Here is a 57,671-nt window from a genome sequence, read left to right on the forward strand (position 1 = left end):
CACTGGACGCCCGCACCCGCGGTCACCCTTAACCCCGAGCGCAAACCAGAGACCCTCCCGAAAGGCACCCGAAGTATGCCATTGGCAGCATAAGTTCACGCGACAACTAGCTTGACATTCACCGGGGACGCAAACGCACCGTCCTCCTTGCCTGCAGCGGAGCGTGGCCGGTAACCTCGACGCGGTGCTTGCTCTTCCCCCCGAAGCCCCGGCACCACCGGCGACGCGACGATCCGCCTGCCGGCCGACACCGGCTTGGCCGCTGGCGCGCCGATCCGAGCTCACGGTGAAGGTGAGTGGGACGAAGCTCTTGCGCCTTCACCTCGCGCCACAGCCGGCGCTGACCTTCGGGCAATCCGCTCGTCTCCTTGCCACCGCCGACGTCGCGGACGAAACGGGCGTTGCCCTCCCCAACGCCACCTACCTTGCCGTCAGCGCCGTCGACTTAGCTGGCCGCCAGGAAGAGATCCACCTCGCCAAGGGCGGCGGTTTTTTCCGCCTCGACATCGACCCGTGGAGCAGAAATTTCCTGGGATTCGAACAATCGCTGCGCCATCCGGGCGACGAAAGCCTGGTCGATTGCGTAGGCCTTGCGATCAACGACGACAGCTGCCTGGGCGTGAACGCCACGCGGCCGACGTTGACCGGCTGCGGCATCTGTGCGAAACGCCTCGGACGAATCGCCACGAGGTACTGGGCGATGTCGTGGCAGTACCTCGGTACCGTCATCGCCGCCACACGCAAGGGTTTGCCGCTTCCCGCCATCCCTGCCATTCCGGCTACAGCGTAGGGAAGTAAACGATTTCGCCTCGCCTGCCCGGCGCAAGCGCGCTGGAGTGGCAACTTGCGCGAATTGTCCACCTCGGTGACGCCTCTCGCGACGCTGGCCGACGCCGGGCGGATCAATGAAACCGATTTCGACGAAGAGATTTCCCGTCTGCGCCTCGCTTGGTGCGACGCACCGGACGGCGACGCGGCACAGCAGATTCCGGGCGACGACGCCGATCGGCTGTGCAAGCAGTCGGCGTGATTCGGTCTCGACTGGGGCCCGGTCGCGGCAGCCGACGCGCCCTTCCGCCGGGACGGCTGGCGATGCATCGGCAAACCGGCGCTACCGCCGCAACACGGTGCCCGCCCCGAACGCCGCACCATCGCCGTTCGAGACTCCAGCAGACAGATCCGATTCACTCCCGCTCTTCCCGTCGAACCGCCAAACGGTCAAAATACCACCTCTGGCGGCGTCTATTTCCCGCGTGCCGGATCGCGAACCGGCAGCGCCCGGCCGACGGTCACGACCGAGCTCGGGCGAGATGCGTCGGCAAGGTGCGATGAGGGGTTCGGGACAGCAACGGCGGGCGTCGCCGCCAGGTCATGCGCCAAGGCGTGGCGGGAAGGTCGCCTTCCCATAAGCGATTTGTTAGGCGTGTTCATGTCATTGTGTGACATGAGGAAACCCGACTGCCAGGGAGGATCAGCGTTCATGTTCAGCCAAGCGACCATCCACTTTCTCGACGAACTCGCCGCCAACAACGAGCGCCCGTGGTTCGAAGCCAACCAGGGACGCTACGAATCCCTGGTCCGCGAACCAGCGTTGCGCTTCATTGCCGCCATGGCGCCCGAACTGGAAAGGTTTGCCCCGCGCTTTCGCGCCGACCCGCGCCGGATGGGCGGCTCGTTGATGCGCGTACACCGTGACACGCGCTTCGCGCGCGACAAGCGCCCTTACAAGACCAACATCGGTATCCAGTTCCGCCACGAACTCGGCAGGGATGTGCATGCTCCGGGTTTCTACCTGCACATCGCGACCGACGAATGCTTCTTCGGCGCCGGCTGCTGGCATCCTGACTCCAGCGCGCTCGGGCGCATCCGCGCCCACATCACGGCCCATCCCGAGCACTGGCTGGCCGCCCGCGACGATCCGCACTTCGCCGCACACTGGACGCTGGCCGGCGAGAGCCTGGCCCGGCCGCCGCGCGGCTACACCGTCGACCATCCGGCGATCGACGACATCAAACGCAAGGACTTCATCGGTCTGGCCGGGTTGTCGGCCGCCGAAGTCACAGCTCCTGGGCTGGTCGATCTGGCGGCACAGCGCTTCGCCGCCGCCGCTCCATTGACCCGCTTCCTCTGCGCGGCACTGGACGTTCCGTACTGAAAGCGGCCACCACAGTCCGTGCGCCGAGGCCCGGAACGCCCCGCCGATCGCGGCCCGCCTCCGACCATTGGCTGTGACCTGCGGCACGTTTCGACAGACAAACGATCCTGACCAAGGCAGAACCCGCTATGAACCGCCTTTTCCTGACTCGCGCAGCAAGTGCGCTCCTGCTCTGCGCCGGCGGCGCGCAAGCCGAGGCGCTGGCACCCATAGAGCGCTTGAAGATCACGGACAACGACCTGAGTTGCCAGCAGCTCTACGATGAGCGCGGCGAGATGGAGAAGATCGCCGCCGACGCCCATACCACTCAGTTTTCCGGCCAAGCTGCCGCCACCGCTGGTCAGGCGGCGGGCGTCGCCGCCGCCGAACTGGCCACCCGCGTCGGCCTGTTTGGCCCGATTGGCGGCCTCGCCGGAACCATCCTGGCCGGCATCACCAGCCGAACGACCGCCAAGCTCGCCGAACAGCAGCTCCAGTTGAGTGCCGCGGAAGCAGCAGAACGCGAAAAACAGGCGCTCGGACGCAAGGAACACCTGACCGAACTGTTTCTCAGCAAGGGCTGTTCGGCCGGCGATCCGTCGGCCCCGGCACGGCCGCCGGCCGCTGGGCTGTCGACCGGCACCGCTGCAGCGGCAAGCGGTGTTGCATCGGTGAAGACAGCACCCTCGGTCAATAAAACACTCTCGACCGTCGCTTCGACCACTTCGCCTGCCCGATCATCCGCCATCAAGGTCGAGGTCGTCAGTCCCGAAGATCTGCGGGATTCCGGCAAGACGCTTGTCGTTCCTACCGCTTTCGTCAGCCTGCTCGCGGCCGGCCAGAGCACGGCGAGCGGCGCCCCCCCCGGCGCCCTTCGGCACGGCCAGCGCAACGGCCAGATGAGGGTCGACTACCGGGTCGGCGGAATCGACAAGGACTATGCGCAGAGCTTGGCCAAGGCCGCTTATGAAGACTTCATCGGACAACTGCGGCAGGCAGGCTATACCGTTCTTACCTACGCCGACGTCAGGGAACGGGACTATGTTCGCAACGCACAGCGCGAGGCCGCCGACTCGATGCCCAGCCGATCGGAATTCGACGGGACGCATGTTACGGCCGCGCCAAGTGACCAACAGCATTTCAAGAGCGGGCTGAGCTTCGGTGTCTTGGCCGAGTTTCAGTCCGGCGGCAGGAGCAGGTTTCCGGACGCGACGCTGGTCATTCCGAGCTATGTCTTCAGTTCGCCCCAGGTATGGGCTCGCGGTAGCCAGGCTGAGCGGCCGGATTCCGTTTCCGGCGTGCTGACGCCGGGAATGAATCTGATCTTCGCCAGCGCGTATTGGCTCGGGCAAAGCACCACGCGGACGACCCCAGGCTTCCCCGGAGCGGTAACCAGGGAAGCCATGCTCGACGTCAGCGAAAAGGCAGGCGAGCTCACCCGGACGGCGGACGCCACGCCCCTTGCCACCGATTTTTCGGGCAGCCCGAACGGCGCCGGCAAGGGGCCGCAGCGTTCAGCGGCGTTTCTCTTCACGATCGACCGCGAAGCCTATGCGCAAGGAGTGATGACGGCGGTGCGCCAGTTCAACGCCGAAGTAGCCAGGCTGGCGGCGGCCGCCGCCCGCTGACCGAAACCGGCTACGGCTGAAGGCCGCGCGCCCTCAGTCCTTCTGCAGCAGGTTCCACAGATCCTCGAACTGGAACTCGTCGCTCATGCGTCCGATACGCCTGACAAGTTGCGGTCGATCGCCTTCGACACGTGCCAGGACGGCCCTGACCTTCTCCGGGTTCAGTTCTGCCACTGCTTCGCGCAGGGCCAGTTTGACCTCGAACGGCAGATCCGCGATTCCGACGGCGGCTTCCGCCGCCTCGCTGGCCGCCGCGGGGCCGGTTTCGTCCGGCTGGCGATATCGGAAATGCAGCCCGAGATGCGCCGCCAGCACATCGAACAGTTCTCTCTCCCGCACCGGTTTACGCAGGAAATCGCTGATTCCGGCCGACATCGCCGTGCGCCGTTGCTCTTCGAGGGCGCTGGCCGAAAACACCACGATCTTTGGCGGCGGCTTGCCAAGCTGCGCCTTGATCCGCTGCGCGGCTTGCAAGCCATCCAGTTTCGGCATTCGCCAGTCCATGATGACCAGATCGGGAGCGAAACTCGCCGACAGTTCGACCGCCTCGATGCCGTCAGCCGCTTCGGCGAGGATAAAGCCGAGCGGGCTCAGGACCTGGACCAGCAACTGGCGCGCATCCGCGTCGTCATCGGCAATCAGGATACGTTTGCCGTGATCGAGCGCGCTCGGTGTCGAGTCGTTCTCGTCCGGCACCGTCTCGACCTCTTCGAGCACCGGCAGCAGCAGGACAAAACGGAAGGTCGAGCCGACGCCGGGAGTCGATTCGACTTCGAGCTCGCCACCCATCATCGTCAGGTACTGCCGCGTGATGGCCAGCCCCAGGCCGGTACCGGAAGAGGTGGAATGAGTCACGATCTGGGTGAAGGGTTCGAAGATTCGTTTCTGGTCCTCGGGCGCGATGCCGATTCCCGTGTCCCGTACTTCGACGGCCAGTCGTAAGGCGCCGTTTTCGGCGGGCTCGCCGTCAACGGCGAGGGTGACGCTGCCTTGCCGGGTGAAGTTGATGGCGTTGCCGAGAAGATTGAGCAGAACTTGCCGCAGCTTGGTCGCGTCGACGCGCAGTGCACCCGGCAGTCGCTTGATGTCCGCCGTCAGGGCGAGTCCGGCGCGCAGAGCGCGCGCTTGCAGCAGCTCGACGACATCGCGCATCAGCCGTCCGACGTCGGTTGCTCCCTCCAGGAGCTCGACACGCCCAGCCTCGATTTTCGAGATTTCGAGCACATCATTGATCAAGGCCAGCAGATGATCGCCCGAGCGATTGATGATCTCGAGGTTCTTCCGGTCGGTCTCGCCGAGCGTCTTGGACTTGGCCATCAGTTCGGAAAACCCGATGATCGCGTTGAGCGGTGTGCGCAGCTCGTGGCTCATGTTCGAAACAAAGGCGCTCTTCGCGCGACTTGCCGCTTCGGCGCGGTTCAAGGCGGCGATCAAGGCAAGTTCCTGTTGGCGCAACTGTTCGACCGTCGCCGCCAGGTGGCTCTCACGAGCATGAAGAATCTGGTACAAGCGCACCCTGGAAAGCAGAAGATTGTCTTCTAACGGTTTGGTCAGATAGTCCACCGCGCCGAGGGCGAAACCTCTTTTGACAAACTCGTCAGCCTTGAACACCGCGGTCACGAAGATGATCGGAATGTTCCGCGTGCGCTCCGTCATCTGAAGGTGACGCGCCGTGTCGAATCCGTCCATACCGGGCATCTGGATATCGAGCAAGATCAGGTGCACGTTGCGCGCAACGGTTTGCATCAGCGCCTCCTCGCCGGAAGCGGCCTCGATGACCTCGCAACCACTCAAGCGGGAAAGCAGCGCACGTAACGTGAATCGGTTGTTGGCGTTGTCGTCTACCACAAGAATCAGGAAGTTCTCAGGCATACGCGCCGCCTCTCTGCAGGCGGTAGATGTGCGCGCTAGTCGAATGAGGTACGAGGCCATGCTCGCTGGCCATATGGATCAGGCCGTCGCGTGGACCGAGCACGAGAAAGCCGTCCGGATGCAGCGAGCGCGCGAACAAGGCAAGGACTCTCCGCTGGGTCTCCTTATCAAAATAGATCATAACGTTGCGGCAGACGATGAGTTGGAATTCATTGAACACTCCTTCGCTGAGCAGTGAGTGGCGGTGAAAAAGGACCGTCTGCCGCAAGCGTTCCCGCACTTTCAGACAGCGACCGTAATGCTCTACGTAATCATCGAAGCGACCCGGCCCGCCACTGGCCAGGTAGTCGCGGCGACTATCGGCCAAACCTGCGGTGGGAAACAGACCGCCCTTGCCGAGATCGAGGTAGTACGCGTTGAGATCCGTGGCGAAGAGGCGCGTTCGCGGCAGGAGCCCCAGTTCGTCGAGCAGGATCGCCAGTGAAAAGGCTTCCTCGCCGGTGGCACAGCCAGCGGACCAGATCTTGAGGACCGGAAAGCTCGCCAGGTAGGGCAGGATATCGTCGCGCAGCAGCCGGAATTGCTCGGGGTGACGGAAAAAGCCGGTTACGCCGACCGAGATTTCGGCCGCCAGGCGCTCGAACAGCGGACGCTGCGACAGGACGGCGCGCTGAAAATCGGCAAAACCCGGCAAGCCGAACTGTCCCATCAGGTTCTTCAGTCGCCTTTCGAGACTGTCCCGCTGGTAACCACGCAAGTCGTAGTCGTACTGACGCCACAGCGCTTCGAGAAACAAATCCAGCAGGCGGCCGCTTGGCGCCGCCTGAAACCCGGCGATCGCCGCCGCGACGAAGCTCGTTATCCCGGCGCACTTCATGACGTGGTCGAAACGCCCGGCCACCCAAGCAGCATCGGGCAGCACGCGCGCTGCGCCACACTCGTCGCCGTCCTCGACGACGACGCAGGCCCCGACCTCCTTGAGAGCAGCGCAACCCGCGACCCCGTCGTTACCGAAACCGCACAGCAGTACCCCCAGGCACTGCTCGCGGTACTCGCCGGCGACCGATTCGAAGAGCACATCGATCGACGGCCGGGCATGGTTGACCTTGCCGTCGCGGGTGAGATAGACCAGCCCATGCGCGACTTTAAGGTGACACCCCGGTGGCGCGACATAGATGGTCGACGTTTCGACCGCCACCAGGTGCTGTGGCATCACCACCCGATAATCGGTGCGCACCTGGAGCAATCGGTCGAGCAGGTTGATCTGGTCTTCCCGCACGTGCTGCGCGACAAAAACCGTCGTCTCGCCGGCCGGTAAACCGCTGACAATTTGCAGCAGTTTATCCAGGCTCTGTGCCGAGCCTCCGACCACCAGTGCCCGGCAACGGGCCAAAGGCGCCGGCGGACTCGGACCGGCAACCTGTCGCACCGGCAAACCGAGGCGCATCAGGCAATGCGCCAACAGCGGACGATAGGCGACGATGATTAGCGGCTGACCATGGTCGAGCAGCCGGATCAGCGCCTCGACAACTGGCGCGGGCAAGGTTTCGGCGTCGTAGACGTCCACTTCGAAAGGCTCGTCCGCTTTTGCCTCGTACGCGGCCAACAACGACAACAACTCGGCTTGTTCGGCAGCCGACGTGAGACGACCGAGAACGCCGACCCGGTTCGCCTGGCCAGTGGACAGCAGAGCGGTGCTCATGCCGGACTCAGCGCTTCGCACACCATAGGGACGCCATGTTGACCAGAACTTCGTAGTCTACCGGCTTCGAAAGGTAGTCGTCGGCGCCCGCCGCCAGCACACTCTTCTTGTCTTCCGGCAGCGCCTTGGCAGTCAAGGCAACAATCGGGATGTTGGCCAGACCGGGTGTGCCGCGAATGGCGGCGATCGTCTGATAGCCATCCATCTCGGGCATCATGATGTCAGTGATGACCAGATCGACCGCGGCCTGGGCCAGCAGCACCAGCGCCTGCTTCCCGTTGATCGCGCTGCGCACGCTGGCGCCGTTCTGCTCGAGGGCGGCCGTGATGACGAACAGGTTGCGTGGATCGTCGTCGACCACCAGGATGCTTCGCCCGGCGAGACGCTGGTGACCATCCTCGACTGTCGTGCTGGGCGCCGCTTGCGGCACTTCGAGCAGGAAACGCTCGATATTGCGCAGCAAGCGCTGATCGGCCTGCGGCGTGTTGACGATGATGCTGTCGCTGTAGCTGCGCAGGCGCGCCTCGTCCGCTTCGCTCACCGGCTGCGGCGAGAAAAACAGAATAGCCGTCTCCGGGCTCGCCTGGCGGATGCTTTCGGCAATCGCCACTCCCTCGTCCGCCCCCTGCCCGCTCAGCGCGACCAGTGCCAAGCGCCAGCGGTGCTCGCGTAGCGCGGCGCGCAACGCCTCACCGGCAGCGCATTGCCGCACCTGGCCGAAACGCGGACCGATGATACGCAACACTTCGGCGGCGTCTATCGCGCCGCTGCCGACCACCAGGACGGCAGATCGCGCCGCCATCACCTCGCTTTCGACACGAGCGATCTGATCGGCGTTGACCGGCTTTTGCAGGTAGCCGACGATTCCCTGGCGCAGCAGTGCCGCGTCGCGGTCGCGCGCCGACACGACATACACCGGAATAGGCGCCAGATCACTCGACTTTATGGCATGCAGGACTTCGCTGCCATCCATATCCGGCAAGCCGAGGTCGAGCAATATACCCGCTGGTCGATGCCGGCGCGCCAGTTCGATGCCATCAGCCCCGTTCGCCGCAAGCAGCGTTTTGTAACCAAGTTTGCGGTTGAGCTGCCGCAAGGCATCGCCGAACGCCAGGTCGTCGTCGATCAGCAGGATCGCCTGATCGCCCGGAGCCAATTGGTCGCGATCGTCGAGCGGAGCGATCACCCGCTCGGCTGCCGTCGGCGGCGGCGCCGGCGGTGCCGCTGCGGCAAGCGGCTGATCTGTGGGGTTTTCCGGTAGCCGCAGGCTGAATACGCTGCCTTCGCCAAGTGCGCTTGCCAGCTCGATGGTCCCGCCCAGCAACTGCGCAAGGCGCAGGCTGATCGTCAAGCCCAGGCCAGTACCACCATATTGGCGCGAGGTCGAGCCATCCGCCTGACGAAAGGCTTCGAAGATCAAGGCCTGTTTCTCGAGGGGAATCCCGATTCCCGTGTCGCGGACCTCTATCCGGATCGGTAGCGCGTCGCCAGAACAACGTTCGAGCCGCAGACTGACGCCTCCTTTCTTGGTGAACTTCAACGCGTTGGACAACAGGTTCCGCAGAATCTGGCCGATCTTGTCCACATCGCTGACGAAACTGCCCCGGATGTGGTCCTCGACGTCGAAGGTCAGGCCGCGCTCGTGCGCCGCAGGTTCGAACAGGTCGCGGCAACTCTCGCTCAGCGCCGCGCTGTCAACCCGCGCCGGATGAACTTCCATGTGTCCGGCCTCGACCTTGGAAAGATCGAGCACGTCGTTGATCAGATGCAGAAGATCCTCTCCCGAGCGATGGATGACTTCGGCCTGCTTGACCTCGTCGCTGCTCAGGCGACCGCCGGCGTTGCCGGCGATCATCTTGGAAAGCAGAATGATGGCATTGAGTGGCGTGCGCAGTTCGTGCGACATGTTGGCCAGAAACTCGGATTTGTACTGGCTGGACAATTCGAGTTGCCGCGCCTTGGCGTCCAGTTCTTCACGCGAGCTGCGCAATTCGAGGTTGCTCTGTTCGAGTCGCTTCTGTTGCTGCTCGAGTTGCGAATTGGTCTGTTCGAGTTCCTCACTCTGCTGCTGTACCTGCTGCTGCTGCTCCTCGAGTTGCACATTGCTCTGTCGCAACTCCTCGGCCTGTTGCTGCAACTGCTGCTGCTGTTCCTCCATGCGGGCATTCGCTTCCTGCAGGCGCTCGCTCTGTTGCCTGGCCTCCTTTTCTGCACGTTCCGCCACCACCAGCAACTGGCGAACGTTTTCCTGCTGTTCCGCCGCCTGCAGAAACGAGGCGATCATGTCGGCCGCACCGAGCAGGAACTCGCGCTGCAGTTCATCGAAACGCTCGAAACTGGCCAGTTCGACCACACCCAGCAATAGCCCTTCGCGCAGCAACGGATAGGTGTAGGTATAGCAGGGAAGCGCGCTCAGCGTTCCGGTGACGACCGGTGCGGCATCCGGGTCGACAGCGGTCAGGATAATCGGTTTTTTCTCGCGCGCCACTTGGCCGACCGCACCTTCGCCAACGGCGAATCGATTCCCCAGGCGGGGACGCTCGGTGTACATGTAGCTCGCCAGCAGATCGAGGCAATTCTCCTGAGGCCGAAAGACGTAAAGCACGCCGCGCCCCGCCGCGAGGTAGCGGCCAACGACACGGATTGCCGTGTCAGCCACCTGCTGCGGCGAGAGGCCGCCCGTCAACTCGGTCGACAAATGATTGTAGCCGTCCTTGATCCAGTTGCGACCGACGTCCGCCAGCTTGCTCGCACGCAGCATGCGGTTCATGCTGTCGATCGACTTGCCGAGCTGGTCGTGTTCGGACAGCAGCGGGACATCCTCGGAGAAGTCGCCTCGACCGATGGCCTCGGCGCGTACCGCAAGGCGCGCCAGCGTACCGATCATCGAATTGATCGAACAGGCCATGCTCTCCGTATCGCCGGGCTCGATCGGCAGCAAGGTAGACAAATCGCCACCCGACAGCCGTTGCATGACGTCGCGCACCCGCGCCGGCTCGCCGCCCAACTGGCGCAGCGTACTGCGCAAGATGGCCGTCCCGAGGATGAGCAGCAGCGCGCCGGTAACGACCAGCACGGCGATTTCGATGTCGCGCACGTCGTTACCTTGCTGGCGAAGGACCTTGATCGCCTGCTCGGAGCGCGCCAGATTGATGTCGACGATTTCGCTCAGGATGTCGTCGGCAACCTGGAATTTCGGCCGGCATTCGCCGGCCATCAGATCGAGCGCCGGCTTGAGGTCCCGCTCGGCACCGCCGCGCCCTAGGTCGCCGACTTGCCGACATACCGCATTCATCGCCCGCCAAGCCACGTCGAAGCGCTTCAAGGCGTCCGTCTCGGCGGGCGTCAGATCGCCCCTCCGGTAGAGGTCGAGCAATCGCATCGCCTCTTTCTCGAAGCGCTCGCGGTTACCCGCGGCTTCGCGCAGGCGCGTCGCCTCGGTTTCGACGGCGACGCGATAATCGGCGCGGTTGACGGCAATGGCGTTCTGATTGGCGACCGCCACCCAAGCGATCGGCTGCAGTTGGTCGGAATACATCTTTTCGGCCAGTTCGCTCATCGTGGCGGTACCGCGCATCCCTTCGAAACCGGTGCTCACCGCCCCGAGCAGCGCGACGAAGATCAGGCCGAGGATTTTCTGCCGGATCGTGAATTGGTTGAGAAAATGCAACATCAACGACCTCCTTCGAAACACGCCACGGTTTTGCCTTTAGCTTACTCCGGAATGCCAGTCGAAGACAAAGCGCCGCCAGCCGCCGGACAAGCGCTGGGGGCCACCGGCCTGCATGGCGAAACCGCCGTGCACCGACAGCGCCTGCGGCGGATGTCCGACCACGCTCCCGGCAACGGCCCGGGACCGACGCGCGATCAGGACATCGCCATGAAACATACGTCTTTTCAGCGCCGCGACGGCGAGTTACTATGAGAGCTCTTTTTTGTGGGGGCCAGAGGCTGTGGCTCCAGACTCGTGACAGGAAAGGAAGCGTTCGTCTTGAAGCCCACCGACATCGCCGCGCCCGACTATTTCCACAAGGTCGTTGACTGCCAGTGGGCCTGCCCGGCCCACACGCCCGTTCCCGAGTACATTCGGCTGATCGCCGCCGGCCGTTACAGCGACGCCTACATGCTTAACTGGGTGTCGAACGTCTTTCCCGGCATCCTCGGACGAACCTGTGACCGTCCTTGCGAACCGGCCTGCCGTCGCGCGCGCGTCGAGGACGAGACGGCGGACGGCCAGAGCCGCCGGGAGCCAGTCGCCATCTGCCGCCTGAAGCGCGTCGCCGCCGACTACAAGCAGGACATCCGCGGCCGGCTGCCGACACCCGCTGCGCAGAAAAACGGCCGGCGCGTCGCCTGCATCGGCGCCGGTCCGGCGTCGCTGACCGTCGCCCGCGACCTCGCACCGCTCGGTTACGAAGTGGTGATCTACGACGGCGACGCTCGCGCCGGCGGCATGATGCGCACGCAGATCCCGAAGTTTCGTTTGCCCGAGGAGGTGATCGACGAGGAAACGGGCTACGTGTTGGGCCTCGGCGTCGACTTCCGGGGGGGCCAGTACGTCCATTCGCTAAGGGATCTGCTCGCCGAAGGCTACGACGCGGTATTCGTCGGCTGTGGCGCACCGCGCGGCCAGGATCTCGACATTCCGGGGCGCCAGCAGGCGGCGAAGCACATCCATCTGGGTATCGACTGGCTGGCCAACGTCGCTTTCGGCCACACGACTTCGATCGGCAAGCGCGTCATCGTCCTCGGAGGCGGCAACACGGCGATGGACTGCTGCCGCTCGGCCCGCCGCCTGGGCGGTGAAGATGTGAAGGTCATCGTGCGCTCGGGCTTCGAGCAGATGAAAGCCAGCCCGTGGGAGAAAGAGGACGCCATGCACGAAGGCATTCCGATCCTCAATAACCTGGTGCCCAAAGCCTTCACGCACAACGGCGGCCGACTGACCGGCGTGACGTTCTCGAAAGTGCGTTCGGTCTACGATGACAAAGGGCGGCGCAGCCTGCTGCCGACCGGCGAGCCGGACGCCCATTTCCCGTGCGACGTAGTGCTCGTCGCCGTCGGCCAGGAGAACGCTTTTCCCTGGATCGAGCGCGACATCGGTATCGAATTCGACAAGTGGGGCCTACCCAAGCTCGATGCGGCGACCATGCAATCGACGCTGCCCAACGTCTTCTTTGGCGGTGACGCGGCGTTCGGGCCGAAAAACATCATCTGGGCGGTGGCGCACGGACACGACGCAGCGGTTTCCATCGACCGCCTGCTCAACGGCGAGGACATCGCCGCACGCCCCGATCCGATGACGACCTTGATCTCGCAGAAGATGGGGATCCACGCCTGGCGTTACGACAACGCGATTTCGGACGACCGTCGCCTGCGCGTGCCGCTGCGCGACACGAGCGCCGCGCTGAAGAACATCCGGATCGAAGTGGAACTGGGTTTCGACCCGCAACTGGCCTTCAAGGAAGCGCAGCGCTGCCTAAACTGCGACGTGCAAACGGTTTTCGCGCCCAAGCTGTGCATCGAATGCGACGCCTGCATGGACATCTGCCCGATGGACTGCATCAGCTTCACGTGCAACGGTGAGGAAGAGGAACTGCGCCCCCGCCTGCGCGCGCCGGCACTCAACGCAAGCCAGGCTCTCTACGTCTCCGAAACCCTGAAGACCGGCCGCGTGATGATCAAGGACGAGGACGTCTGCCTGCACTGCGGACTGTGTGCCGAGCGCTGCCCGACCGGCGCCTGGGACATGCAGAAGTTCCTGCTGCAGATGACGCACGCCGGCCCGGCCTGCCGCAGCGCCAGCGTGCCGGCCGATCAGCAGCCAACCGCCTGAGGAGAGCGACCATGCAGAAGATCGAAGCGGTCAATGATTTCGTCGTCAAGTTTGCCAATATCAACGGCTCGGGCTCGGCATCGGCGAACGAGTTGTTCGCACGCGCCATCCTGCGCATGGGCGTTCCGGTTTCACCGCGCAACATCTTCCCGTCGAACATCCAGGGACTGCCGACCTGGTTCGAAGTGAGGGTGACCGAGCACGGCTACCTTGGCCGGCGCGGCGGTGTCGACATGATGGTCGCCATGAATCCACAGACCTGGGACCAGGACGTGCGCGAGATCGACCCCGGCGGCTATCTGTTCTACGACAGCTCAAAAGCGGTCCCACGCAGCCGTCTGCGCGACGACATACACGTCATCGGCATGCCGGTCACCGAGATCTGCAACGATTCCTACAGCGACGCGCGCGAACGACAGTTGTTGAAGAACATTCTCTACATCGGCGCCTTGGCCCAACTGCTCGAGATCGATTCGACCGAGATCGAGAAACTTTTCAGCGAACAGTATCACGGCAAGGAGAAGCTGCTCGACGCCAACGTCAAGGCGCTGAACCTCGGGCGCGAGTATGCGCGCCAGCATCTGAAGCCAGTCGCACTGAAGGTCGAACGGCGCGATGCGGTGGGCGACAAGGTTTTCGTCGATGGCAACAGTGCCGCCGCACTGGGTTGCGTCTACGGCGGAGCGACGGTTTGCGCCTGGTATCCGATCACCCCGTCATCGTCGGTCGCCGAAGCTTTCATGCGTTACGCACAAAAGCTGCGCGTCGACCCGGACACCGGCCAGCGTCGCTACGCCATCGTCCAGGCCGAGGACGAACTGGCGTCGATCGGCATGGTGATCGGCGCCGGCTGGAACGGTGCCCGTTCATTCACCGCTACCTCGGGACCCGGGATCTCGCTGATGACCGAGTTCATCGGCCTGGCCTACTTTGCCGAAATACCGGCCGTGCTGATCAATGTCCAGCGCGGCGGCCCGTCGACCGGCATGCCGACGCGCACCCAGCAGGCCGACATCCTCGCCTGCGCCTATGCCTCGCACGGCGACACGCGACATGTCCTGCTCTTTCCCGAAGATCCTTACGAGTGCTTCGAAATGTCGGCGCAGGCGCTCGACCTGGCGGAGCGCCTGCAAACCCCGATCTTCGTCATGACCGACCTCGACATCGGCATGAACCAGCGGCTCTGCCGACCATTCGCTTGGGACGACAGCCAGCAGTACGACCGCGGCAAAGTGATGACCCGTGAGGCACTCGACGCCGGCACCGATTTCGGCCGCTACCTCGACGTCGACGGCGATGGCATTCCTTACCGGACCTATCCGGGAACGCATCCGACGAAAGGCGGCTATTTCACTCGCGGCTCGACGAAAAACGCTTATGCCGGTTACTCGGAAGCCGGCGCCGACTACATCTACAACATGCAGCGGTTGCTGAGAAAGTTCGAAACGGCCAAGTCGCTGGTGCCCTTGCCGGTCCTCACTGCGGCGAAATACCCGGCCCGTTTCGCGGCGGTCTACTACGGATCGACCAGCCCGGCGATGCACGAGGCGCTCGACGCCTTGGCCGAACAGGGGATCTACATCAATGCCCTGCGCATCCGTGCCTTTCCCTTCCAGAACGAGATCGCCGATTTCATCGCCGCTCATTCGAAGGTTTTCGTGCTCGAACAGAATCTCGACGGACAACTGACGACACTGCTGATCAATGAAGCCGGCGTCAACCCGGCAAGCCTGATTCGAGTCCTGCACTACGACGGCACCCCAATCACGGCCCGCTTCATCACCCGGGAAATCGCCGAGCGCGTCTCGCGCATCAACGTCCGTCCACTTCGCGAAGGAATGGTGGCCTGAAATGACCTATATCGCCAAACCGAAACTACACCACCCCAGCCTGACCAAGAACCGCGTCGGCTTCACCCGCCGCGACTACGAAGGCAAGATCTCGACGCTGTGCGCCGGCTGCGGCCACGACTCGATCTCGGCGGCGATCATCCAGGCCTGCTGGGAACTCGACATCGAGCCGCATCGGGTCGCCAAGCTGTCGGGAATCGGCTGCTCGTCGAAGACGCCGGACTATTTTCTCGGCAACTCGCATGGCTTCAACACCGTCCATGGCCGCATGCCGTCGGTCCTCACGGGCGCCTACCTAGCGAACCGCGAATTGATCTACCTGGGCGTTTCGGGTGACGGCGACTCGGCTTCGATCGGCCTCGGTCAGTTCGCTCACGTCATGCGGCGGGGTGTCAACATGACCTACATCGTGGAGAACAACGGCGTCTATGGGCTGACCAAAGGACAGTTCTCGGCGACCGCCGACAAAGGCTCGAAGTCCAAACGCGGACAGGTGAACAACGACGCGCCGATCGATCTCGTGACGCTTGCGCTGGTCATGGGAGCGACGTTCGTCGGCCGTGGATTTTCCGGCGACAAGACGCAGCTCGTGCCGCTGATCAAGTCGGCACTTGCGCATCAGGGCGCCGCCGTGATCGACGTCCTGTCGCCTTGCCTGGCCTTCAACAACCACACCGGAAGCACCAAGAGCTACGACTACGTGCGCGAACACAACGAAGCCGTCAACCGGCTCGACTTCTGGCCGCCGCGCGAAGAGATCACCGCCGACTACGGTGAGGGCGAGGTCACCGACGTTCGTCAGCACGACGGCTCGGTCGTTCGCCTGCGCAAGCTGCACGCCGACTACGACCCGACCGACCGCATCCGGGCAATGAGCTACATCCAGGAGCACGCGGCGCGCGGCGAGGTCGTCACCGGGTTGCTCTATGTCGACGTCGACTCGCGCGACCTGCACCGGCAACTTGGAACCGTGGAGCAGCCCCTCAACACGCTGGGTGCCGGCCAATTGTGCCCGGGCACGACAGCGCTCCAGAAGATCAACGCATCGCTGCGTTAGCAAGCGCCTCGCGCGTCCGGCGCCTTGGCGAATCGGCTCACCGTCGAGGCGCTGCGCGCCACCACGTCGGTGGACGAAAGGCATCGCCTGCGGCAGGCAAGGCCGTATAATGTAGCCTTCCCTCCCGCAGAGCACTGCCGTGTTCGACCGTCTTGCCGTCACCGCGCAATACCTCCTTCCCAAACAGGCACTCACCACCCTCGCCGGCAAGTTCGCCGACACCGAAGCCGGGAGTCTCAGCACCAGCGTCATTCGCTGGTTCGTGCGGCGCTACGGTGTCGACCTCAGTGAAGCAGTCGATGCTAACCCGGTCAGTTATCGCAGCTTCAACGAGTTCTTTACCCGGCCTCTGCGCAGCGGCGCGCGGCCACTCGCCGACGCCGATTTCATCTGCCCGGTCGACGGCACCATCAGCCAGTTTGGCGGCATCGAGCGCGATCAGATTTTTCAGGCCAAGGGTCATCACTACTCGACCACGGCACTCGTCGGCGGTGACGGCGAACTGGCGTCGCGCTTCGCGGATGGCGCTTTCGCTACCCTCTATCTCAGCCCGCGCGACTATCACCGGATTCACATGCCGGTCGATGGCCGCCTGCGGCGCATGATTCACGTCCCCGGCGAGTTGTTCTCGGTCAATCCCATCACTGCGCGCGGCGTCCCGGGTCTGTTTGCCCGCAACGAGCGGGTGGTCTGCGTCTTCGATGCCGACTTCGGCAGCTTCGTCTTGACGCTGGTCGGCGCAACGATCGTTGGCAGCATGGCGACCGTCTGGCACGGTACGGTCAACCCGCCACGCAGCGGACAAATCCGTGAATGGCGCTACGACGAGCAACGAGTGTGGCTCCGCAAGGGCGAGGAAATGGGTCGCTTCCTGCTCGGTTCGACGGTAGTCTTACTGTTCCCGAGGGACACGCTGCGCTTCGATCCGGCCTGGGCTGCCGCCCGTGCGGTCCGCATGGGCGAGAGAATGGCCGACCGCGGTAGCGCGTCCTGATCGACGACACGCCAACACGGACGAACAGCCTCAGGCCGTCAGCGCTGCGCACAGGCGGCGGGAACATGTAAGATCGCTCTTCCTCATCCAGCTGAGCAAACCGATGACTCCACTTCGCCTGCCGTCCTAGCTGACGCTTGTGCTTCTGTTCCGGCTCGGTGGTCGTGCCAGCCGCCTGGTTGTACGACGAGATTCTGTACGACGGCGCAAAACGTGCCGAATGCCGGGATCTATGCCATCGATGTGTCGTGCGCGGCGCTCGACGACAAGGACGAACCAGCCTACGTGAATGAGCAGGCGACACCCTTCGTACTGCCCGACGAGGCGCTCGATCGCCTGCGCGCCGCGGCTGGAACCATCATCATGGCATCGCCGGAGTTCCAGCGCCTGCGAAAGGACGTCGACGCGAGAATCCGTCCACGATTGCGACAACTCCAACGGCAGCAGCGGCAGCTCCCGGCCTCATGTCCCGAGGCATCCGCCGATCCCACCAGCCGCTCGCACAAAAAACGTCGGCCCCAATGCCCCTGGCCGAATTTTCGGGGCCACTTCTGACAAGACTCAAACTCGCAGCATTTCCGCGATACTCAATAGCTCGGCACGCAGCGTTTCGACCGTCAGGGCCGACGCGCCACCATTGGTTTCACCTTCGAGCGCCGCCTCGTCGAGCCTGTTGCGCGCACCGCTGATGGTAAAGCCCTGACTATAAAGAAGCTCACGGATACGGCGAACCAGGAGAACTTCGTGATGCTGGTAATAGCGGCGATTACCACGACGTTTTACTGGTCTGAGTTGTGAGAACTCCTGCTCCCAGTAGCGCAGTACATGCGGCTTGACTCCGCACAGTTCGCTGACCTCGCCAATAGTGAAGTAGCGCTTCGCCGGGATAGCCGGTAAGGGCTCGTTGACCGCGTCCCTAGGACTCGCTTCCATCATAAGCGTGCTCCACCTCGCCCTTCAGTTTCTGGCTGGCATGAAAAGTCACGACTCGCCGCGCCGTGATCGGAATCTCCTCGCCGGTTTTTGGGTTGCGGCCAGGCCGCTGCGGTTTGTCGCGTAGCTGAAAATTGCCGAAACCCGAGAGTTTTACCCCATCACCACGTTCGAGGGCGTTGCGAATCTCCTCGAAGAAGGCCTCCACCATGTCCTTGGCTTCACGCTTGTTGAGACCGACTTTCTCGAACAACAGGTCCGCGAGTTCTGCTTTGGTAAGCGTCATTCATCCCCCTTCTCAGACGCGAAGCTGCGCCCCAAATGCCTCTTGCAGATAGGTAGTAAGCTGCCCCATTGCGGCGTCGACCTCGGCTTCCAGCAACGTTTTTTGAGTATCTTGCATCACTATGCGAAAGGCAAGGCTTTTCTTGCCCGCCTCGACGCCCCGCCCAGCGTAGACGTCGAACAGGCTGATCGTCCGCACAAGAGATGGAGCGTTGGCCTTCATGCCACTGACCAACTGCTGCAACTCAAGCGCTTGGTCGACGACGATCGCCATATCCCGGATCACCGGCGGCTGACGGGAAACCTCCGCGTACTGCGGTAGACGAGCCTGCAGCAGAACATCGAGCTCGATTTCGAAGAGCACGGGCGGCAACGGCAAGTCGTACTTTTGCTGCCAACGCGGATGCAACTCGCCGACAAAGCCGACCACTTGGCCATCGACCACGACCTGCGCACTACGTCCCGGATGCAGGGCCGGATGCGCGGCTTTCTCGAAGCAGCCCGCGTGCGGTGCGAGAAGGCGCTCTAGATCACCCTTGACATCAAAAAAATCAACGTCGCGCGCCACCACACCCCACTGCTCGGGAAGTGCATCGCCATACGCCAGAGCCGTCAGCTTCCACGGCTGGCGAAATCCGGCGACAGGGCGACCCGCTGGATCGCGGAAAAAGCAGCGGCCGGTTTCGAACACCCGAACTCGACTCTGCCGCCGCTTGAGATTGGTCGCCACGTTGGCGACCAAACCGCCAATCAACGTCGATCGCATGACGCTCAACTGACTGGCAATTGGATTAGCCAGGCGAATCAACTGATCGTTACCGGCGAAGTCAGTTTCCCAGGCTTCTTCGACGAAAGCGAAGTTGACCACTTCCTGATAGCCACAGTCCGCCAGAATCTGTCGAACACGCGCCAGCGACCGGGAGCTTTCGGTCTGCGGCAGCATCGACAGCCATCCCCGTGGCGCGGGCGCCGGGATGTTGTCGTAGCCGTGCAGCCGTGCGATCTCTTCGATCAGGTCTTCCTCGATCTCGATGTCGAAGCGGTAGGTCGGCGGCGTAACGACAAAATCGGCGACCTCCCGGATGAATGGCAGACCGAGGCGCAAAAGCAACTCGCCGATCCGCTCGGCCGGCAGGGTCAGGCCAAGGACTCTCGCCACCCGCGCGGGCCGCAAACGAACCGGCCGACGTTCGGGCAGAGCGGCCAACGCTTCGCTGATCGGACCGGCCTGACCACCACAGATATCGATGATCAGGCGCGTCGCACGCTCAAGTGCACGCCGCGTGCCACCGAAATCGACACCACGCTCGAAGCGGTGTGAGGCATCGGAAACGAAGCCGTAGCGACGGGCGCGGCCAGCAATGGCTTGTGGCGCAAAGAAGGCCGACTCGAGGAAAACCTCGGTCGTCGCCAAGGAGATTCCGCTCTCCTCACCGCCCATGATGCCGCCCATGGCCACGGGACGGAGTTCGTCGGCGATCAGAAGAATGTCGTCCTGCAATGCCAGCGTTTGCTCGTTGAGCAGCACGATCTCTTCCCCGGCGCGCGCCATCCGGACGTGCAGCGCGCCACTGAGCCGAGCATTGTCGAAGGCATGCAGCGGTTGGCCGAGTTCGAGCATGACGTAGTTCGTGATATCTACCAGTGCCGAGATCGGCCGGATGCCGCTACGTTCGAGGCGGCGCCTCATCCACGCCGGGGTGAGCGCACCGGCATTTACGCCAGCGATGATTCGACCGCAGTAGCGCGGGCACGCCGCCGGAGCATCGAGCAACACGGGGCGGGAATGCGGTAGCGTGGCTGCGACTTCTTCGACGTCGATGAAGCGCGCCGGCGCGCCGGTCAATGCCGCCACCTCGCGGGCCACGCCCTCCAACGACAAGCAATCGGCTCGGTTCGGCGTCAATTTGAGCGTCAGCAGGCGGTCGTCAAGGTCGAGATGGCGGCGGATATCCTCGCCCACCGAAGCATCGGCCGCCAAGACAAGAAGCCCGGCAGCATCGTCGGAGATACCCAGTTCGCGCGCCGAGCAAAGCATGCCGAACGATTCGATACCGCGCAGCTTGCTGACCTTGATCCTGATCCCACCGGGCAACTCGGCTCCGGGAAGTGCGCAAGGCACTTTGATCCCGGCGGCCGCGTTCGGTGCACCACAGACGATTTGCAGGGGCTCGCCGGACCCCACGTCGACACGACAAACCTGCAGGCGATCCGCATCCGGAAGCTTGCCGACCTCGAGCACCTGGCCGACGACCACTTTCTCGAAGGAAGGAGCGACGAGTGCTTCCTCCTCCACTTCGAGACCAGCCATAGTCAGCAGGTGAGAGAAATCATCACCCGAACAGGCCGGATCGACAAAACTGCGAAGCCAGGATTCAGAGAATTTCATGGACGCCGGAAATCAGGAAAACACCGTCAGACGAACTGTCGCAAGAAGCGCAGGTCGCCATCGTAGAAAAGACGCAGATCATTGACGCCGTAACGCAACATCGTCAGGCGATCCGGCCCCATGCCGAAGGCGAAGCCGATGTACTTCTCGGGGTCGATGTTGACGTGCCGCAGTACGTTTGGATGGACCATGCCACAACCGGCGATTTCCAGCCAGTGACCTTTCAGAGCACCGCTCATGAACGCCATATCGATCTCGGCGGACGGTTCGGTAAAGGGAAAAAACGATGGGCGAAAACGAACCTGCAGATCGTCGCTCTCGAAAAAGCGGCGCAGGAAATCGCCAACCACGCCCTTCAGGTCCGCAAAACTGACGTTCTCACCAATCCACAGGCCCTCGACCTGGTGAAACATCGGCGAATGCGTGGCATCCGAATCGACCCGATAGACGCGTCCGGGGGCGATGACGCGAATCTCGGGCATGGTTTCGGCCGACGAGTGCTTGGCGACGTGCGCCTGCATGTAGCGCACCTGGATCGGGCTGGTGTGGGTGCGCAACAGGATGCCCGGCGCGACGCCACCGGTCTCGTCCTGAAGATAGAAGGTATCGTGCATCGAACGTGCCGGATGATCCTCCGGCGTATTGAGCGCCGTGAAGTTCTGGAAGTCGGCTTCTATTTCGGGTCCGTCGGCGACATCGAAACCGATCGATCGAAACAACCCTTCCATACGTTCCAGCGTCCGCGTCACCGGATGCAGACCGCCGCGCGCCTCCCCGCGGCCCGGCAGGGTGACGTCGAGCGACTCCTCGGCGAGCCGCGCTTCCAGTGCCACGCGACGAATCGACTCACGGCGACAGTTGAGCGCCAACTCGACGGCTTCCTTGGCGCGGTTGATCGCTGCGCCGACGGTCCTACGTTCGTCGGGCGGCAATTTGGCCAGCTCCTTGAGAAAACGCGTGATCTTCCCGCTCTTACCAAGAAAGGAGGCCTTGATCTGCTCAAGCGCGTCAGGGTCGTCAGTCGCCGCAAAGGCGAGCGAAGCGTCCTGAATAATTTGGTCGAAGTTGTGCATGTTTACCGAAAAAAGGAGGCTCACGCCTCCTTTCCCGAGAGTTGTCGAACTAGCCTTCGAGTTGGGCCTTGGCCTGCTGTGCCAGAGCCGCAAAAGCCGGCTTGTCGAAAACCGCCAGATCGGCCAAAACCTTACGGTCCACTTCGACCTGCGCCTTTTTCAGGCCATTCATGAAGGTGCTGTACTTCATGCCGAGTTCCCTGGCCGCCGCATTGATGCGTGCTATCCATAGGCTACGAAACTGACGCTTCCTTTGGCGGCGATCACGGTAAGCGTATTGGCCGGCCTTCATCACCGCCTGCTTGGCAACGCGATAGACGTTGTTGCGCCGGCCGCGGTAGCCCTTGGCAAGGGCGAGAATCTTCTTGTGGCGCGCGTGCGCCGTCACACCACGTTTGACTCGGGGCATCTCGTCTCTCCTTTACGCGTAGGGCAGCATGGAGCGGACGATGGCCTTGTCCGAGTCATGCACCGCCGTCATTCCACGCAGCTGGCGCTTGGTCTTGGTATCCTTCTTGGTAAGGATATGCCGCTTGTAGGCATGCGACCGCTTGATACGGCCGCTGGAGGTAATCGTGAAGCGCTTTTTCGCTCCCGACTTGGTCTTCATCTTGGGCATTGACTGCTCCTGTCTATGGATGTGCTGCCAGGTGTCCCCCGGCGGGGGCGCTTTTGACCCGACACCACTTGTGTTGTCTACTGCTCGACTCGAATGGTGACGACTACTTTTTCTTGCTCGGCGTCAGCACCATGACCATCTGACGACCCTCCATCTTGGGCATCTGTTCTACGACGGCAAGATCCTGAAGGTCAGCCCGAATCCGCTCAATCTGGCGCATCCCGATATCTTGGTGGGCCATTTCCCGACCGCGGAAGCGCAGTGTTACCTTGACCTTGTCCTCTTCGTCGAGGAATCGCGTCATGTTGCGCAGTTTGATCTGGTAGTCATTTTCGTCGGTACCCGGACGGAACTTGACTTCTTTGACCTGCACCTGCTTCTGCTTGAGCTTCGCCTCGTGCTGACGCTTCTGCTCCTGGTACTTGAACTTTCCGAAATCGACGATACGACAGACGGGCGGCTGCGCCATCGGAGCGATCTCGACCAGGTCAAGTCCCGCTTCCTCGGCCAACGACAATGCTGCCCTGACACTCATGACTCCCAGTTGCTCGCCTTCTTCCCCGACGAGACGAACCTCCGGTGCGTTTATCTCATGGTTAACGCGTTGCGCCTTTTGCAGTGCGATGGGTCGACTCCTTGTTCCAGATAAGGTCAGGCCGTGCCACGGCGCGATGCAACCTCTTCGAGAAGTTGCTGGATCAGGACATCGAGCGGCATCTGCCCGAGATCCCGACCACCGCGTGTGCGCACGGCCACCAGATTGGCCACCACTTCCTTGTCGCCAACGACGACCTGATAGGGCAGCCTGTTCAAGCTATGTTCCCGAATTTTACGGGTAATTTTTTCGTTGCGCAAATCTGCTTCGACGCGCAGGCCGGCACGGCGCATCGCTACCGCCACCTGTTCAGCATAATGACTCTGCTTCTCAGAAATATTCAGCACCACGGCCTGCGTTGGCGACAGCCACAAAGGCATGCTCCCCGCATGGTGCTCGATGAGAATGCCGATGAAACGCTCAAGCGACCCCAGGATTGCCCGATGCAGCATGACTGGAACGTGACGGTCGTTGTCCTCGCCCACATAGTGTGCATCGAGACGCTCCGGCAAGGCGAAATCAAGCTGCAAGGTACCGCACTGCCAGACCCTCCCGAGGCAGTCCTTGAGAGAGAATTCGATCTTCGGACCGTAAAACGCGCCCTCCCCCGGCTGCACGTCGTAGGTCAGACCTTTCGCGGCCAACGCCTCGGCAAGCGCCGCTTCCGCCCTGTCCCATAGGTCGTCGGAGCCAATTCGCTTGGCGGGGCGCGTCGACAGCTTCACCAGAATGTCGGCAAACCCGAAATCGGCGTAGACCTTTTCCAGGAGGTCGATGAAGGCGGAAGTTTCCGGCAAGACCTGAGCTTCCGTACAAAAAATGTGCGCGTCATCCTGCACAAAAGCCCGTACGCGCATGATGCCATGCAGCGCACCCGATGGCTCGTTGCGATGACACGAGCCGAACTCGGCGAGCCGCATTGGCAAGTCGCGGTAACTGCGCAAACCCTGATTGAAGATCTGGATGTGGCCAGGACAGTTCATCGGCTTGATCGCGTAGTCGCGGTTTTCGGAAGCCGTAGTGAACATCAGTTCGGCGTAGTTCTGCCAGTGACCCGAGCGCTCCCACAGCGAGCGGTCCATGATCATCGGGGTCTTGACCTCGCAGTAGCCATTCTCGCTAAGCAGGCGGCGCATGTACTGCTCGACCTCCTGCCAGATGGTCCACCCCTTGGCGTGCCAGAAGACCATTCCCGGCGCTTCGTCCTGCAGGTGGAAGAGGTCGAGTTGCCGGCCGATCTTACGATGATCGCGTTTTTCCGCCTCTTCGAGCAGGTGCAGGTAGGCCTCCAGATCCTCCTTCCTGGTCCAGGCCGTCCCATAGATCCGCTGCAGTTGTTCGTTGCGATGATCGCCGCGCCAATAGGCGCCAGCCAGTTTCATCAGCTTGAACACCTTCAGCTTACCGGTCGACGGCACATGCGGGCCACGGCAGAGGTCGACAAATTCTCCCTCCCGGTAAAGCGAAATTTCCTGGCCGGCCGGGATGGCGTCGATCAGTTCCGCCTTGTAGTGCTCCCCGATGGACTTGAAAAAAGTGACCGCCTCGTCGCGCTGCCAAACCTCACGCTGCACGGGCAGATCACGGCGAGCGATGTCGGTCATGCGCTTTTCGATTGCCGCCAGATCCTCGGGAGTAAAAGGGCGCTGGTAAGCGAAGTCGTAGTAGAAACCGTTCTCGATCACCGGCCCGATGGTCACCTGCGCCGCCGGGAAAAGCTCCTTCACCGCATGGGCCATCAGGTGGGCTGTGGAGTGCCGGATTACTTCGAGACCCTCGGAATCCTTGTCCGTAATGATGGCAAGTTGGGCGTCGGCGTCGATCAGGAAGGCAAGGTCGACGAGACGCTCATCAACCTTGCCTGCCAACGCCGCACGCGCCAGACCGGCACCGATACTCTGCGCCACTTCGGCCACGGTGACGGGTTGCACGAACTCCCTCTGGGAACCGTCAGGCAACTTGACAACCGGCATACTGCCACCCCAACGAAAAAAGGAAAAGCCAGAGACCCGCTCTGGCTTGAAGATGTCCGGTCAACTGCTGCGCCGCAGAGGGCCGGTCACCACGACACGAACGCACCGCTAGCATGGCTAAAGACCCATCGCCCGGGCCGGCAACCCTGACCGGGTCAGCCCAAGCAGGTTCAGGCATCAAAAGGCGAGTACTCGTCAAAAGTCTGGATTCTAGCACGTGGACGGTGACCGCAGAAGTGCGCGAGAGGCACCGGCGTTCGCCGGACAACAAACGCTAGGGAAGCAGGAACGTACCCGATCTCAACCGAGCATCCTGGCGATGAAATCCAGATGAAAGGTGCCGCCGACGAAACCGCTGATGCCCGAGGCCAGCCCAAGGCCGGAAAAGAACAGCGCAAGCCACACCAGCCAAGCCCGGCGTGTTAGCGCAGCGATCCCCAACAGCGCCATGGCCAGGGTGATCCCGGCTTCGGCGATATCGAACTGATCGTCGTGAAAATTCAGCTCCTCGTACGTTTTCTCGTAGGCCTCCGCCTGCTGCTTGATCTCCTCCTTCTCGCTTTCGTAGCGATTGACCTTAGCCCGATAAAACTCGATTTTTTTGTCCAGCAAAGCCAAGGTTTCCGGTGTCATCGCGGTAGCACGCTCGCGCTCGAGCACAAGTTGATCGAGCATGCTTTCGGCCAGAGTCTGTTTCGTGCTTTTTGCCTGAAAATACGCCCAGGCGTTAACACTTCTCGCTTGCGCCTGCGCCATCGCCTGACCAATGTTTCCACCCTTGATGCTGAACAACGCCATGACCGTCGCCAGAACGGCTACCAGTATGGCGATCACGCTGATCAGCCGATCGGAAGCCTGTTCGGCCTTGCCCATCACATCCTCAACTGCGTCCTTGATGTCAGACATTTCAACGCTCTCCCCCTAGGCCATACAAGAAAGAAGCAGAAGCGGCGGCCGCACGATGGCGCCGTCGACCAAGGTGCACTGATGCCCGACCGGCCAGCCCCAACGCCATCCGCTCGCCCACGCAGAAGGGGCGAATATTAGGCAGGATCGGTTCTAGTGCGCAAGCTTTACGCGCCATACGCTTGCCAGCCGCCTAGCTGCAATTGAGCGACTCCCGACATCAGCGGGGCTTGAAATTTAGCCGCTGCGGCCCTATTATTGGCACTCGTTAGCTTTGAGTGCTAACAGATTCAGCTGTCGGTCTTTTAGTCACCCTCGCCGAATCTGCCCATCGCCGTGTAAGTTTGCTATTAAACCAAGGAGAAGCTGCATGAATATTCGCCCTTTGCATGATCGTGTGATCGTCAAACGCCTGGAAGAGGAGCGCAGAACCGCATCCGGCATCGTGATTCCGGACACCGCCGCCGAAAAGCCTGACCAGGGCGAGATTCGCGCCGTCGGCAATGGCAAGGTGCTCGACGACGGCAGCGTGCGTGCCCTCGCAGTGAAAGTTGGCGACCGCGTTCTGTTTGGCAAGTACGCTGGCCAGACCGTCAAAGTTGACGGCGAAGAGCTGCTGGTCATGCGTGAAGAAGACATCATGGGTGTCATCGAGGTCTGAGAGTCCCGTTCAGACATCCCCGTGTTTCGCTTTTCGATTGAAATCAACAAAGAACTCTAGGAGTTATCTCTATGGCAGCTAAAGACGTCAAATTCGGCGATACCGCACGCGCCCGCATGATCGAGGGCGTAAACATCCTGGCCGACGCAGTCAAGATCACCCTCGGACCGAAGGGGCGTAACGTGGTTCTCGAGCGTTCCTACGGGGCGCCGACCGTGACCAAGGATGGTGTCTCGGTAGCCAAAGAAATCGAGCTCAAGGACAAGTTCGCCAATATGGGCGCCCAGATGCTCAAAGAAGTTGCTTCCAAGACTTCCGACATCGCCGGCGATGGAACGACCACGGCTACTGTGCTGGCTCAGTCGATTGTCCGCGAAGGGATGAAGTACGTCGCCGCCGGAATGAACCCGATGGACCTCAAGCGCGGCATCGACAAGGCGGTGATCGCCACCGTCGAGGAATTGAAAAAGCTCTCCAAACCGTGCTCGACGAGCAAGGAAATCGCCCAGGTTGGTGCCATCTCGGCCAACGCCGACGCCGACATCGGCGACATCATCGCCAAAGCGATGGACAAGGTCGGCAAGGAAGGCGTCATCACCGTTGAGGACGGCAAATCCCTGAACAACGAACTCGATGTGGTCGAAGGAATGCAATTTGACCGTGGGTACCTGAGCCCATACTTCATCAACAACAACGAGAAGCAAAATGCGATCCTCGAGAGCCCGTATATCCTGATCTTCGACAAGAAGATCTCGAACATTCGCGATCTGCTGCCGATTCTCGAACAGGTCGCCAAATCCAGCCGCCCATTGCTGATCGTGGCCGAGGACGTCGATGGCGAGGCCCTCGCTACCCTGGTCGTCAATAACATTCGCGGCATCCTGAAGACTTGCGCCGTCAAGGCTCCCGGTTTCGGCGACCGCCGCAAGGCAATGCTTGAAGACATCGCGATCCTGACCGGTGGCCAGGTGATTGCCGAGGAAGTCGGTCTGACGCTCGAGAAGGCTACGCTGGCCGACCTTGGACAGGCCAAGCGTATCGAAATTGGCAAGGAAAACACGACGATCATCGATGGCGCCGGCGTTACCGCGAACATCGAAGCTCGTGTCAAGCAGATCCGGGCTCAGATCGAAACGGCAACCAGCGACTACGACAAAGAGAAGCTGCAGGAACGAGTCGCCAAGCTGGCCGGTGGTGTCGCCCTGATCAAGGTGGGCGCAGCGACCGAAGTCGAGATGAAGGAGAAAAAGGCACGCGTCGAAGACGCCTTGCACGCGACCCGCGCCGCGGTCGAAGAAGGGATCGTTCCCGGCGGTGGTGTCGCACTGCTGCGCGCCCGCATCGGTTTGACGAGCCTGAAAGGCGACAACACCGATCAGGAAGCCGGCATCAAAATCGTGCTGCGAGCGATGGAACAACCTTTGAGAGAAATCGTCGCCAACGCCGGTGACGAACCGTCGGTCGTCGTCAATGCCGTTCTTCAGGGCACCGGCAACTTCGGCTACAACGCCGCCACCAGTGAGTACGGCGACTTGGTCGAAATGGGCGTCCTCGATCCGACCAAAGTGACTCGTACAGCGCTGCAAAATGCGGCGTCGATCGCTGGTCTGATGCTGACCACCGACTGCATGGTCGCCGAGCTGGCCGAAGAAAAACCGGCCATGGGCGGTGGCGGTATGGGTGGCATGGGCGGTATGGGTGGCATGGGCGGCATGGATATGTAACGCCGACCAAGCACACAGGCCGTACGCCAGAAAAAAACCCCGCTACGGCGGGGTTTTTCTTGGCCAGCCAAGCTCCCGGACGGCAGACGAAACTTCGTGTCAGGCCGGCGTGCCCCCACGGAACCTAACTGTCGCCAAGCACGAACGCGACTACCGCTCCTTGTTTTCGAGCGCCGACTTGTTGATATCGACCTTGTAGCGCAAACGCAGGTTCGCGAGATAGGCGGCAAAATCCTCCTGCGCGAGAATCGAGTCATACTGCCGCTGCAAGGCGTTGCGCCTGTTGTCATCCACGATGTCCGGGTGGCTGACCTTCGCGATCCTGTAGAGCACGTAACTACCGCCAATAGCTTCATCCCCGACATAGGCCGGAAGTTTTCTGACGTCGGCTTTGAAGATCGCTTTCAAAGCCGATGCCGGCAGATCCCGAGACTCGGCTCGCGAAACTTCTCGGGCCGGACCCCAAGCCGCCTGGACCTCGGCGCCATTCTGCTGCAATTCGCCGAGCTTGGCCTCACCAGCCTTGCGAGCCAGCAAAGCCGCTTCCTGGACCTTCAGCGAGGCTTCGATTTCCGCCTTCACGTCATCGAACGGCCTCGTACTCGCTGGTCGATACTCGACGACGCGTGCCGCCAAAAGCGTGTTTGGCGCAATCTCCACCGCTTCCGTGTTGCGCTTGTTCTTCAGCGAGTCATCCGAAAACAGCGAGGCCAGCACCTTGGCGTTGCCCAACTGGCCCAGCGCCGCCAAGCTCTCGGGAGCCGGCTGGCGTGGCAACCAAGCGGATTGCTGGATCGTCAGCCCAAAACGTTCGGCCGCCGGCTGCAAGCTGTCCGGCTGCTCGTAGACCAGGTTGCTGAAGGCCTCGGCTGACTCGGCGAACTGCCGCGATGCCGCCTGACGCTTCAACTCGGCTTCGATATCCGCCCGCACCTCGGCCAGAGGGCGTCGCTTGCCGGCCTTGATGCCGGTCAATTTGATGATGTGGTAACCGAAATCGGACGGTACGAGGCCGGAGACTTCGTTTTCCTGCAACTTGAAAACCGTATCCTCAAAAGCCTTGACCATCATCCCGCGGCCAAAAAACCCCAGATCACCGCCCTTTTCCGCCGAACCCGGATCCTGGGAGTACTGCTTTGCCAGTTCCGCAAACGCGTTCGGCGACTTCTGGACTTCCTTCAGTACCTGTTCCGCCTTCGCTTTCGCCTGCTCCTTATTGACCTCGGCATTGCTCACGATCAGGATGTGGCTCGCGCGTCTCTCCTCGGCCTGCTGGTAACGATCCTGGTGGCCTTCATACCAAGCCGTGATCTCGGCCTCGCTGACCTTGACCTTGTCCAGCAGTGCCTCGAGCGCCAGAACGACGTATTCCGCCCGGCTCTGCTCCGGCAGTTCGAAGCGCTTTGTGTTCTCTTCATAGTATCTCTTGATCGCAGCCGGGTCGATTTTCACCTGCCCGACGAACCGGTCGGCGGAGAAGCGCAACTCGGCGACCTCACGCCTCTCCGACTGGATGTGCAGCATGGCGGCCGTCAGCGTCTTGGCGGCTATACCGGTTTCACCAATCGCCCCCACCAACTGTTGCAGAGTGAGATCCTGGCGCAACTGAGCCTCGAACTGCGCCTGCGACATGCCCTGCGCCGCCAGCACGGCCCGATAACGCGCCATGGAAAACTGCCCATCCTCCTGCAAGGAGGGAACCTTGCCAATCACTTCACGTAACGCGTCGTCGCCCGCAACCAGTCGGTCCTTGGCCGCCTCGAGCAGCAAGAGCCGCTGGTCGACCAGCGAGTTGAGAACCGCCAGCTTGGCTTCCGGGGTGTTCATCGACTCCGGTCGGAAACTCGCCCCGAGCATCTGCCGCATACGCTCCTGTTGAGCCCGCCAAGCCTGATCAAACTGCGGCAGGGTGATCTTCGAATCGCCTACACTGGCCAGATCGGCACCCGCCCCACTGCTGCGAACGTAGGAGTCAACGCCCCAGAAGGCAAAAGGCAAAGTGATCAAAGCAAGAAATATCTGTACGACTCTCTTGTTGTTGCGAACGACATCGAAGAACATGGTGTTGACCCGCTGACTCACTCGAACATTGAAGTGCAAACAAAAAAGGCGAACTTGCGTTCGCCTGTCGGCAATAGCGAAGAGGACGGCAGCTCGAACCCGCGACGCCCGGCGTGACAGGCCGGTACTCCAACCACTGAACCACCACACCACTTTAGACGCGTTGCCGAACGTCCGTCGCGCGTGCTGGTGGGTGCTGACGGGCTCGAACCGCCGACATCCAGCTTGTAAGGCTAGCGCTCTACCTACTGAGCTAAGCACCCGACGCATGACTGAAATCCGGGAAGCGTGAGTCTATCGCATCCTAGGTTACTTGGCCAGAGCGGCCGAGGCGCATATGGGGAACAAGCAATCTGTCTTGGCGGCGCCGCGCCGCTGCCGGCTTCCGGAATGCCTTGGCGCACTGGCTGTCGGCACACCATCCCCACCCGGAATCGGGTGTTGCGGGCGTACGGCTTTGTCCACGATTCGCTGAACCGCTGGCGTCGATACGTCCGTCAGCGCCAAGTATCGTGACAGCGTCAATCCAAAATGGAGGGAAAATAAATAAAATCAGCGAAGATCGTCATCACTTCGGGGCTAACCCTGTTGACCGCGACGTCGGTCCAAGCCATCAATCCGACTTACGCGAAACAACTCAAGCGGTCAGGCTGCACACAGGTTACCGAAGCCCAAGGTTGCGACATTACGAAGACCAAAGCGGAAAACGCGAAGGCAGGGTTCGTGGCGGACGTACCGGCGAACGCCGGCACAGCGTCGAAGCAGACCCCTTATGCCGGCAACTGGGTGGCCAAAGGGACTGCCGACGCCACCTTCGCCACCATCCGCATCGACGACAGGGAGCGTGTATGGGTCAACGGCAAGCGGGTCAAGGCCAAGCGCAGCGACGGCGCGCTGGTCTTCCGGGACGGCTTCATCACTTACACCATCCAAGGCGATCGCCGGCTGCAGGGCGAAGACTACTGGTCGGATTCCGATGCCACAACGAAAGGGCCTATCGTCGGCCGGTAGATCTGCGGTTGAGCGACAAGACGGCGCTGCCGGGCACCGCCACCCTGCGCCTGTTGAGCGACAAACTGGCGGGTGGCGACTGTTGCGCAGGGGAAGCGAAACAGAATCCGTAGGACCAGGAAATCGGCCCGATCAAAGCCTTTGCCTGGCTCATGCTGTTGGAGGCCGGCGGTCTGGCGGTGGACGTGGCCAGCCCGTCTGCAACTCTGCCCGGGCGGCGTCAAGGCTCTCAGCCTGCCGCCGGCACAGGTACTGCACGGGCTTTGGCAGAAATGGCTGAAAACTACCCTTTTCGACGAGTTCAACCGTGTCGACGCGATCAAGGGAGAAACTTTCAAGGAACGGGTGATGACCACCGTCGCGCCCCGGCGGGCGACCATCGAAGAGACATTGCGCGCCTGTCCGATCGGCCGGTGGATTGCCTTCGACGACTTCGCGCGCCGATTGCTGGCCGCCGCGAGACGGCTTCGCTTTGTCTGCGCGCCGGGCCGAAGGTGGTGCGTACCAGGCAGCTCGACAAATTCTGCGAAAGTTTTCGCTCGCTCGGCTTCGGCATGGTCTCCTGATCTCATATCACCGGCAAAGCCGGGCGGGAGGCGATGTGGCCGGCCCTGGCCGAGCCTTTTCTACACGATGCGCGTCGGCCGGCGCTGTGACGCGTGGACACACCGGATGAGAAAGATCTGGCAGCACTGGACAACATGGTGAACCGATCGACCCTGTCCTGCCGGCGACTGCTGACGGTGGCGCTGTTTCTCGGCGTATTGTTCGCGACCTTCGAACTGTCCGGTTGGCGCGACCACTTCAGTCGGCAGTTCCTGCACGACCAGTTTTTGGAGAACCGGCTGAGCGGCGTGTTGATCTTTGTTCTGCTGTTCGCGCTCGGCAACCTGATCCAGATTCCGGGCTGGATCTTTCTCGCTGCCGCTGTTCTGGCCCTGGGGCGTGGCTGGGGCGGCGTCGTCACCTATCTCGCGGCCGCCATTTCCAGCGCGCTGACCTTCTTGAGCATCCGGCTGGTCGGCGGCGACGCTCTGCGGCAGTTGAAGAACCGGCACGCGCGCCGCCTGCTGGAGGAACTCGATGGCCACCCGGTGCGCAGCGTTCTCTCCCTGCGCATCCTGTTTCAGACGGCACCGGCGCTGAACTACGCCCTCGCCATGTCGGGGGTCGGCTTTCGGAAGTACATGCTCGGCACCCTGCTCGGCCTGCCTTTGCCGATTGCTCTCTACTGCCTGTTCTTCGACTTTCTCGCCCGGCTTCTCCATCTCGCCTAGGAAACGGCGCGGCCAGACTCGTGCCGCGATTTTTTTTGGCGACGGACATGTAAGGATCCGCGCCGCGAGCCGACGAACAGTCGCTAGCCCAGCCACCGCGACCGCGTGAATTGCACGCCCGTCGCCGGCCCTGCCAGCTTTTCGCTCAGCCGGCGCAGGCATTGGCACGAGGAGAATAATCTTTGGATTTCGGACCGACGGCTTCGCTGACGACGCCAGCCCATTGCCGCGATGCGTTCTCGAGACGGGTACGACCCGACGCTTGGCGTCGGCGCCGGAATCGAGCGACCATGCGCAAGTGTCGCGAAGCAGCCCACCTGTGCTCGGACGCGCTCGAGCGCGAGCTGACACTACGTGAGCGCGTGACGATGAGGGCGCACCTGATGATCTGCCTGCCCTGTCGAAACTTCCGCACTCACCTTGCCTTCGTGCGCCAGGCAATGCGCCGGTACGCGGCAGGCAAAAGCGGCACTGTGCCGGACGACTCCTGACGGTCGGAAGAGACGATCAAACGCCCGTCACACACGCGTCGACGGTCATCCGCCGGAACGGGGGGACGACGACCGGCCACTTGCTGCCGCCTGAACCCCGGCGCTTCCACGCCTGCCAAGCAATGGTGCACCGACGAGGCAAAGCGCTCTGGTCGAATTCGGACTGCGGCGCCGGGTGGGGACTAGGCTTCGCTCTCGCCCTAGGTGACGCCCTTCATGACCCGGCACGCGGGGGGGGGGAACGGGTTTTCAACGGGGGTGGGCGATGCCGGCTCGCCTGGGTGGAATGAGTTGTCAGTCCGCCTCGTGTAGCGCCCGGTCAAGCGGTGCGTAGTCGAAACTGTCCGCGTGCCGGCGCAGGATTCGACCCAGCGCCGGGTTCAGTTGCGTCACGCGCGCGATCAGCGCAGCGATCTGCCCGGTGTCCAGGGTAACGAGGGCGTCCGCCAGATGTCGCCGCAGATCTTCCGGCAGTGTCGCCAGCGCTGCCCGATCGAGCACCGTGTCCACCTCCATCTGGGCGGCCAGCGACTCCTTCTCCCGGCGGACATAGCGCACACCCAGCAAACGCTCCATGCAGTCAAAAAGCTCTCCTGGCTGAAACGGCTTGTGTAGTACGTCGTCCATTCCTGCGTTCAGCATTTCGCCTCGCTGGTCGGAGAATACCGAGGCGGTCAGCGCGACGATCTTGACGGCACGCCCCCCGTCCAAGGCCCGGATGCGGCGGGTGGCCTCCATTCCGTCCATCATCGGCATGCGCTGGTCCATCCAGATGAAATGCGGCCGCCACACCTGGAAAAACTCGACGCCCTGTACACCGCTGTTGGCGACGCGCGTCTGAAAACCCACACTTTCCAGCAGCCGACTGAGCAGCAAGGCGTTCTCCATCTGATCTTCGACAATCAGAATCCGCCAAGCCGGCTGGTCTGGCGCCAGGCTCAGCACGTCTCCCCGGTCGAGGACCTCGACCGACAGGTCGCTATCGGAGGCCGGCGCGACCGGTATTTCGACCCGAAAGCAACTGCCCCGGCCGAGTTCGCTTCGCACCTCGATCCGGCCGCCCATGAGCTCCACGAATTGCCGGGTAATCGCCAGCCCCAGCCCAGAGCCTTTCTGGGTCGCTGGCTGACCTGCCTGCGCGAAGGGGTCGAAAATGCGTGCCTGTTCTTCCTCCGCGATACCCGGCCCGCTGTCTTCCACTTCGATCAACAGTCGCGTGCCGACGGGCCCCGGCGCAGCGCTCAGGCGCAGGACAACTCCGCCCTCCTGGGTAAACTTCACCGCATTGCCCAGCAGGTTGATGAGCACCTGCCGCAGCTTGGTCTGGTCACCCCGTACGAAACGGGGAAAAGCTGAAGTCTGGTCCAATCGCAGGTAGAGCCCCTTTTCGCTGGCCCGCACCTGCATCAGATCGATCAGGTCGCAGGTCAGCCCGCCGAGATCGAATGGCGCCGCCTGCACCTGAATTCGCCCGGCCTCGATCTTGGCCATGTCCAGAATGTCGTTGATCAGCGCCAGCAGGTGTTCGCCGCTGCGGTTGATGATGTCGAGGTTTTCCCGTTGGACGACGCCCAGCGACGCCTCTTTCCGTAGCAGCGCCGAGAAGCCCAGAATGGCATTCAAGGGAGTGCGTAGCTCATGACTCATGTTGGCAAGAAACGCGCTCTTCGCGCGATTGGCTGCTTCGGCCGCGTCTTTCGCGTGCGCCAACTGAACGGTACGTTCGGCCACCCGTTCTTCTAGATGCTGCCGGCTCTCGGCCAGTTCGTCGGCCTTGGTCTGCAGCATCTTCTCAGTCGCGAGCTGCGTGTTGCGCATAATTCCCAGCAGCAGGAGAATCATGCTGTAGGCGACCGCCATGGTGCGAAAAGGGAGCATGACTGCCCACGCGTCGCTCGCCGGTTGCGCCGGAGTCCACAGGATGGCGCCAATGCCACAGAGCACGACGACGGTGAACAGGGCCATCGTCCGGAGCATCGAGTGGCGGATGGCCACCCAGGCCATGGGGACGATCAGGAGGTAAGGCAGCCCCATCGGGAACGCCCCGGAAGACATGAACAGCCCTGTCGCGCCCAGGAAGGTGAGCGAAGAAAGCAGCCAGTATTCCTTGCTCGCCGCCTGCCGCGTGCCGTCCCGGCCAGGAAGCCACCACAACAGCAGAATGGGGGCGAACAGAATGGTGCCGACGGCGTGACCCAGCCACCATTGCTGCCACCGTTCAAGGAAGGCGCCGGAGGCGATTTCGCCCAGCAGGAAGCGGCCACCGATACCACCGACAGCGGTCAACGCCGGGTGAAGGATCACCGCCAGCAACGCGAATACCGCGAAGTCGCGAACGGTCTGGAAGGGATTGCGATGTCTGGTCCACCAACGGGCGCCACGGGCAGCCAGCCATGGCGCCAGCGAATTCATGACGCCGATGATGGCAGCTAAGCCCCAATCCGTTCGCAACGCGACTGCGTTAGCCAGCAGTGCGCCAATGTAAAGGCCTGGCACGGCTCGCCAGTCGAAGCGGTAGGCCACGGCGACGGCAAAACCCGCAGCGGGCCATAGCGGCATCGGCAGAATACCGCCACGCTTGAACAGAACCCAGTTCAGCCACGAGAGTCCCAGATAGGCGAGGCTGACTCCGCAAGTAATCAGCAGTAGACGGCTGACCCCTGCCGAGGCCGCTCGGCCCGGCGTAGATGTGGGTTCCGCGCCGCTGGCCGGCAATCGCATCGCTTTACCTCTCTTGCCCTGGGCAAAGCCGAGTACGGCGCCCGTCGCCATCAAACCGCGATGCCTCGACGGTCAATCCGCCATCACGGTTACCAACACCCTGACGCAAAGCGTGGCCCGCCGGCCGGGTCAAGTCCAGCGATCGACGACCACCGCCCCTTGGGCGCCGGCCGCTGACAACCTGTCGAGAAAGTAGCCAAGGCCGCCGCGTTTGGCTATTGCGATCATGTGGCGTCCGAGCGTCTGCAAACACCCTTGGAAAGGGATTATAGCTCCTCAGGAGGACACGTGAGACGATCCGAAAGCGCGGTCGATGGGAAAATAGTCTTGTCAAGCTTCGTTAGCGTAGGCGTGAACCGAATGGGGATCGTGGCAACGGGCATCGCGGCCTGGGTTAGCCTAGCCTAGCGGGCCCGAGCCGCCCACCGCCTTCGACGTCACAAGCGCGAAGCGAGGATCTGGGTCAGTTCCTGGTCGCTGAGCACGATCGGATTGGTCTTCATGCTGCCGCCACGACTGCCGCTGACGACGCGCGCCAGGTCGCCTGCCTGGATGCCGTAGGCCCCGAGGCGCGGCAGCTCGAGCTCGACCTCCCAGCGCCGCAGGCTGGCGACGAGAAAGCGGCGGGCGTCGGCTCCGTTGAGACCCTTCTGCATGGCGAAGCGACGGCCGATTTCGGCGTACTTCGCCAGCGCCGGGTTGCCCGGGTCGCGCGCTTCGAGTGCGGCGATATTGCTCTCCGTGGTGCTGGCGACCAGCGTGCCACAGACCACGCCATGCGGAATCGGAAAAAAAGCGCCGAGTGGCGAGGCCAGACCATGCACCGCGCCAAGCCCGGCCTGGGCCAGGCAGATGCCGGAGGTCAGCGAAGCGTAGGCCATCCGGGCGCGCGCGGCGGCCGACGGCTGGCGATACAGCGCGGCCAACGCTTCGCGTGCGGCCATGATGCCCGCACGGGCCAGGGCGTCGGTCAGGGGGTTGGCGCGCGTCGAGACGAAAGATTCGAGCAGTTGCGTCAAGGCATCGAGTCCGTCGGCGCTGATCAGCGCTGACGGGCAGGTGGCGAGCAGGTCGGGATCGACGATCGCCCATTCGGCGACCAGCTTGTCGTCGCGAAAGGATTTCTTGAAGCTCCCGGGAACCGATAACACGGCGTTCTTCGTCGCCTCCGAACCGGTGCCGGCGGTGGTCGGGACGGCGATCAGTGGCGTCGCCGGTCCGCTGTAGGGAAGCTCGGGGCCGACACCTTCGAGATGGTCCCGCACCGAGTTGCCTGGCCGCAGCAGTCCGGCGATGGCTTTCGCGGCGTCCAGGGCGCTGCCGCCACCGATGCCGATAACGGCGTCGAAGCGCGCTCCGCGTTGCGCGGCAACGGTCGCATCGACAAAATCCGGTGACGGCTCGCCGCATACCCTGACCTGCTGCCACGAGACTTGTCGCTCACGAAGGCTGGCGAACAGCCGTGCCCCGGCGTGCGATTCGGCAAACGACCGGGCGCCCGTGACGAGCAGCAGATGCCGGCCATAGCCCGCGGCGATGTCGGGCAACTTGTCGATGGCGCCGCTGCCAAACTCGATGCGCGGCAGGCGAGCGATCGAGAAGGGCGAGAAATCCTGGTTCATGCGGGAAGCAGCCCGTTCATCGGCTCGCCGCGCCGCGGCTCGGCCATCATGCCGGCGACCGCCTCCCGCCAGGCGAGATAGTGCGTGGTCTCCTTGTGCGCGGCGGCGTCGGCGGCCGACGCGTAGGCTTCGTAAAGGATGAAGCGCGTCGGGTCGTCAAGCGCTTGCAGGACATCGAAACGGCGATTGCCCGGTTCATCGACCGATGCCTCATGATTGGCCCGTGTGGCGGCAATGAAGGCATCGACATCCTGCGCTCTGACTCGGACATGGACAAGCGTGACGTGCATCGTGAGCTCCCTCGAGTTTAGGCGAATAATTCTACACTGGGTTCTTGCGCCACCCGGCTAGCGATTGTCGGCGCTACGGCGGCCTAGCCTGCAGTAGACTGTGGCCTTCTTCCGGCACGCTGAGCAGAGCGCCGCCGGAAACTTGCTCCAGGCACACGACCGCAGGACCAGCGAACCGGCGTGGCTGACGGTTCCTGCGCACGAGGCAAGAATGACCGTTCGAAATCTCGAATTTCTTTTTCGTCCCGAGTCGGTGGCGGTAATCGCCGAAATCGACGAGCCGAGTCGCTATGCCGAAGTGGTGCTGGCCAATCTCGCCGCGGGTGGCTTTGCTGGCCCGGTGATTTCGGCTGACGCCAGAAAGCGCTCGCTGTTTTCTATGGGTTCCGATGTTCGCCTCGGAGAAATGGAGTTGGTACCCGATCTGGCGATCGTCTGCGCGGCGCTCGACAACGTAGCGTCGATCGTTGCTCAGCTAGGCGAGCGAGGAACTCGGGCCGTGATCGTCGGACCGTGGCTGCGGCACAGAATGAACAGTCACCAGGTCCTGACGGCTCGTCAGGCGATCCTCGAAGCGGCACGACCCTCCCTGACACGCGTTCTCGGACCGGGAAGCGGCGGTCTCGCCGTTCCGGCGCGAGGATTCAATGCCAGTGTGTCGCCTGTTCCCGTCACGCCGGGGAAGATCGCTCTGATCAGCCAGTCGACCGCGGTCGCCGCCGCCGTGCTCGATCGCGCCCATAGCCGGGGAATCGGCTTCTCCACCGTGTTGCACCTTGGCACCAGCATCGACGTCGATCTCGCCGATGTCCTCGATTGGCTGGCCGCCGACCAAGACACCCGGTCGATTCTCGTTCAGTTCGACTCGCTGCCCGACGGGCGGAAGTTCATGTCGGCAGCACGTGCAGCGGCGCGCAACAAACCGGTGGTCTCGATCCGCAGCAGGCGGGTCAAGATACCGCGCACCCCGGACGGACCGTTTGCGGTCGACGAAGTCTACGCCGCGGCGCTACGGCGCGCCGGGTGGGTCGGTATAGACACCTTGGGGGATCTGTTCGAAGCCATCGAGGCGATGGCGCGGGTGCGTCCAATGCGCGGCGAGCGGCTGACCATCCTGGCCAACGGACACGGCCTCGGGGGGATCGCCGGTGACACGCTGCGGCGCTCGGGTGGCCAGTTGGGCACCTTGTCCGACGACACGGTGAAGCGTCTCCGCGACCTGCTGCACACGCGGTCGAAACTCGAAAACCCGCTCGCTCTGCCGGCCGACGTCAGCGCGGCGAAATGGGGCGCGGCACTGGCCGCCGTGCTTGACGACAGCGAGACGGATGCGGTACTGACGGTGTGTTCGCCGTCGCCGTTCGCGCCCAGTACGGAGGTCGCGGCAGCCATCTGCGCGGCATCGAAGGCGAGCGAGCGCAACGTATTCACCTGTTGGGTGGGCGGTAGTTCGATGCTTGAGGCGCAGCACATTGCCGCGGCGAACGGAGTGTTGAGCCACGATTCACCCGAAAAGGCGATCGCCGTTTTCCTCGGTGTTCTCGATTACCGACGCAATCGCGCTCTGCTGATGCAGATGCCGCCGTCGCGGGCGGAAGGTTTTTCGCCGGACATCGACGCGGCGCGCGGCGCGATCGGCGAAGCGATCAGCGCCGGAGCCGCGATTCTGACCGCCCGTCAGGCGCGCCGTGTCTTGCAGGCCTATGGGATCGCGGTTGCCGACTACCCTCTGGTGAGCAGTGTCGACGCGGGGATCCGGCTGGCAGAAAAGATCGGTTATCCGGTCGATCTCGGTCTGGTGCTGAGCAACGCCGCGGATCAGGTGCCGTTGGCCTCGGGACTTCGTTCGCCGGCCGAGATAAAACTTGCCGGACGCAGCCTGCGCCGCTCGGTGCGCGCCCAGACACCGGGCGGACGCGTCAGCGGCTACCGGCTGCGACCGAGCGTCGCGCGTAGCGGCCTGCCGGCGCTACGCCTTGGCGTGGACGACGATCCGCTGTTCGGTCTGGTGATCTTTCTTGGTCCCTCCGCCACCGCTGGCACTCGACCGGATGGCTTCGTCATCGCTCTGCCGCCGCTCAACCCGACGCTGGCACGCGACTTGGTGGCGCACAGTCACTTTGCCGACGAAGCCCCCCGCGACCAGCGGGAGCACCTGGAATCGGCGGCCAGCAGCTTGCTGGTGCGCTTGTCGCAATTGCTCGCCGACAACGACGCCGTGGTCGGCATCGAACTGGATCCGCTTTTCGTCGAGACGTCGGGCGTGTTGGTGCTGGATGTCCGCGTGCGTATCCGTCCCGACCGGGCGAGACGCAAGCTCGGACTGCGCCGGTTCGCGATTCGACCCTACCCGAAAGAACTGGAGCGAGCGGTCGATTGGCATGGGCGTCGGCTGCTCATACGGCCGATCCGGCCAGAAGATGAAAGCACGCTCGGCGAACTCCTCAATTCGCTGGAGCCCGAGGATTCGCGGATGCGCTTCTTCGATTCGATGAGGAATCTGCCGCGCGCCCGACTCGCCCGTTTCACGCAGATCGACTATGACCGGGAAATGGCGCTGGTAGCCGTCGAGCGTGGCCCGGACGGCGGCGAGTCCGCGCTGGGAGAGGTCCGTGCCGTCGCCCAGCCAGGTAGCACCTTTGCCGATTTCGCGATCGTCGTCGCTTCGGCGATCAAGGGCAAAGGGCTCGGTCGCCTGCTGTTACAGTGCATCATCGACTACTGCCGTGACCGCGGCCTCCGCGAGCTGCGTGGCGAAACTCTCGACGGCAACCTGCGCATGCAGGGTTTGGCGAACAGCCTCGGTTTCCAGCTGACGACGGGCAGCGATCGTGGCACGGTCGATCTCCGCCTGGCGCTCGGCAAGCCGCAAGCGAAATGAACGCGTTTCTCCTCAGGCCTTTCGCGCATTCCCTCAGGTACATACGCCGATTCGCCGCCTCGGAAGCTGCCCCGGTCGTCGAGCTAGACCGAGAAGGACGAACCGCAACCGCAGGTTGAAGACGCGTTGGGGTTCTTGATGACGAACTGTGAGCCCTCCAGACCCTCCGTGTAGTCGATTTCGGCCCCGACCAGGTATTGGTAGCTCATCGGGTCGACCAGTAGCGTAACGCCGTTCTTCTGCAGAGCGGTGTCGTCATCGTTCGCAACTTCGTCGAAAGTGAAACCGTACTGGAAGCCCGAACAGCCGCCTCCTGTGACGAACACGCGCAGTTTGAGGTCCGGATTGCCCTCTTCCTCGATCAATTCCTTCACTTTGCCGGCCGCACTATCGGTAAAGACAAACGGCAAGGGCATTTCTGTCGCTGCATTCATATGGGTAGATTCTCCTGAAACTGATGTCCGAAAGCGCAGCAGGCAACGCCAGTTGCTTGTCGCGTGTCGTGATTGCCGCAGCCTGAAGCCTAGGTGTCGGCCAGACGGCCAAGGCTCGACAGTCGGTACTGGCGATCTTCCAGCGGCCGTTTTGACTCCTGTCTCGATTCAGAGTTCCAGCACTCACGGCAGTCGGCGGCGTTTCGCTGCGCTGCCGGCGGGCAGGGGATTTCAGGGTCAGAATACTGTTGCGGCGCCGCCATGATAGCATTTCTGGGCTGCCGTCTGCGCGCTACAGGCTTGTCCAAGTCGTTGAGCCTGAGGTCCGCTGGCGGGCCTTGGCGCGGACTTCGTCGGGTAACACATGGGAATCCGGTCGAGCACTCGGAAGGCAACAACGGCAGGCACCTGCCGTTGTTGCCGCAATGCCTTTCGGCGGCGGGAGGAGAGCCCAGGAATGTGCAACTCCAAGAGACGGCCTGCTCGCCAGTGAGATCAGCGCGTGGCCGCCGCCAGCGATCGCCGATTGGCCGGCGGCAAGGCACGGACACTACTTCCGGTGGCTCACCTATCGACCCGTACCGACAGCGACGCCTGCGCAGAGGTTGGTGCTCGACTGGAGCCCAGAGGTTCCGCGCCAGCCGAGGCAGTCCGGCGCGGGCCCAAGCCGCACCGCCCTGGATGAGCCGGCCGAGCTCCGGCTGACGGTGGGATGGCCAATCGTTCCGCTCACCTTGGCGAAGCCACTGGTCAGGCTCGGCGAATCGAGCCCTGCCCAACTCAGGCCAACGTCAAGCTATCGGCAGGAATCGCGACCGGTTTTTCACGGCCCCGCAGGCTGAGCAGGACCGTGACGCGCTCGACGGCGACCGCCGAAACAATGCCGCACAGCCCTTTGAGCGGACCGTCGTCGCCGTTCGCTCGCTGTTCGGCCAGTGAACGTATGGCGTCGAGCGTCGCATCATCCAGCGTCGCCGGGGTATTGCCGAATGCCACCAGTCCACTAACGCCAGGCGTACTGCGGATAGGAGCAATGCTCTGCTCGACACGGCGGCAACGCACGAACGCGTAACGGGGAAACATCACCTGCGGCTTTCTTGCCCAACCCGAGTTCTTGCTCCTTTCCCACCGCACTAGCATGGGCAAGAAGACCTGATAACCTTGCTCCTCGAGCTTGCGCACCGCAAAGAGTTCCTGCCGAGGTTTGGTGAGGCAAACGTACCAGTGGTGCCAGGTCAGGGGCGGTTTGGAGGACACGAGGCGAGGCAGCAAAGCGGCTCCGGACTGTCGGCAGCGAAGGGCCAGGCGCACTGGCTAGGATCGCCAGTATCTCCGGTTCGAGTCGCCACGTCCATCGACCGCTCTCGCCAAGCGCAGCGGCCCCCAAGCCAGGTCGCTCGCCGCCCACCAAAATACCTGGCCTGTGAATTGTCCAGGGTCGCCAGATGCCTGGTGGTGAAGCGCTTCTCCGGTGCGTCGACCGCGTGGCTATCGACCAGAATGGAAAACTGCCACCAATTCGCGCGCGCCGCCTCGTCCCCTCGACAGGAATCGAACCTGTATCCCACGCTTAGGAGGCGTGTGCACTGTCCATTGTGCTACGAGGAGCGGGGCCGTATTGTAGTCGCTGGCCATCAAATCACCAACTTGGGCCACGCGCGGCGCGAGCCGGCGGCCATCTGGCCGCGGAAACTGGCGCCGCGTGGCCTGGCGAATCGCTGTCCGGAGTAGAATCGCCGCCGCCAGGCTGCTGAAGGGGTTTCGGTGCGCAGCGGCTAGTGGCGCCGTCTTAGCTGTGCCGGCGGCCCGACCGGACTTGACAGGAAATCGATACGCGCTCATGCCCTACCTGATTCTCTCCGATGCGTCACTCGCCTTCGGCCATGTTCCGCTCCTCGATCACGCCGATTTTCAACTCGACCCCGGCGAACGTGTCGCCTTGATTGGCCGCAACGGCACCGGCAAGTCTTCGCTGCTGTGCGCACTGGCCGGTTCAGGCGGCCTCGACGACGGCGAGGTCTGGCGGCAGCCAGGTCTTCGCGTCGGCTATGTGCCGCAGGAACCGCCATTCGCCGCCGAGTTGACGGTCTTCGAAGCCGTCGTCGCCGGCATGGGCGATCTCTCGGCCTTGCTCGCCGAATACCACTCGGTATCGCACGCGCTCGCCGAGACGGAAGCCGACCATGAGCGACTGCTCGAGCGCTTGCAACTGCTGCAGAGCGAGCTCGACGCGCGGCACGCCTGGTCGTACGAGACGCAGGCTGAACGCGTCATTCAGCGCTTCTCGCTCGACGCCGATGCACGGGTCGGCACGCTGTCCGGCGGGCAGAAGAAGCGCCTGGCGCTAGCCCAAGCGCTGGCCGTTTCGCCGGAGCTTCTGCTGCTCGACGAGCCGACCAACCACCTCGACATCGACGCCATCGAATGGCTCGAGGAGATGCTGGTTTCCTCCGGCGTGACACTGGTGTTCATCACCCACGACCGCCGCTTTCTCGAACGCGTGGCGACGCGTATCGTCGAGCTCGACCGTGGTCGCTTGCTCTCCTGTCCCGGCAGCTTCAACGAGTATCAGACGCGCAAGGAGGCCATGCTGCACGACGAAGCGATCAACAATGCCCGCTTCGACAAATTCCTGGCACAAGAAGAAGTGTGGATTCGGCAGGGCATCAAAGCACGTCGCACGCGCAACGAGGGCCGCGTGCTGCGCCTTGAGCAATTGCGCCGTGAAAGAGCGGCGCGGCGCGAACGACAAGGAAAAGTGGAACTTTCGCTCGACGCCGGCGTACGCAGCGGAAGACTGGTAGCGGCGCTGGAACATGTCGGCAAACGCTTCGGCGAAAAGGTGGTGGTGCGTGATTTCTCCTGTCGCCTGCAGCGCGGCGACAAGATCGGCGTCATTGGCCCGAACGGCGCCGGCAAGACAACTCTCCTGCGGCTGATCCTAGGTGAGCTGCCGCCGGATCAGGGCACTGTGCACCTGGGAACGAAGGTGGAAGTGGCGTACTTCGACCAGTTTCGCAGCCGGCTCGACGACGCGGCAACGCTGATCGACGTCATTTCTCCAGGCTCTGACTTCGTCGAAATCGGCAACCAGCGCAAGCACGTGATCAGTTATCTGGGCGATTTTCTGTTCGCACCCGAACGTGCGCGTTCGCTGGTCGCTTCGCTGTCGGGCGGCGAACGAAACCGGCTGTTGCTGGCCCGTCTGTTCGCCCGGCCAGCCAATGTTCTGGTGCTCGACGAACCGACCAACGACCTCGACATCGAAACGCTGGAGCTGCTCGAGGAGCTCTTGCAGGAGTATCGTGGCACCTTGTTTCTGGTCAGCCACGACCGCGCTTTCATCGACAACGTGGTGACACAGACCATCGCCGCCGAGGGTGACGGCGAGTGGCGCGAGTACGCCGGCGGCTACCAGGACTGGGTCGACTATCAGGCCGCGCGGCGCCGCGAGGAAGCGCCAGGCGGCGCCGCGCGAGGCAATGCGGAGCGCCTGTCCGAAACGGTCAAGCCGGCGCGCCGGAAGGCTGCGGCGGATAAACTGTCGTGGAAGGAGGCGCGCGAATTGGCCGAACTGCCCGGACGCATCGCGGCCCTCGAAGCCGAACAAAAGGCGGTTACCGAGCGATTGGCCGATCCTTCGCTGTATCAGTCGTCGCCGCAGGAAGCACGAATCCTGTCGGCACGCCTCGGCGAGATCGACGAACAGCTATTCGCTCTGCTCGAGCGCTGGGAGGTGCTCGAGGGTTGAATTTTTTCGCGGAGCCGCCTGATGCGGGTTCAACGTGCCGCGGCGGCGATCAACCGGCTGACTTCGTCACGGCGAGGGAAGTGCGCGTCGCGCTGTAGCACTTCCTTGAACTGTACCGCAGCCGCTTGGGAACGCTTTTCCGCCAGCAGGGACTTGCCCAGGCAATAGCGGACCCAGGCATCGTCCGGCACGGCTTTCGTGACCGTTTCGAGAACCTTCGCGGCTTCACCGGGACGACCGTTGACCATCAGTACGCAGCCCCAGGTACCCTCGATGATGGCGTTGTCGGGAATCGCGCGGCGCGCCTCGCCGACCAGCTTGAGTGCTTCCGCGGCGCCCCTGTTCGCCTTCACGAGCAGCATCGCCAGGTTGTTGGCGGCTAGCGGATTTCCAGGTGCCAGTTTCAGCGTCTGGCGGTAGCGCGCCTCCGCCGCGGCTATTTTGCCCTCCGCTTCGTCGATCGTCCCAAGAGCGAAAACGAGCTGCGGCAGTTCCTGGACTTGCAACGCCGCCTCGATTTCCCTACGCGCGTCGTCGTAGCGTGCAAGGCGCAGCAGGACGTCGCCCAGAGCAAGCCGAAGAGCTTGTTCATCGCCAGCCGAGGGCTTCAGCGCCCGAGCCGCGACGTACCAGCGACGGGCCTCCTCATACCTGCCGAGCGCCGTACACAGATCACCCAGTTGCTTCTCCGCCACGGGCGCGCTGGCGTCGAGCGACTTCACCTGGCGAAAGGCGGCAAGTGCGTCGTCGGCGCGGTTCTGACGCAACAGGAAGACCCCGTAGTTGTTCCAGACCTCCGGTCGTGCTGCCGCCAGCCGTGCTGCCTGGGCATACATACGTTCGGCCGAGGGTGCGTCGTTGCGCGCCAGGTCGAGAAAACGTGCCAGGTTGAGACTGGTGACGTAGAGTTGGGGCGCCAGTTCGTAGGCCCGGCGGTAGGCCCTCTCGGCCGCCTTCGCGTTTCTTGCCTGCATCGCTTGCTCGGCGCGAATCAACTGAAAGTGGGGATCCCGAGCATAGTTCTTCTCGATTGCCGCCAGTTGCTTGCCGGCTGCGTCGCGCTCGCCGCCGGCCAGTGCGACGAAGACGCCCTGCACTGCGGCCATCAATTCCGCGGAAGCGAGATTGGGTTCACGCCGGCTGGCTGCCGCCCACAGGGCACGCGCCTCATCCTGGTTGCCCTCGTGGAACATGATGGTCGCCAGGGCGTGCATGAGATACGGGTCGCCGGGTTTCTGATCGAGCCGCCGCTTGAGTTCCAGTCCTTGGTTGCGCAATCCCTGCGAATCCTCGCCGCGGCCCAGTTTCCGAAGAATTTCCGGCGGTAGCCGGGTAGAAGGATTGCTGTGCAGATCGGCCGGCAGCGCCGGCAGGAAAGCGGCGCCGGTATCGACGGGCGCGATGTCGTTCAACTGCGATTTGCTGTTCGGCGCGGCAAGGGGAAGCGCTTGTACGGCGTTACCCAGGATAGCCATGCTCAAGGCCACGGCGAAGGGGCGTGCGAAAGCGCTCATGGGGCTTTTGAAGGAACGGGAAGATCGCAATATCATAGCAGGCTGGCCAGGTTCGCAAGCTTCAAAGACAAGACCGCCTTGACGGCGGTCTTGTCGCCCTCCTTGGAAGGCCGCTCAGCGGCGGCGACGCAGACCAGCCAGCGAGGCCATTGCCGTGGCGAGCAATGCCAGCGTGCCGGGTTCGGGAATATCGCTGCCCGGTGTGAAGTTGACCATCAGATCGGACAAGACCGGCGTCAGATCGCTGCTGCCCACGCGAGACAGCGTGGCGCGAACTTCCAGGTAACGCCCGTGCAGACCGATGTCATCACCGCTCAGATAGGCAAGGTAAGGTGTCCAGGTCAACAGGTCGTCGGATACACGCGCTTCGATCAGCAGACCGGTCGTTCCCGGAACCGCACCTTCGGCTTCCTTGTTCCAGAACACCTCTTCCCAATCCGCCCCGAACCCCCCGTCGAGCACTTTACGCCACGTGCCGGACGGGTTGGTCGTGCCAATCAGGACCGTGCCCGTCATGTCACTGTAGTTATAGGGATTGGCACCAGCACCGAGTTGCACGATAAGGTCGACCGTGTTCGTCGCCGGGTCGATTCGCCTGACGTCGTTGGACTCGTAGTCGGTCACCCAGAGCTTGCCTTTGCTGTCGACCGCGACGCCGGTCGGCGTCGCCCCGACGGCGATCTGCGCCAGAACCACGCCGGTATTGCTTACCCGAAGCACCGTGTTGGTATAGCTCGAGGCGACCCATATGTTGTCGTCCGCCGTCACCGCAACGCCGCGCAGACCGTTGCCAAACGCCGAGAGGTTGTAGCTCGCGGCCACCGTCCCGTCGGGGTTGATGCGGTCCAGCGTGTTATTGGTCCAGGTCGCGTTCCAGATGTTTCCCTCGTTGTCGATACCCATGCCGTAGCTCTGGCGGCCGCCCTGGTTGACCGTCATGCGTGCGCCGGTTGCCGGGTCAAAGCGCGTCAGGCTGTTGCCATTGAGACCGGCCGACCAGACGACGCCATTGCCATCGACCAGGCCGCCGTAGCCGCCGGTGTTGTTGTCCGGTACCGCCGCACCGAAACCGGGCGTATTGACCACCGCGCCGGTGCTTCCGTTACGCAATTCGAAGACCTGGTCGCCAGCGTCCAGCGGACCGCCACCGACCCAAACATTGTTGCTTCTATCGACCGACACGTGGCGAACATTGGCGCCGGTGGTACGCACGTACTGCGAGATCGCCGAGTCCGCGGCAGTCGTCACGCCGCCGTTGCTGTCGGCACCACCGGCGTTCGTCCAGGCCAGGCGGTCGAAGGTGCTGCCGTTCCACATTCCGCTCGAGGTCGCGCCGGTCGGGTTGGCGGATATTTTGGTGATCGAGCCCATGCCACCGGAACCTTCGTTGCGGTTGCCCACCCAGACGTCACCGTTACCGTCAACCGTCGTGCGCGACGGATTGCCAGCCATTCCCGCCGGGCGCGTCAGATACTCGCCCCTGACCGCCGTACCACCCGCTTCAGCCGGCGTCAGGACGATGTTGTGGTCGCCGATCGTCAAGGGATTGACGTTGGTATCGATACGTACCGCTCCGTCCCTCCCGGACAGCGCGACCCAGATGTTATCGAACGGCGTGATAATGTTGTCGTTGAGCCGGATGTGGCCATTACCACTGGTTGGCGGTGGCGAACCGTTGGTATTGGTCAGCGTTCCCGTCGCCCACTGTGCGCTCGTCGTGAAGGTAAACGAGCTCGCCCACGCGCCACCACCAGCCACCAAACCCACCGATATCAGTGCCGCACTCATCGCGCGCCGCACGAAGATGGAATGACGACCCTGCATCTTTTCCTGCGCAAACATGACGACTCTCCCGTTTCTCGAATGGAACAACACAACCAGGACAAAGGCCTGATCCCGGCAATGTAAGAAGCATATTTCAGGCCATAAATCTGCTGGCCATTCAGATCAAATGGTTATCTGCAAAGTGGTCATTGTGCAGTGACGGAGTGTAAAAAAATTCGACACCGGATGAAGGGCAAAGTCTGTCCCGACGGCTTATCGTTTGAAGAACGCTTCCCTCGATTGCTCGGCCAGAGCCTCCGCGCTTGGTGGCACAGCACGCCGACGCGCCGTCTGAGAGTGGTTGTCGAGAAGGTGCCATCGTGCGCGCTGATCAGCGCGCGGCATTAGCACCGAGGTATCAAGGGAAGCCAGCGCCCGGGTGAATCCCGCGGCGCCGTGAGGCAGAAGCCGCTCGTGCGGTACTCTCGCTTACATCAACAAATACAAGGCTATATCGCGAGGGTTGATGTGCTGGAGGACGGAAGACCGTCTGCACACCCAGGGTGGGCGAGACGCTTTACGCGAACAGGGTCGAACCGGTTTGTGAGATCGTCAAATCAGAGGCAGGCCTTCGCCGCTTCTCTCGGCGCGACCTGAAGAATACCAACAGCGAGTGGTCGGTCTGACGGGGGACGCGAAGCGCACGCCCCCATCCCACCGCCGCGGTGAGCTTGGGAAAGCCTCCAAGAACCCCACCGCTAGACGATATCCGGGTCTTCTGCCCCGCATCCTGCTCTGTCCCGAGCCCAGGCGGGGACTGTCGCGCTCAGGGCCTGAGATTCAGTAGCCCGAGTAGGCACCGGGCGGCGGGCCATAGACCGGCTGCGGCGGCAGCGCATAGACCGGGCGGGCGGGAACGACGTACACCGGGCGTGGCGCGGGTACATACACCGGTTCGGGTGGCGCGACATAGACCGGACGCGGCGCATAGTAGGTCGAAGCCGCGACACCGGCGACGATCCCGGTTATCGCCAGGATGGCTGCCGGACCCACCCAGTTCTTGCCGCCACGATAGTGGCCACCGTGATGATGGCGCGGCGCCGATTCGTAATACCCGCCACGATAGTCGCCACGATACCGATGATCGGCGAGAGCGGGAGCAGAGATGCCCAGCGTGAGGCTGAGCGCGATGCAGAGGGGGGTGATGGTCGTTTTCATGAGTCGATTAACGCGGCACGGCGCATCCGGATGACAACTGTCTTGCAACGCGCGCGTGTCGTGCCGCTATCGGGTAGCACCGGCCGGCAGATTGACCAAGACGATACCGAGCGCCACACAAACGGCGGCCACCAGGAAGGTCGCGGTGAGGGGCTCGGCGAGAAACAGAACGCCAAACGCGACGCCGAAGAGCGGCGTCAGGAAAGAGAAGACCATCAGCCTGCCCGCCAGGTAGCGTGTCAGCAGCCAAAACCAGGCCAGGTAGCTGGCAAAGGCGACGACGATTCCCTGATAGGCGAGCGCCAGCACGACCGGCAGGCTCACCACGCTGACGCCGCTCTCGCCGATCAGCGCGGCGACCGGCAACACCAAGGCGCTCGAGGTGGCGAGCTGATAAAAGAGGACCCGCGTCGCACTGATTCTCGCCAGTCCGCTGGCGCGGATGAGCACCGTCGTCGCTGCCCAGCCGAGCGCCGCGAGCAGCCCCAGGAGATCGCCTATCCAGGCATCCGGGTGAACGCCGCCCTGGCCGATAAAACCCAGCAGAATGCCGACGAAGGCCAGAGCGATACCACCGGCGTGTCGCCAGCGCAGTTGCTCGCCCGGCACGAAGCAATGCAGCCCGAGCACGGTCAGGCATGGCGCGGTGTAGAGAAAGACGACCATGCGTGCCGCCGTGGTATAGGCAAGGCCGACGTAGATGAAGATGAACTCGATAGCGAAAAGCAGGCCGGCGAGAAGACCGAGGCGCCAAGTGCCATCGTCCTGGCGGAACGACTGACCGCGCCAGCGCGCCCAGAGCAACAGGAAGAAGAGAGCGATCGCCGAGCGCAGGCCGCATTGGAGAACCGGGCTGACGCCTTCGCTGGCGATCTTGATGGTCACCTGCTGGAAACCCCAGATCGCGCAGAGCAGGATCATCAGGCCGAAAGCGGCGAAACCGGGCGCTGTGCGCTGTGTCATCGGTTTCGTCCGTTGGCGCCAGCGTAAATGGCCATCGCCTCGATGGCCGACGACTCTCGGCACCCGGTCGCGCGCGAGCGGCGCGTCAGCCCCGCGCACCAGCAACGCCGGCCCGCAAGCGGCCCGGCGAGGCGAATCACGCCAGGCGATGTCACGCGATTGGTCGATGCTTCTACCGCGCCCCCGCTGCCAAACGCCGAAGGAAAGCCGACGATCTTCAGCGTCGAGCAAAGCGATCGCGACCGAGTCCGCTTTTCCGGCGTCGGCGCTGAGCGATCAAACGGCGTCGCACCAAGCAGCGACCCTCGCACAGGTCGCCGGTTGCGGCCTGGCCGTGGCTCAGGTGACACGATTGTGCGGCGCGCCACGGGCGAACGCCTCGAGGTTGGCGGTGAGTTGGTCGGCCAGCGCCTGCATCGCTGGCCGACTCGCCCAGGCGACGTGCGGCGTCAGCAAGAAGTTCGGTAGGGCGAGCAGTTCGGGCGCCAGCAACCGGTTGCCGTCCCGCGGCGGCTCGACGCTCAAGACGTCGAAACCGGCGCCGGCAATCCAACCTTCGCGCAGAGCCCTGGCCAGCGCCGCTTCGTCGACCAGACCGCCGCGCGCCGTGTTGATCAACAGCGCCGAGCGCTTCATGGCGCGCAGCTCGGGCTCGCCGATCAGATGGGTCGTCTCGGCGGTCAGGGGGCAGTGCAGCGAGATCGCGTCGGCCTCGCGCAAGGCCTCCGCGAAAGCCGTGTAGCCCGGACGCACGGCGGCTGCCCCGCGGCGCTCGCAACGCAGCACGCGCATGCCAAAGGCCTCAGCCAGACGGGCGACACCGCTCCCGAGGCTGCCATTGCCGACCAGCGCGAGAGTCGCGCCGTGCAGATCGCGGATCGGGAAATCGAACAGGCAAAACTGTTCGGAGCACTGCCACTTCCCGGCCGCCACGGCCTGCCGGTAGGCGACAAGGTTGCGCGACAGCGCCAACAGCAAGGCGAAGACGTGCTCGGGAACGGTATGCCCGGCGTAGCCGCGAACGTTCGAGACGACGATTCCCCGCTTGCGGCAAGCGTCAAGGTCGATGTTGTTGGTGCCGGTCGCCGCAACGGCGATCATCTGCAGTTCAGGCAGGACAGCGATCAGTTCGGAGCCGATGAGCAACTTGTTGACGATGGCAATCGTCGCGCCGGCCAGCCGCTCGCCGATCTCGGCCGGAGAGGTTTTCGCATGCTCGATCCAGCAGTGGCGAAAAGCGGGCCGGCGAACGTCGGCGATCATCGACTCGCGCTCCAGGTAGACGATACGGTGCATCGCTCAGTCCCGGAAGGGCTTGCCATGACGCGCCGCGATGGCAGCGACCCGAGCACCGAGCATTGGCTCGCCGGCAAAGCGCAGTACGTTCACGGGGGCGGCGGCGCACAGTCCCTCGATGGCCTCCAGATCGCCCTGCAGGACGTTGAAGACGCCGCCCGGGAAACCGCTGCGGGCGCTCAGTTCGGCCAGCGCAAAAAGCGCCGACGGGGCTTGCGGGCTTGGCTTGAGGATCACGACAGCGCCAGCCAGCAATGCCGGGACAGCCCACCGCACGGCTCCGAGCAAAGGAGCAGTGGCGTCGCTGACGATGGCCACGACGCCGTGGTCGTCCTCGGTGGCGCGACATTCACCAGCGCTGCGCAACCGATTGACGGCCTCATCCACCTCGGTTGCTGCAAGCATGTCGTCCTTCCCGCACTCCTCGCCGATCAGTCCGGCGAAGTGCGGCGCGTAGCCTTTCAGCGCATCGCCGAGTCGTGTCAGCAGGGCGGCGCGTTGCTCGGCTGCCAGCGCCGACCAGATTGCCAGGGCGGCGCCCGCCGAGTCTGCCGCCGCCCGGGCTTCGGCGGCACCGCACAGCGGTGTCCGGCGCCTGACACGGCCGGTCCGCGGGTCGCACACATCGAAAAAGGTCGGCGCCATGGTGAGATAGGCGTGGCCGTTGATCCACAGCGGAATGGCCAGGATTTCGTCGATATCGGTCATTGCACTCCTCGGCTGCTTGTCCGGTCGCTCGGCCCTGTACTGCGCTCTCCTCGACACGGCTCTACGCCCGACTGCCGGTCGCTGCCAGTGCGGGTGCGAACCAATGGGAGCGGAAAACAACGGGTAGCGAGTGAAGCCACGCAAAGGCGAATGGAAAATATCGCGGCGGCTGCCGCACTCCAATCGGCGAGCGCCGAATAGTATTCTCCCGGTGCGCAAAACGGAAGTCCGGGTCGCACGCGGACTGCTCTCGGCCTCTCGCCGGGGATATCCGGCAGGCGGGCAACGAACCGCGACGAGCGCATGATGGTAAGATGTTGCGCCGCACAAGGTATGGCGGGCGAATGGCGGAGCGCCCGAGGACAATTTCGCAATCGGAAGGTTGAACGGGAAACCATGGCCGAACAACAGGCAGAAAAAACATCGATCCAGGTCATCGAACGAATGATGGCGCTGCTCGACGTGCTGGCCGACCAGCCGGAACCGGTCAGCCTCAAGATTCTGGCCAGGGAAAGTGGCCTGCATCCGTCGACCGCGCATCGCATCCTGGCGGCGATGAACAGCGCCGCCATCGTCGAGCGGCAGGAAGCCGGCAGCTATGCGCTCGGCATCCGCTTGCTCGAACTGGGCAATATCGTCAAATCGCGGATCAACATTCGCCAGGTCGCGCTCCCCTACATGCAGCAGTTGCACGAAGTGGTCGGCGAGGCGGTCAATCTCGGTATTCGCCACGCGGACGAAATCATCTACGTGGAGCGCACCTCGAGCGGCCGCTCTCTGGTACGCGTCGTCTATCTGGTGGGCGGGCGCGCGCCGCTGCACCTCACTTCGGTCGGCAAACTGTTCCTGGCCGCCGACACGGTGCCCGAGGTGCGCGCCTATGCCCGGCGCACCGGCCTGCCGGGCAAGACACCCCATTCGCTGACCCGCATCGAGGCGCTCGAGAAAGATCTGGAAAAGATTCGCCGACACGACGTCGCCTATGACAACGAGGAGGCCGAGATCGGCCTGCGCTGCGTCGCCGCGCCGATCCGCAACGACGAAGGGCGGCTCGTCGCCGGGCTGTCGATATCGGCCCCCAGCGATCGCCACAATCCCGACTGGGTGACGCCGATCAAGGCGACGGCGAACGAGATTTCCCAAGCTCTGGGATTTCGCCGACCGCCGCGCAACTGAGCCCAGACGCCACCGGGCCGAGGCGGCGGGCATCGGCACCTGTGGTCGCAGGTCAACGAAACGGCACGCGCCAGCGTTGAACTTATTTGCGGAGCACGATGCCGAACCACGCCGAATGTTCTGCCAACCCCATCCACCCAGGAGGAACCCTATGCACAAGCTCATTGCTCTGTTGGTCGGTCTGCTGATGGTCACGCTCAATGCCTTCGCCGCGGTCAACGTCAATACCGCCAATGAACAGGAACTGCAGATGCTGACCGGCATCGGCCCGGTCAAGGCCAAAGCGATCATCGACTACCGGACGAAGAACGGCGACTTCAAGACCGTCGAGGATCTGACCAAGGTTCCCGGCATCGGCCCGGCGGTTCTGGGGAAAATCAAGCAGGACGTGGCGCTGAGCGGCCCGACGACGGCCAAGGCTGGCACGACTCCGGCCGCGGCGGCCAAGCCGCCGGCCGTTCCCGCGACACCATCGGCACCGACCACCCCTGCCAAACCGGCAACGCCGTCGGCCACTCCAGCGGCGACCACCGCTCCGGCTGCACCGGCAACGGCCAAACCCGCGGCAGCCAGCGCACCGAGTGGCGCCGCGCTGCCTGCCGCCAAGGCCGAATCGGCCAAACCGGCGGCACCCGCCGCACCGGCGGCAGCCGCCCCGGCAGCGGCTCCCGTGACGGCAGCAGCGGCCGCGACGCCGGCCACGAAGACCGAAGCCGCCAAAGCCGACGCCACGAAGAAGAATACCGCGGAAGACAAGAAAGCAGCGGCGAAGGCGAAGAAGGACGCTGAATCGGCAGCGAAAAAAGAAGAAGCCGGGGCGGCGAAAAAATAGTCCGCCCTTTTGGGGGGAGGCCATCGACCCGACACCCCGCTTCGGCGGGTCGTCGCTCATGTCAGGGCAGCAAGCGATGAGGCGGGAATGACCGCCCATCGCCGTACAGGTGGCGAGGCTGATCGCCCTCGCCACCACGATGCTTGATACACTTCAGCCCTGCGTCACGAAGCCTACTCCATGCCCCGCTCGTCCTCCCTGCTGCCTTTCCTCTTCGTCTTCCTGTGGAGCACCGGCTTTATCGGCGCCAAGCTCGGCCTGCCCTACGCCGAACCGCTGACCTTTCTGCTCGCCCGCTACCTCCTGGTCCTTGCACTGATGACGCTCTTCGTCCTCGCGACGCGTGCGCCATGGCCATCCGACACGCGCCAGTTTGTCCACATCGGCTTATCGGGCGTGCTGGTGCATGCGCTTTACCTGGGTGGCGTATTCGTGGCCATCAAGCACGGCCTGCCGGCTGGCGTGACGGCGCTGGTGGTCGGCATGCAACCTTTGCTGACGGCTTGCGGCGCCGGCGTCCTGCTCGGCGAACACGTCTCGCCACGGCAGTGGCTGGGGCTGATTCTCGGCTTTGCCGGCGTGACGCTGGTCGTCGCCAACAAGCTCGGCGAGGTGCCGCTGGCGGCGATGCTGCTGCCGGCGCTGGTCGCTCTGTTCGGCATCACGCTGGGAACGCTGTACCAGAAGCGCTTCTGTCCGCACTTCGATCTGCGCACCGGGGCCTTGATTCAGTTTCTTCCCACCGCCGTGCTGACGGCGTTGGTCGCCTGGGCGACCGAGAGCATGCGAATCGATTGGACGCCACCGTTTGTTTTCGCGCTGCTGTGGCTCGTACTGGTGCTCTCCTTCGGTGCCATCAGTCTGCTCAACGTGCTGATTCGCCGTGGCAGCGCGGTGAATGTCGCCAGCCTGTTCTACCTGACGCCGCCGAGCACGGCGGTCATCGCCTGGCTGGTGTTCGACGAAACACTGCCGGCGCTGGCGCTGGCCGGCATGGCACTGGCCGTGGGCGGCGTCTATCTGGCCCGCGCGCCGGCACGATGAGTGATGTCGCCAAGCCGACGCGGCGCATACTCGGTATTGACCCGGGATTGCGCATTACGGGTTTCGGTGTCATCGAGAAAACCGGCAAGCGACTAGCCTACCTGGTCAGCGGCTGCATCCGGACCGACCTCAAGGATTCGCTGCCTGGCCGACTGGGCACGATTCACGCCGGAGTGCGCGAACTGGTAGCGGCACACCGGCCTGACCAGGCGGCGGTGGAGATCGTTTTCGTCAACGTCAATCCGCAATCGACGCTGCTCCTCGGTCAGGCGCGCGGTGCGGCGATCAGCGCCCTGGTCGCCAGTGGCCTGGACGTTGCCGAATACACCGCGCTGCAGGTCAAGCAGGCGGTAGTCGGCAACGGTCACGCCGACAAAATGCAGGTGCAGCACATGGTGCGCCGGCTCTTGTCTCTGTCGCGAGATCCTAGCCCGGACGCGGCCGATGCGCTGGCCTGTGCCATCACGCATGCGCACGGCGGACAGGGGCTGGGGCAACTGGTGAACCGGAGTCTGCGGGTTCGTAACGGCAGGCTGATCGTCGGCCAGTGAGGGAGAACAACTCATGATCGGCCGGCTGAGCGGCATCCTGCTGGAAAAAAACCCGCCCCAGGTGCTGCTCGACGTCGGCGGGGTCGGCTACGAAATCGACGTGCCGATGAGCACCTTCTACAACCTGCCGGCCAACGGCGAGAAGCTGTCCTTGCTGACCCACTTTGTGGTGCGTGAGGACGGACATCTTCTTTATGGTTTTGCCAGTGAAGCCGAGCGCTTCGCATTTCGCCAGCTGCTGAAGATCTCGGGCGTCGGTGCGCGCCTGGCCTTGTCGGTGCTCTCCGGCCTGTCGGTCGGCGACCTGGCGCAGGTCGTCGCCCGCCAGGACGTCGGCCGGCTGACCAAGGTGCCCGGTATCGGTACCAAGACCGCCGAACGACTGTTGCTCGAGCTCAAGGGAAAGCTGGCCGACGCCTTGCCGGCCAGCACCGTGCCCGCCGAGGGAAGCCACAGCGACATTCTGAATGCCCTGCTGGCACTGGGTTACAATGACCGCGAAGCGACCTCGGCCGTACGGGAGTTGGCGGCCGACGTCAGCACATCCGATGGCATTCGCCAGGCGCTCAAGCGGCTGTCAAGGGTCTGAATCAACCACCAATGAACCCTGGTCACAAACAACTCATTCAGATTGCGCTCGTCGCCTTGCTGCTCGTCGGCTGTATCGCCGTGCTGCTGCCCTTCACCGGCACCCTGCTGTTCGCGATCGTGATTTGCGTGACGACGCTGCCGATCCGCAACCGCCTGCTCACCCTTTGCCGGGGGCGCAGCAGCCTGGCCGCGCTGCTCGTCTCGATGCTGCTGCTGCTGCTGCTCGTGGCGCCGATGGCGCTGCTCTCGGGCTCGCTCGCCGACGGCATCGAGATTGCCATTCGCTACTTCAAGCCGCTGATGGAACGGGGTTTGCCCGCCGAGCCACCGGCCTGGCTGCTCAGCCTGCCGATCGCCGGCCCCAGCATCGCCGGCTACTGGCACGAACTGGCGGCGAGCCGCGAGGAAATGAACAACCTCCTGCACCAGTTCCTCGATCCGACCCGCCGGCTGGCACTCGCCGCCGTCGCGCTATTCGCGCAGGGTTTGCTGCAACTGGTGCTGGTGATCTTCTTCGTTTTTTTCATCTTTCGCGACGCCCATCTCTACGTCGATGCGCTGCATACCGGCAGCCGCATGCTGGCTGGCGATCTCGGCGAGCGGATGCTGGCGCTGGTCGAAGGAACGGTCACCGGCGTCATGGCCGGCATCGTCGGAACGGCGGCGGCGCAGGCCGTGGTGGCGATGATCGGCTTTCTCATCGCCGGGGTGCCGGGCGTCGTCATTCTGACCCTGGCCACTTTCTTCTTCTCGATGATTCCCGTCGTCGGGGCGACGCTGATCTGGCTCGGTGCCGCCGTATGGCTGTACAACGAAGGGCAGACCGGTTGGGCGATATTCATGGTGCTCTGGGGAATGTTCGGCATCAGCAGCGTCGACAACTTCCTCAAACCGATCTTGATATCGCGTACCGCCAGCCTGCCGCTGCTGCTGATCGTGGTCGGCGTCTTCGGCGGCGTACTGGTTTTCGGTTTCATCGGCCTTTTCCTCGGGCCGACCTTGCTCGCCCTTGGCCAGGTGCTGATCCGCGAATGGCTGGCCCACGCCAATCCCAAAGTCCTGGTGTCGACCGGCAGCGAGAACGCGACACGATGATCGAGACCGACGACCTCGGCGCGGCGCCGGTCGACCGCCTGATCTCGCCGGAGTCGAAATCGATTCAGGAAGAAGTCATCGAGCGCGCCCTGCGGCCGCGCTGCCTGGCCGAGTACGTCGGCCAGGCAAAAATTCGCGAGCAGTTGTCG

The 57,671-nt window shown here is 63.3% G+C and carries 48 protein-coding genes and 2 tRNA genes (1 of these 50 running past the window's edge); 23 read left to right on the plus strand and 27 right to left on the minus strand.

All coding sequences use genetic code 11. From position 1 onward, the window contains the following. Window positions 1–310: 310 nt before the first annotated feature. The 4 genes from Q1M07_RS16280 to Q1M07_RS16295 all read left to right on the plus strand — a co-directional run bounded on the left by Q1M07_RS16280 (window position 311) and on the right by Q1M07_RS16295 (window position 3,762). Window positions 311–790, plus strand: coding sequence for a hypothetical protein (locus tag Q1M07_RS16280; protein ID WP_300455392.1), 480 nt, complete (start codon window positions 311–313; stop codon window positions 788–790). A 54-nt stretch (window positions 791–844) separates the two neighbouring features. After that, a complete protein-coding gene (locus tag Q1M07_RS16285) occupies window positions 845–1,030 on the plus strand; it encodes a hypothetical protein (RefSeq protein ID WP_300455394.1) in 186 nt (61 codons plus the stop codon). A 450-nt stretch (window positions 1,031–1,480) separates the two neighbouring features. Further along, window positions 1,481–2,155, plus strand: coding sequence for a TIGR02453 family protein (locus Q1M07_RS16290; RefSeq protein WP_300455396.1), 675 nt, complete (start codon window positions 1,481–1,483; stop codon window positions 2,153–2,155). 128 nt (window positions 2,156–2,283) lie between these two features. After that, the gene (locus Q1M07_RS16295; RefSeq protein WP_300455398.1) at window positions 2,284–3,762 is read left to right on the plus strand and encodes a hypothetical protein; all 1,479 of its coding nucleotides are present in this window, start codon (window positions 2,284–2,286) and stop codon (window positions 3,760–3,762) included. Between the two features lie 33 nt (window positions 3,763–3,795). Here the strand turns inward: Q1M07_RS16295 and Q1M07_RS16300 are convergent, their stop codons facing one another. From Q1M07_RS16300 to Q1M07_RS16315, 4 genes are read right to left on the minus strand one after another with little or no spacing between them, the layout of a single operon-like run. Next, window positions 3,796–5,634 carry a response regulator gene (locus Q1M07_RS16300; RefSeq protein ID WP_300455400.1) on the minus strand — a complete coding sequence of 613 codons (1,839 nt, stop codon included), beginning with the start codon at window positions 5,632–5,634 and terminating at the stop codon, window positions 3,796–3,798. Then, window positions 5,627–7,336, minus strand: coding sequence for a CheR family methyltransferase (locus Q1M07_RS16305; RefSeq protein ID WP_300455402.1), 1,710 nt, complete (start codon window positions 7,334–7,336; stop codon window positions 5,627–5,629). Before Q1M07_RS16305 ends, Q1M07_RS16300 begins: the two co-directional genes overlap by 8 nt. 7 nt (window positions 7,337–7,343) lie before the next feature. Next, window positions 7,344–11,009, minus strand: coding sequence for a response regulator (locus tag Q1M07_RS16310; protein WP_300455404.1), 3,666 nt, complete (start codon window positions 11,007–11,009; stop codon window positions 7,344–7,346). A 36-nt stretch (window positions 11,010–11,045) separates the two neighbouring features. Then, on the minus strand, window positions 11,046–11,225 hold the full coding sequence (locus Q1M07_RS16315) for a hypothetical protein (protein WP_300455406.1): 180 nt from the start codon (window positions 11,223–11,225) through the stop codon (window positions 11,046–11,048). A gap of 102 nt (window positions 11,226–11,327) precedes the next feature. Here Q1M07_RS16315 and Q1M07_RS16320 point away from each other — a divergent pair, with 102 nt between their 5' ends. From Q1M07_RS16320 to Q1M07_RS16340, 5 genes are all read left to right on the plus strand, one after another. Continuing rightward, window positions 11,328–13,172 (plus strand): FAD-dependent oxidoreductase, encoded by a 1,845-nt coding sequence (locus tag Q1M07_RS16320; RefSeq protein WP_300455407.1) that lies wholly within the window; start codon window positions 11,328–11,330, stop codon window positions 13,170–13,172. Between the two features lie 11 nt (window positions 13,173–13,183). Then, window positions 13,184–15,022, plus strand: a complete 1,839-nt coding sequence (locus Q1M07_RS16325; RefSeq protein WP_300455408.1) for a 2-oxoacid:acceptor oxidoreductase subunit alpha — start codon at window positions 13,184–13,186, stop codon at window positions 15,020–15,022. Window position 15,023: 1 nt separating this feature from the next. After that, window positions 15,024–16,079: a 2-oxoacid:ferredoxin oxidoreductase subunit beta gene (locus Q1M07_RS16330; protein WP_300455409.1), complete on the plus strand. Its 1,056-nt coding sequence runs from the start codon at window positions 15,024–15,026 to the stop codon at window positions 16,077–16,079. Between the two features lie 139 nt (window positions 16,080–16,218). Continuing rightward, window positions 16,219–17,073, plus strand: coding sequence for an archaetidylserine decarboxylase (asd, locus tag Q1M07_RS16335; protein WP_300455411.1), 855 nt, complete (start codon window positions 16,219–16,221; stop codon window positions 17,071–17,073). A gap of 213 nt (window positions 17,074–17,286) precedes the next feature. Then, window positions 17,287–17,628: a hypothetical protein gene (locus Q1M07_RS16340; protein ID WP_300455413.1), complete on the plus strand. Its 342-nt coding sequence runs from the start codon at window positions 17,287–17,289 to the stop codon at window positions 17,626–17,628. A gap of 6 nt (window positions 17,629–17,634) precedes the next feature. Here the strand turns inward: Q1M07_RS16340 and Q1M07_RS16345 are convergent, their stop codons facing one another. From Q1M07_RS16345 to Q1M07_RS16385, 9 genes are all read right to left on the minus strand, one after another. Continuing rightward, window positions 17,635–18,006, minus strand: coding sequence for a MerR family transcriptional regulator (locus Q1M07_RS16345; protein WP_300455415.1), 372 nt, complete (start codon window positions 18,004–18,006; stop codon window positions 17,635–17,637). Beyond that, on the minus strand, window positions 17,990–18,292 hold the full coding sequence (locus tag Q1M07_RS16350; RefSeq protein WP_015765780.1) for an integration host factor subunit alpha: 303 nt from the start codon (window positions 18,290–18,292) through the stop codon (window positions 17,990–17,992). The genes Q1M07_RS16345 and Q1M07_RS16350 overlap by 17 nt, the downstream gene beginning before the upstream one ends. A 12-nt stretch (window positions 18,293–18,304) precedes the next feature. Further along, entirely contained in the window at window positions 18,305–20,680 is a 2,376-nt protein-coding gene (pheT, locus tag Q1M07_RS16355; protein ID WP_300455418.1) for a phenylalanine--tRNA ligase subunit beta, read from the minus strand. Window positions 20,681–20,706: 26 nt separating this feature from the next. Beyond that, window positions 20,707–21,753: a phenylalanine--tRNA ligase subunit alpha gene (pheS, locus tag Q1M07_RS16360; RefSeq protein ID WP_300455543.1), complete on the minus strand. Its 1,047-nt coding sequence runs from the start codon at window positions 21,751–21,753 to the stop codon at window positions 20,707–20,709. 49 nt (window positions 21,754–21,802) lie between these two features. Continuing rightward, window positions 21,803–22,162, minus strand: a complete 360-nt coding sequence (gene rplT / locus Q1M07_RS16365; RefSeq protein WP_300455420.1) for a 50S ribosomal protein L20 — start codon at window positions 22,160–22,162, stop codon at window positions 21,803–21,805. A gap of 12 nt (window positions 22,163–22,174) precedes the next feature. Beyond that, entirely contained in the window at window positions 22,175–22,372 is a 198-nt protein-coding gene (rpmI, locus tag Q1M07_RS16370; RefSeq protein ID WP_300455423.1) for a 50S ribosomal protein L35, read from the minus strand. Between the two features lie 103 nt (window positions 22,373–22,475). After that, window positions 22,476–22,997, minus strand: coding sequence for a translation initiation factor IF-3 (infC, locus tag Q1M07_RS16375; RefSeq protein ID WP_300455546.1), 522 nt, complete (start codon window positions 22,995–22,997; stop codon window positions 22,476–22,478). 26 nt (window positions 22,998–23,023) lie between these two features. Beyond that, window positions 23,024–24,940 (minus strand): threonine--tRNA ligase, encoded by a 1,917-nt coding sequence (thrS, locus tag Q1M07_RS16380; RefSeq protein ID WP_300455426.1) that lies wholly within the window; start codon window positions 24,938–24,940, stop codon window positions 23,024–23,026. A 300-nt stretch (window positions 24,941–25,240) separates the two neighbouring features. Continuing rightward, entirely contained in the window at window positions 25,241–25,846 is a 606-nt protein-coding gene (locus tag Q1M07_RS16385) for a DUF4337 domain-containing protein (protein ID WP_300455429.1), read from the minus strand. 370 nt (window positions 25,847–26,216) lie between these two features. On the opposite strand from Q1M07_RS16385, the gene groES reads away from it, so the two are divergent. Continuing rightward, a complete protein-coding gene (gene groES / locus Q1M07_RS16390) occupies window positions 26,217–26,507 on the plus strand; it encodes a co-chaperone GroES (protein ID WP_300455431.1) in 291 nt (96 codons plus the stop codon). Window positions 26,508–26,578: 71 nt separating this feature from the next. Next, complete coding sequence (gene groL / locus Q1M07_RS16395) at window positions 26,579–28,231, plus strand: chaperonin GroEL (RefSeq protein WP_300455434.1); 1,653 nt, start codon at window positions 26,579–26,581, stop codon at window positions 28,229–28,231. Between the two features lie 150 nt (window positions 28,232–28,381). On the opposite strand, the gene Q1M07_RS16400 is transcribed toward groL, so the two are convergent. Continuing rightward, a complete protein-coding gene (locus Q1M07_RS16400; RefSeq protein ID WP_300455437.1) occupies window positions 28,382–30,313 on the minus strand; it encodes a SurA N-terminal domain-containing protein in 1,932 nt (643 codons plus the stop codon). Between the two features lie 166 nt (window positions 30,314–30,479). Next, window positions 30,480–30,555, minus strand: a tRNA-Val gene (locus Q1M07_RS16405). A gap of 322 nt (window positions 30,556–30,877) precedes the next feature. On the opposite strand from Q1M07_RS16405, the gene Q1M07_RS16410 reads away from it, so the two are divergent. The 3 genes from Q1M07_RS16410 (at window position 30,878) to Q1M07_RS16420 (ending at window position 33,071) form a co-directional block, all read left to right on the plus strand. Further along, window positions 30,878–31,303, plus strand: coding sequence for a hypothetical protein (locus Q1M07_RS16410; protein WP_300455549.1), 426 nt, complete (start codon window positions 30,878–30,880; stop codon window positions 31,301–31,303). Between the two features lie 659 nt (window positions 31,304–31,962). Then, a complete protein-coding gene (locus Q1M07_RS16415; RefSeq protein WP_366984174.1) occupies window positions 31,963–32,580 on the plus strand; it encodes a VTT domain-containing protein in 618 nt (205 codons plus the stop codon). Window positions 32,581–32,870: 290 nt separating this feature from the next. Next, complete coding sequence (locus tag Q1M07_RS16420; protein WP_300455439.1) at window positions 32,871–33,071, plus strand: zf-HC2 domain-containing protein; 201 nt, start codon at window positions 32,871–32,873, stop codon at window positions 33,069–33,071. A 294-nt stretch (window positions 33,072–33,365) separates the two neighbouring features. On the opposite strand, the gene Q1M07_RS16425 is transcribed toward Q1M07_RS16420, so the two are convergent. From Q1M07_RS16425 to Q1M07_RS16435, 3 genes are all read right to left on the minus strand, one after another. Beyond that, entirely contained in the window at window positions 33,366–35,843 is a 2,478-nt protein-coding gene (locus Q1M07_RS16425) for an ATP-binding protein (protein WP_300455441.1), read from the minus strand. Between the two features lie 386 nt (window positions 35,844–36,229). Then, a complete protein-coding gene (locus Q1M07_RS16430; RefSeq protein ID WP_300455444.1) occupies window positions 36,230–37,414 on the minus strand; it encodes an iron-containing alcohol dehydrogenase in 1,185 nt (394 codons plus the stop codon). After that, entirely contained in the window at window positions 37,411–37,704 is a 294-nt protein-coding gene (locus Q1M07_RS16435; RefSeq protein WP_300455447.1) for an antibiotic biosynthesis monooxygenase, read from the minus strand. The genes Q1M07_RS16430 and Q1M07_RS16435 overlap by 4 nt, the downstream gene beginning before the upstream one ends. A gap of 211 nt (window positions 37,705–37,915) precedes the next feature. Here Q1M07_RS16435 and Q1M07_RS16440 point away from each other — a divergent pair, with 211 nt between their 5' ends. Beyond that, window positions 37,916–40,585 (plus strand): bifunctional acetate--CoA ligase family protein/GNAT family N-acetyltransferase, encoded by a 2,670-nt coding sequence (locus Q1M07_RS16440; protein WP_300455449.1) that lies wholly within the window; start codon window positions 37,916–37,918, stop codon window positions 40,583–40,585. 83 nt (window positions 40,586–40,668) lie between these two features. On the opposite strand, the gene erpA is transcribed toward Q1M07_RS16440, so the two are convergent. From erpA to Q1M07_RS16455, 3 genes are all read right to left on the minus strand, one after another. Continuing rightward, complete coding sequence (gene erpA, locus Q1M07_RS16445; RefSeq protein ID WP_015767481.1) at window positions 40,669–41,019, minus strand: iron-sulfur cluster insertion protein ErpA; 351 nt, start codon at window positions 41,017–41,019, stop codon at window positions 40,669–40,671. 780 nt (window positions 41,020–41,799) lie between these two features. Next, a complete protein-coding gene (locus Q1M07_RS16450) occupies window positions 41,800–42,291 on the minus strand; it encodes a transcription termination/antitermination NusG family protein (protein WP_300455452.1) in 492 nt (163 codons plus the stop codon). Window positions 42,292–42,555: 264 nt separating this feature from the next. Next, window positions 42,556–42,627 (minus strand) — tRNA-Arg (locus Q1M07_RS16455). Window positions 42,628–42,859: 232 nt separating this feature from the next. Here Q1M07_RS16455 and Q1M07_RS16460 point away from each other — a divergent pair. Further along, window positions 42,860–44,770 (plus strand): ATP-binding cassette domain-containing protein, encoded by a 1,911-nt coding sequence (locus tag Q1M07_RS16460; protein ID WP_300455456.1) that lies wholly within the window; start codon window positions 42,860–42,862, stop codon window positions 44,768–44,770. A gap of 29 nt (window positions 44,771–44,799) precedes the next feature. Here Q1M07_RS16460 and Q1M07_RS16465 read toward each other — a convergent pair whose 3' ends face one another. From Q1M07_RS16465 to Q1M07_RS16490, 6 genes are all read right to left on the minus strand, one after another. After that, window positions 44,800–46,284, minus strand: a complete 1,485-nt coding sequence (locus Q1M07_RS16465) for a tetratricopeptide repeat protein (RefSeq protein WP_300455458.1) — start codon at window positions 46,282–46,284, stop codon at window positions 44,800–44,802. Window positions 46,285–46,398: 114 nt separating this feature from the next. Further along, window positions 46,399–48,126, minus strand: a complete 1,728-nt coding sequence (locus Q1M07_RS16470; protein WP_300455461.1) for a PEP-CTERM sorting domain-containing protein — start codon at window positions 48,124–48,126, stop codon at window positions 46,399–46,401. A gap of 762 nt (window positions 48,127–48,888) precedes the next feature. Beyond that, window positions 48,889–49,266 (minus strand): hypothetical protein, encoded by a 378-nt coding sequence (locus Q1M07_RS16475; protein WP_300455463.1) that lies wholly within the window; start codon window positions 49,264–49,266, stop codon window positions 48,889–48,891. Between the two features lie 66 nt (window positions 49,267–49,332). After that, a complete protein-coding gene (locus Q1M07_RS16480) occupies window positions 49,333–50,229 on the minus strand; it encodes a DMT family transporter (RefSeq protein WP_300455467.1) in 897 nt (298 codons plus the stop codon). Window positions 50,230–50,568: 339 nt separating this feature from the next. Continuing rightward, window positions 50,569–51,525: a D-2-hydroxyacid dehydrogenase gene (locus Q1M07_RS16485; protein WP_300455470.1), complete on the minus strand. Its 957-nt coding sequence runs from the start codon at window positions 51,523–51,525 to the stop codon at window positions 50,569–50,571. Between the two features lie 3 nt (window positions 51,526–51,528). Beyond that, window positions 51,529–52,233 carry an aldehyde dehydrogenase family protein gene (locus Q1M07_RS16490; RefSeq protein ID WP_300455473.1) on the minus strand — a complete coding sequence of 235 codons (705 nt, stop codon included), beginning with the start codon at window positions 52,231–52,233 and terminating at the stop codon, window positions 51,529–51,531. A gap of 396 nt (window positions 52,234–52,629) precedes the next feature. Here Q1M07_RS16490 and Q1M07_RS16495 point away from each other — a divergent pair, with 396 nt between their 5' ends. The 7 genes from Q1M07_RS16495 to ruvB form a co-directional block, all read left to right on the plus strand. After that, window positions 52,630–53,409, plus strand: coding sequence for an IclR family transcriptional regulator (locus Q1M07_RS16495; protein WP_300455476.1), 780 nt, complete (start codon window positions 52,630–52,632; stop codon window positions 53,407–53,409). Between the two features lie 151 nt (window positions 53,410–53,560). After that, on the plus strand, window positions 53,561–54,241 hold the full coding sequence (locus Q1M07_RS16500) for a helix-hairpin-helix domain-containing protein (protein ID WP_300455478.1): 681 nt from the start codon (window positions 53,561–53,563) through the stop codon (window positions 54,239–54,241). A gap of 180 nt (window positions 54,242–54,421) precedes the next feature. Continuing rightward, window positions 54,422–55,285 (plus strand): DMT family transporter, encoded by an 864-nt coding sequence (locus tag Q1M07_RS16505; protein WP_300455481.1) that lies wholly within the window; start codon window positions 54,422–54,424, stop codon window positions 55,283–55,285. Next, entirely contained in the window at window positions 55,282–55,836 is a 555-nt protein-coding gene (gene ruvC / locus Q1M07_RS16510; RefSeq protein WP_300455484.1) for a crossover junction endodeoxyribonuclease RuvC, read from the plus strand. Before Q1M07_RS16505 ends, ruvC begins: the two co-directional genes overlap by 4 nt. Before the next feature lie 13 nt (window positions 55,837–55,849). Beyond that, window positions 55,850–56,425 (plus strand): Holliday junction branch migration protein RuvA, encoded by a 576-nt coding sequence (gene ruvA / locus Q1M07_RS16515; RefSeq protein ID WP_300455487.1) that lies wholly within the window; start codon window positions 55,850–55,852, stop codon window positions 56,423–56,425. 11 nt (window positions 56,426–56,436) lie between these two features. Continuing rightward, window positions 56,437–57,522, plus strand: a complete 1,086-nt coding sequence (locus tag Q1M07_RS16520) for an AI-2E family transporter (RefSeq protein WP_300455490.1) — start codon at window positions 56,437–56,439, stop codon at window positions 57,520–57,522. Next, window positions 57,519–57,671 carry the 5' end (the start) of a Holliday junction branch migration DNA helicase RuvB gene (gene ruvB / locus Q1M07_RS16525; RefSeq protein WP_300455493.1) on the plus strand. It continues 912 nt past the right edge of the window, so 153 of the gene's 1,065 nt are visible here — the first part of the coding sequence; the start codon lies at window positions 57,519–57,521; its stop codon lies beyond the right edge, outside the window. The genes Q1M07_RS16520 and ruvB overlap by 4 nt, the downstream gene beginning before the upstream one ends.

Origin of the sequence: Accumulibacter sp., assembly GCF_029255285.1 — a bacterium.
Lineage (GTDB): Bacteria > Pseudomonadota > Gammaproteobacteria > Burkholderiales > Rhodocyclaceae > Accumulibacter.

Bases quoted from the DNA above. Each gene is read 5' to 3' on its own strand.
- Q1M07_RS16295 (WP_300455398.1), top strand. From the start codon at position 2,284: ATGAACCGCCTTTTCCTGACTCGCGCAGCAAGTGCGCTCCTGCTCTGC.
- erpA (WP_015767481.1), bottom strand. From the start codon at position 41,019: ATGAATGCAGCGACAGAAATGCCCTTGCCGTTTGTCTTTACCGATAGT.
- rpmI (WP_300455423.1), bottom strand. From the start codon at position 22,372: ATGCCCAAGATGAAGACCAAGTCGGGAGCGAAAAAGCGCTTCACGATT.
- Q1M07_RS16500 (WP_300455478.1), top strand. From the start codon at position 53,561: ATGCACAAGCTCATTGCTCTGTTGGTCGGTCTGCTGATGGTCACGCTC.
- groES (WP_300455431.1), top strand. From the start codon at position 26,217: ATGAATATTCGCCCTTTGCATGATCGTGTGATCGTCAAACGCCTGGAA.
- Q1M07_RS16420 (WP_300455439.1), top strand. From the start codon at position 32,871: ATGCGCAAGTGTCGCGAAGCAGCCCACCTGTGCTCGGACGCGCTCGAG.
- Q1M07_RS16310 (WP_300455404.1), bottom strand. From the start codon at position 11,009: ATGTTGCATTTTCTCAACCAATTCACGATCCGGCAGAAAATCCTCGGC.
- Q1M07_RS16470 (WP_300455461.1), bottom strand. From the start codon at position 48,126: ATGTTTGCGCAGGAAAAGATGCAGGGTCGTCATTCCATCTTCGTGCGG.
- Q1M07_RS16475 (WP_300455463.1), bottom strand. From the start codon at position 49,266: ATGAAAACGACCATCACCCCCCTCTGCATCGCGCTCAGCCTCACGCTG.
- Q1M07_RS16520 (WP_300455490.1), top strand. From the start codon at position 56,437: ATGAACCCTGGTCACAAACAACTCATTCAGATTGCGCTCGTCGCCTTG.
- pheT (WP_300455418.1), bottom strand. From the start codon at position 20,680: ATGAAATTCTCTGAATCCTGGCTTCGCAGTTTTGTCGATCCGGCCTGT.
- Q1M07_RS16350 (WP_015765780.1), bottom strand. From the start codon at position 18,292: ATGACGCTTACCAAAGCAGAACTCGCGGACCTGTTGTTCGAGAAAGTC.
- Q1M07_RS16290 (WP_300455396.1), top strand. From the start codon at position 1,481: ATGTTCAGCCAAGCGACCATCCACTTTCTCGACGAACTCGCCGCCAAC.
- Q1M07_RS16385 (WP_300455429.1), bottom strand. From the start codon at position 25,846: ATGTCTGACATCAAGGACGCAGTTGAGGATGTGATGGGCAAGGCCGAA.
- Q1M07_RS16325 (WP_300455408.1), top strand. From the start codon at position 13,184: ATGCAGAAGATCGAAGCGGTCAATGATTTCGTCGTCAAGTTTGCCAAT.
- groL (WP_300455434.1), top strand. From the start codon at position 26,579: ATGGCAGCTAAAGACGTCAAATTCGGCGATACCGCACGCGCCCGCATG.
- Q1M07_RS16425 (WP_300455441.1), bottom strand. From the start codon at position 35,843: ATGGCGACGGGCGCCGTACTCGGCTTTGCCCAGGGCAAGAGAGGTAAA.
- Q1M07_RS16495 (WP_300455476.1), top strand. From the start codon at position 52,630: ATGGCCGAACAACAGGCAGAAAAAACATCGATCCAGGTCATCGAACGA.
- Q1M07_RS16315 (WP_300455406.1), bottom strand. From the start codon at position 11,225: ATGTTTCATGGCGATGTCCTGATCGCGCGTCGGTCCCGGGCCGTTGCC.
- Q1M07_RS16305 (WP_300455402.1), bottom strand. From the start codon at position 7,336: ATGAGCACCGCTCTGCTGTCCACTGGCCAGGCGAACCGGGTCGGCGTT.
- thrS (WP_300455426.1), bottom strand. From the start codon at position 24,940: ATGCCGGTTGTCAAGTTGCCTGACGGTTCCCAGAGGGAGTTCGTGCAA.
- Q1M07_RS16345 (WP_300455415.1), bottom strand. From the start codon at position 18,006: ATGGAAGCGAGTCCTAGGGACGCGGTCAACGAGCCCTTACCGGCTATC.
- pheS (WP_300455543.1), bottom strand. From the start codon at position 21,753: ATGCACAACTTCGACCAAATTATTCAGGACGCTTCGCTCGCCTTTGCG.
- Q1M07_RS16435 (WP_300455447.1), bottom strand. From the start codon at position 37,704: ATGCACGTCACGCTTGTCCATGTCCGAGTCAGAGCGCAGGATGTCGAT.
- Q1M07_RS16330 (WP_300455409.1), top strand. From the start codon at position 15,024: ATGACCTATATCGCCAAACCGAAACTACACCACCCCAGCCTGACCAAG.
- Q1M07_RS16440 (WP_300455449.1), top strand. From the start codon at position 37,916: ATGACCGTTCGAAATCTCGAATTTCTTTTTCGTCCCGAGTCGGTGGCG.
- Q1M07_RS16465 (WP_300455458.1), bottom strand. From the start codon at position 46,284: ATGAGCGCTTTCGCACGCCCCTTCGCCGTGGCCTTGAGCATGGCTATC.
- ruvC (WP_300455484.1), top strand. From the start codon at position 55,282: ATGAGTGATGTCGCCAAGCCGACGCGGCGCATACTCGGTATTGACCCG.
- rplT (WP_300455420.1), bottom strand. From the start codon at position 22,162: ATGCCCCGAGTCAAACGTGGTGTGACGGCGCACGCGCGCCACAAGAAG.
- Q1M07_RS16485 (WP_300455470.1), bottom strand. From the start codon at position 51,525: ATGCACCGTATCGTCTACCTGGAGCGCGAGTCGATGATCGCCGACGTT.
- Q1M07_RS16480 (WP_300455467.1), bottom strand. From the start codon at position 50,229: ATGACACAGCGCACAGCGCCCGGTTTCGCCGCTTTCGGCCTGATGATC.
- Q1M07_RS16300 (WP_300455400.1), bottom strand. From the start codon at position 5,634: ATGCCTGAGAACTTCCTGATTCTTGTGGTAGACGACAACGCCAACAAC.
- Q1M07_RS16430 (WP_300455444.1), bottom strand. From the start codon at position 37,414: ATGAACCAGGATTTCTCGCCCTTCTCGATCGCTCGCCTGCCGCGCATC.
- Q1M07_RS16460 (WP_300455456.1), top strand. From the start codon at position 42,860: ATGCCCTACCTGATTCTCTCCGATGCGTCACTCGCCTTCGGCCATGTT.
- ruvA (WP_300455487.1), top strand. From the start codon at position 55,850: ATGATCGGCCGGCTGAGCGGCATCCTGCTGGAAAAAAACCCGCCCCAG.
- Q1M07_RS16490 (WP_300455473.1), bottom strand. From the start codon at position 52,233: ATGACCGATATCGACGAAATCCTGGCCATTCCGCTGTGGATCAACGGC.
- Q1M07_RS16505 (WP_300455481.1), top strand. From the start codon at position 54,422: ATGCCCCGCTCGTCCTCCCTGCTGCCTTTCCTCTTCGTCTTCCTGTGG.